This window comes from Streptomyces sp. NPDC016851 (assembly GCF_055562795.1).
In genome coordinates, this window is the sequence record NZ_JBVHEP010000019.1 from 112,289 (window position 1) to 169,959 (window position 57,671).

The 57,671-nt window shown below is 72.0% G+C and carries 46 protein-coding genes and 1 pseudogene (2 of these 47 running past the window's edge); 20 read left to right on the forward strand and 27 right to left on the reverse strand.

All coding sequences use genetic code 11. The annotated features are described in order from the left end of the window. Positions 1–227 carry the 5' portion of a LuxR C-terminal-related transcriptional regulator gene (locus ACZ3I3_RS27745; RefSeq protein ID WP_467369487.1) on the reverse strand. It extends 379 nt beyond the left edge of the window, so 227 of the gene's 606 nt are visible here — the first part of the coding sequence; its start codon is at positions 225–227; its stop codon lies off the left edge, out of view. Positions 228–494: 267 nt separating this feature from the next. Here ACZ3I3_RS27745 and ACZ3I3_RS27750 point away from each other — a divergent pair, with 267 nt between their 5' ends. Further along, on the forward strand, positions 495–1,976 hold the full coding sequence (locus ACZ3I3_RS27750; protein ID WP_467369623.1) for an MFS transporter: 1,482 nt from the start codon (positions 495–497) through the stop codon (positions 1,974–1,976). A gap of 18 nt (positions 1,977–1,994) precedes the next feature. On the opposite strand, the gene ACZ3I3_RS27755 is transcribed toward ACZ3I3_RS27750, so the two are convergent. Continuing rightward, entirely contained in the window at positions 1,995–3,983 is a 1,989-nt protein-coding gene (locus tag ACZ3I3_RS27755) for a GDSL-type esterase/lipase family protein (RefSeq protein WP_467369489.1), read from the reverse strand. A gap of 318 nt (positions 3,984–4,301) precedes the next feature. Here ACZ3I3_RS27755 and ACZ3I3_RS27760 point away from each other — a divergent pair, with 318 nt between their 5' ends. Beyond that, positions 4,302–7,685, forward strand: coding sequence for an NACHT domain-containing protein (locus ACZ3I3_RS27760; protein WP_467369491.1), 3,384 nt, complete (start codon positions 4,302–4,304; stop codon positions 7,683–7,685). A gap of 40 nt (positions 7,686–7,725) precedes the next feature. Here the strand turns inward: ACZ3I3_RS27760 and ACZ3I3_RS27765 are convergent, their stop codons facing one another. The 6 genes from ACZ3I3_RS27765 to ACZ3I3_RS27790 all read right to left on the reverse strand — a co-directional run bounded on the left by ACZ3I3_RS27765 (position 7,726) and on the right by ACZ3I3_RS27790 (position 19,502). Next, complete coding sequence (locus ACZ3I3_RS27765; RefSeq protein ID WP_467369493.1) at positions 7,726–10,635, reverse strand: ATP-binding protein; 2,910 nt, start codon at positions 10,633–10,635, stop codon at positions 7,726–7,728. Between the two features lie 206 nt (positions 10,636–10,841). Further along, a complete protein-coding gene (locus ACZ3I3_RS27770; RefSeq protein ID WP_467369495.1) occupies positions 10,842–11,849 on the reverse strand; it encodes a (-)-alpha-amorphene synthase in 1,008 nt (335 codons plus the stop codon). Next, the gene (locus tag ACZ3I3_RS27775; RefSeq protein WP_467369497.1) at positions 11,833–13,317 is read right to left on the reverse strand and encodes a cytochrome P450; all 1,485 of its coding nucleotides are present in this window, start codon (positions 13,315–13,317) and stop codon (positions 11,833–11,835) included. Before ACZ3I3_RS27775 ends, ACZ3I3_RS27770 begins: the two co-directional genes overlap by 17 nt. Before the next feature lie 217 nt (positions 13,318–13,534). Further along, positions 13,535–16,438: a glycosyl hydrolase 115 family protein gene (locus ACZ3I3_RS27780; protein ID WP_467369499.1), complete on the reverse strand. Its 2,904-nt coding sequence runs from the start codon at positions 16,436–16,438 to the stop codon at positions 13,535–13,537. A 270-nt stretch (positions 16,439–16,708) separates the two neighbouring features. Then, complete coding sequence (locus ACZ3I3_RS27785; RefSeq protein WP_467369501.1) at positions 16,709–17,863, reverse strand: M20 family metallopeptidase; 1,155 nt, start codon at positions 17,861–17,863, stop codon at positions 16,709–16,711. A 64-nt stretch (positions 17,864–17,927) separates the two neighbouring features. After that, complete coding sequence (locus ACZ3I3_RS27790) at positions 17,928–19,502, reverse strand: AbgT family transporter (RefSeq protein ID WP_467369503.1); 1,575 nt, start codon at positions 19,500–19,502, stop codon at positions 17,928–17,930. 112 nt (positions 19,503–19,614) lie between these two features. Here ACZ3I3_RS27790 and ACZ3I3_RS27795 point away from each other — a divergent pair, with 112 nt between their 5' ends. From ACZ3I3_RS27795 to ACZ3I3_RS27805, 3 genes are read left to right on the forward strand one after another with little or no spacing between them, the layout of a single operon-like run. After that, entirely contained in the window at positions 19,615–20,658 is a 1,044-nt protein-coding gene (locus ACZ3I3_RS27795) for an Lrp/AsnC family transcriptional regulator (protein WP_467369505.1), read from the forward strand. Further along, the gene (locus ACZ3I3_RS27800) at positions 20,645–22,039 is read left to right on the forward strand and encodes a M20 family metallopeptidase (protein ID WP_467369507.1); all 1,395 of its coding nucleotides are present in this window, start codon (positions 20,645–20,647) and stop codon (positions 22,037–22,039) included. The genes ACZ3I3_RS27795 and ACZ3I3_RS27800 overlap by 14 nt, the downstream gene beginning before the upstream one ends. Before the next feature lie 53 nt (positions 22,040–22,092). Then, positions 22,093–22,716 carry a chorismate mutase gene (locus ACZ3I3_RS27805; RefSeq protein WP_467369509.1) on the forward strand — a complete coding sequence of 208 codons (624 nt, stop codon included), beginning with the start codon at positions 22,093–22,095 and terminating at the stop codon, positions 22,714–22,716. On the opposite strand, the gene ACZ3I3_RS27810 is transcribed toward ACZ3I3_RS27805, so the two are convergent. The 8 genes from ACZ3I3_RS27810 to ACZ3I3_RS27845 all read right to left on the reverse strand — a co-directional run bounded on the left by ACZ3I3_RS27810 (position 22,713) and on the right by ACZ3I3_RS27845 (position 31,821). Beyond that, a complete protein-coding gene (locus tag ACZ3I3_RS27810; RefSeq protein ID WP_467369511.1) occupies positions 22,713–23,156 on the reverse strand; it encodes a DUF779 domain-containing protein in 444 nt (147 codons plus the stop codon). The two genes, ACZ3I3_RS27805 and ACZ3I3_RS27810, sit on opposite strands and share 4 nt — an antisense overlap. Before the next feature lie 81 nt (positions 23,157–23,237). After that, positions 23,238–24,080, reverse strand: a complete 843-nt coding sequence (locus tag ACZ3I3_RS27815; RefSeq protein WP_467369513.1) for an SDR family oxidoreductase — start codon at positions 24,078–24,080, stop codon at positions 23,238–23,240. 29 nt (positions 24,081–24,109) lie between these two features. Then, on the reverse strand, positions 24,110–25,297 hold the full coding sequence (locus ACZ3I3_RS27820) for an NAD(P)/FAD-dependent oxidoreductase (RefSeq protein WP_467369515.1): 1,188 nt from the start codon (positions 25,295–25,297) through the stop codon (positions 24,110–24,112). Further along, positions 25,294–25,491 carry a ferredoxin gene (locus ACZ3I3_RS27825; RefSeq protein ID WP_467369517.1) on the reverse strand — a complete coding sequence of 66 codons (198 nt, stop codon included), beginning with the start codon at positions 25,489–25,491 and terminating at the stop codon, positions 25,294–25,296. The genes ACZ3I3_RS27820 and ACZ3I3_RS27825 overlap by 4 nt, the downstream gene beginning before the upstream one ends. A 37-nt stretch (positions 25,492–25,528) precedes the next feature. Next, complete coding sequence (locus ACZ3I3_RS27830) at positions 25,529–26,770, reverse strand: cytochrome P450 (RefSeq protein ID WP_467369518.1); 1,242 nt, start codon at positions 26,768–26,770, stop codon at positions 25,529–25,531. Positions 26,771–26,841: 71 nt separating this feature from the next. Continuing rightward, on the reverse strand, positions 26,842–28,341 hold the full coding sequence (locus ACZ3I3_RS27835; RefSeq protein WP_467369519.1) for an MFS transporter: 1,500 nt from the start codon (positions 28,339–28,341) through the stop codon (positions 26,842–26,844). Positions 28,342–28,436: 95 nt separating this feature from the next. After that, positions 28,437–30,479: a CocE/NonD family hydrolase gene (locus ACZ3I3_RS27840; RefSeq protein WP_467369521.1), complete on the reverse strand. Its 2,043-nt coding sequence runs from the start codon at positions 30,477–30,479 to the stop codon at positions 28,437–28,439. A 46-nt stretch (positions 30,480–30,525) separates the two neighbouring features. After that, complete coding sequence (locus tag ACZ3I3_RS27845; protein WP_467369522.1) at positions 30,526–31,821, reverse strand: ATP-grasp domain-containing protein; 1,296 nt, start codon at positions 31,819–31,821, stop codon at positions 30,526–30,528. A 211-nt stretch (positions 31,822–32,032) separates the two neighbouring features. On the opposite strand from ACZ3I3_RS27845, the gene ACZ3I3_RS27850 reads away from it, so the two are divergent. Further along, on the forward strand, positions 32,033–32,938 hold the full coding sequence (locus ACZ3I3_RS27850) for an SDR family oxidoreductase (protein WP_467369524.1): 906 nt from the start codon (positions 32,033–32,035) through the stop codon (positions 32,936–32,938). 21 nt (positions 32,939–32,959) lie between these two features. Here the strand turns inward: ACZ3I3_RS27850 and ACZ3I3_RS27855 are convergent, their stop codons facing one another. After that, positions 32,960–35,368 carry a SpoIIE family protein phosphatase gene (locus ACZ3I3_RS27855; protein WP_467369526.1) on the reverse strand — a complete coding sequence of 803 codons (2,409 nt, stop codon included), beginning with the start codon at positions 35,366–35,368 and terminating at the stop codon, positions 32,960–32,962. A gap of 97 nt (positions 35,369–35,465) precedes the next feature. After that, entirely contained in the window at positions 35,466–36,083 is a 618-nt protein-coding gene (locus tag ACZ3I3_RS27860; protein ID WP_467369528.1) for a LysE family translocator, read from the reverse strand. 111 nt (positions 36,084–36,194) lie between these two features. Here ACZ3I3_RS27860 and ACZ3I3_RS27865 point away from each other — a divergent pair, with 111 nt between their 5' ends. Beyond that, on the forward strand, positions 36,195–36,647 hold the full coding sequence (locus ACZ3I3_RS27865; RefSeq protein ID WP_020275150.1) for an Lrp/AsnC family transcriptional regulator: 453 nt from the start codon (positions 36,195–36,197) through the stop codon (positions 36,645–36,647). Positions 36,648–36,700: 53 nt separating this feature from the next. On the opposite strand, the gene ACZ3I3_RS27870 is transcribed toward ACZ3I3_RS27865, so the two are convergent. Continuing rightward, complete coding sequence (locus tag ACZ3I3_RS27870; protein ID WP_467369530.1) at positions 36,701–37,651, reverse strand: aminoglycoside phosphotransferase family protein; 951 nt, start codon at positions 37,649–37,651, stop codon at positions 36,701–36,703. 176 nt (positions 37,652–37,827) lie between these two features. Here ACZ3I3_RS27870 and ACZ3I3_RS27875 point away from each other — a divergent pair, with 176 nt between their 5' ends. From ACZ3I3_RS27875 to ACZ3I3_RS27885, 3 genes and pseudogenes are all read left to right on the forward strand, one after another. After that, positions 37,828–38,664, forward strand: coding sequence for an alpha/beta fold hydrolase (locus tag ACZ3I3_RS27875; protein ID WP_467369532.1), 837 nt, complete (start codon positions 37,828–37,830; stop codon positions 38,662–38,664). A gap of 86 nt (positions 38,665–38,750) precedes the next feature. After that, positions 38,751–39,719: pseudogene (locus ACZ3I3_RS27880) on the forward strand (AraC-like ligand-binding domain-containing protein); the annotation flags it as partial. A 116-nt stretch (positions 39,720–39,835) separates the two neighbouring features. Then, a complete protein-coding gene (locus ACZ3I3_RS27885) occupies positions 39,836–40,516 on the forward strand; it encodes a DUF5701 family protein (RefSeq protein WP_467369534.1) in 681 nt (226 codons plus the stop codon). Positions 40,517–40,624: 108 nt separating this feature from the next. On the opposite strand, the gene proP is transcribed toward ACZ3I3_RS27885, so the two are convergent. Next, the gene (gene proP, locus ACZ3I3_RS27890; RefSeq protein WP_467369536.1) at positions 40,625–42,121 is read right to left on the reverse strand and encodes a glycine betaine/L-proline transporter ProP; all 1,497 of its coding nucleotides are present in this window, start codon (positions 42,119–42,121) and stop codon (positions 40,625–40,627) included. 215 nt (positions 42,122–42,336) lie between these two features. Between proP and ACZ3I3_RS27895 the strand changes: the two genes are divergently transcribed. Further along, complete coding sequence (locus ACZ3I3_RS27895) at positions 42,337–43,848, forward strand: MFS transporter (protein WP_467369537.1); 1,512 nt, start codon at positions 42,337–42,339, stop codon at positions 43,846–43,848. A gap of 291 nt (positions 43,849–44,139) precedes the next feature. On the opposite strand, the gene ACZ3I3_RS27900 is transcribed toward ACZ3I3_RS27895, so the two are convergent. Beyond that, the gene (locus tag ACZ3I3_RS27900; protein WP_467369539.1) at positions 44,140–44,640 is read right to left on the reverse strand and encodes an ATP-binding protein; all 501 of its coding nucleotides are present in this window, start codon (positions 44,638–44,640) and stop codon (positions 44,140–44,142) included. Positions 44,641–44,877: 237 nt separating this feature from the next. Here ACZ3I3_RS27900 and ACZ3I3_RS27905 point away from each other — a divergent pair, with 237 nt between their 5' ends. Beyond that, positions 44,878–46,623, forward strand: coding sequence for a PP2C family protein-serine/threonine phosphatase (locus tag ACZ3I3_RS27905; RefSeq protein WP_467369541.1), 1,746 nt, complete (start codon positions 44,878–44,880; stop codon positions 46,621–46,623). A gap of 90 nt (positions 46,624–46,713) precedes the next feature. Next, positions 46,714–48,429, forward strand: coding sequence for an IlvD/Edd family dehydratase (locus tag ACZ3I3_RS27910; RefSeq protein ID WP_467369543.1), 1,716 nt, complete (start codon positions 46,714–46,716; stop codon positions 48,427–48,429). A gap of 20 nt (positions 48,430–48,449) precedes the next feature. Here ACZ3I3_RS27910 and ACZ3I3_RS27915 read toward each other — a convergent pair whose 3' ends face one another. Continuing rightward, positions 48,450–49,661 carry a cytochrome P450 gene (locus tag ACZ3I3_RS27915; protein WP_467369545.1) on the reverse strand — a complete coding sequence of 404 codons (1,212 nt, stop codon included), beginning with the start codon at positions 49,659–49,661 and terminating at the stop codon, positions 48,450–48,452. Positions 49,662–49,800: 139 nt separating this feature from the next. Here ACZ3I3_RS27915 and ACZ3I3_RS27920 point away from each other — a divergent pair, with 139 nt between their 5' ends. Then, positions 49,801–50,457 carry a TetR/AcrR family transcriptional regulator gene (locus ACZ3I3_RS27920; protein ID WP_467369546.1) on the forward strand — a complete coding sequence of 219 codons (657 nt, stop codon included), beginning with the start codon at positions 49,801–49,803 and terminating at the stop codon, positions 50,455–50,457. A 24-nt stretch (positions 50,458–50,481) separates the two neighbouring features. Here the strand turns inward: ACZ3I3_RS27920 and ACZ3I3_RS27925 are convergent, their stop codons facing one another. The 3 genes from ACZ3I3_RS27925 to ACZ3I3_RS27935 form a co-directional block, all read right to left on the reverse strand. After that, entirely contained in the window at positions 50,482–51,144 is a 663-nt protein-coding gene (locus tag ACZ3I3_RS27925) for an FMN-binding negative transcriptional regulator (protein ID WP_467369548.1), read from the reverse strand. A 56-nt stretch (positions 51,145–51,200) separates the two neighbouring features. Further along, positions 51,201–51,908 carry a B3/B4 domain-containing protein gene (locus ACZ3I3_RS27930; RefSeq protein WP_467369550.1) on the reverse strand — a complete coding sequence of 236 codons (708 nt, stop codon included), beginning with the start codon at positions 51,906–51,908 and terminating at the stop codon, positions 51,201–51,203. Between the two features lie 108 nt (positions 51,909–52,016). After that, the gene (locus tag ACZ3I3_RS27935) at positions 52,017–52,853 is read right to left on the reverse strand and encodes an EamA family transporter (RefSeq protein WP_467369552.1); all 837 of its coding nucleotides are present in this window, start codon (positions 52,851–52,853) and stop codon (positions 52,017–52,019) included. Positions 52,854–52,971: 118 nt separating this feature from the next. On the opposite strand from ACZ3I3_RS27935, the gene ACZ3I3_RS27940 reads away from it, so the two are divergent. Continuing rightward, a complete protein-coding gene (locus ACZ3I3_RS27940) occupies positions 52,972–53,556 on the forward strand; it encodes a helix-turn-helix domain-containing protein (protein ID WP_467369554.1) in 585 nt (194 codons plus the stop codon). A 56-nt stretch (positions 53,557–53,612) separates the two neighbouring features. Here the strand turns inward: ACZ3I3_RS27940 and ACZ3I3_RS27945 are convergent, their stop codons facing one another. After that, positions 53,613–54,470, reverse strand: a complete 858-nt coding sequence (locus ACZ3I3_RS27945) for a helix-turn-helix transcriptional regulator (RefSeq protein ID WP_467369556.1) — start codon at positions 54,468–54,470, stop codon at positions 53,613–53,615. Positions 54,471–54,623: 153 nt separating this feature from the next. On the opposite strand from ACZ3I3_RS27945, the gene ACZ3I3_RS27950 reads away from it, so the two are divergent. From ACZ3I3_RS27950 to ACZ3I3_RS27965, 4 genes are all read left to right on the forward strand, one after another. Continuing rightward, a complete protein-coding gene (locus ACZ3I3_RS27950; protein WP_467369558.1) occupies positions 54,624–55,538 on the forward strand; it encodes an SDR family NAD(P)-dependent oxidoreductase in 915 nt (304 codons plus the stop codon). A gap of 118 nt (positions 55,539–55,656) precedes the next feature. Then, positions 55,657–55,797 carry a hypothetical protein gene (locus ACZ3I3_RS27955; protein ID WP_467369560.1) on the forward strand — a complete coding sequence of 47 codons (141 nt, stop codon included), beginning with the start codon at positions 55,657–55,659 and terminating at the stop codon, positions 55,795–55,797. Next, positions 55,794–55,982 carry a hypothetical protein gene (locus ACZ3I3_RS27960; RefSeq protein WP_467369562.1) on the forward strand — a complete coding sequence of 63 codons (189 nt, stop codon included), beginning with the start codon at positions 55,794–55,796 and terminating at the stop codon, positions 55,980–55,982. The genes ACZ3I3_RS27955 and ACZ3I3_RS27960 overlap by 4 nt, the downstream gene beginning before the upstream one ends. Then, positions 55,970–56,632, forward strand: coding sequence for an acyltransferase family protein (locus tag ACZ3I3_RS27965; protein ID WP_467369564.1), 663 nt, complete (start codon positions 55,970–55,972; stop codon positions 56,630–56,632). The genes ACZ3I3_RS27960 and ACZ3I3_RS27965 overlap by 13 nt, the downstream gene beginning before the upstream one ends. Before the next feature lie 39 nt (positions 56,633–56,671). On the opposite strand, the gene ACZ3I3_RS27970 is transcribed toward ACZ3I3_RS27965, so the two are convergent. Beyond that, positions 56,672–57,235, reverse strand: coding sequence for a CGNR zinc finger domain-containing protein (locus ACZ3I3_RS27970; protein WP_467369566.1), 564 nt, complete (start codon positions 57,233–57,235; stop codon positions 56,672–56,674). 158 nt (positions 57,236–57,393) lie between these two features. On the opposite strand from ACZ3I3_RS27970, the gene ACZ3I3_RS27975 reads away from it, so the two are divergent. Next, positions 57,394–57,671 carry the 5' portion of a DUF6624 domain-containing protein gene (locus tag ACZ3I3_RS27975; RefSeq protein ID WP_467369568.1) on the forward strand. Its footprint extends 229 nt past the window's final position, so only the first 278 of its 507 coding nucleotides appear in the window; the start codon lies at positions 57,394–57,396; the stop codon falls past the right edge of the window.

Sequence of the window (57,671 nt, forward strand, 5' to 3'; positions counted from 1 at the left end):
CAGTCCGGGAGCCGGTCCCTCAGCTCGGCCGTCGCGGCGACTTCCTCGCCCTCCCTGGAGTCCACGTCGATCACGACCACGTCCGGGCGGCATGACAGGGCACGGGCGATGACCTCGCCGTTGCCCTCGGCCTCGGCGACGACCTCGATGTCCTCCTCACGCGACAGAAGAGCGGCGAACGCTCCCCGTACCAGGCGGCGGTTCTCGACGAGAAGAACGCGGATCAATGTCGCTCCCACTCGGCTGTGTGCGGCCCCCTGCACGTGCTCCGGTGTGTTCCGGTCCTTCGATCCTCCTGGTACGGATTATCGCTGCTCATGTCAGGAATTTCAGTTCGGTCCCGGGCAAGGACGGCCGCGGAGGCCGACGTTGATCGAGTGGTGAGGTCCGGAGCGCGGGCGTACCGTCGAACGGTGGACACCGCAGGCAGCAGCCCGCAGCCGGCTTCACCACAGGCGACCACCACCAGGGAATCCGGTGGTGGCGGGAACGCGATGGCACTCTTCGTCATCGCCTCGTGCCAGCTGATGGTGGTCCTCGACATCACCATCGTGAACATCGCACTGCCGCAGATCCAGCGTTCCCTGGAATTCTCCACCACCAGCCTGTCCTGGGTGGTGAACGCCTACACCCTCACCTTCGGCGGACTGCTCCTGCTGGGCGGCCGGGTCGGCGACATCCTGGGCAGGCGGCGCGTCTTCATCTTCGGCGTGCTGCTCTTCGTGCTCGCCTCCCTGCTGGGCGGGCTCGCCCAGAACGCCGGCCAACTCCTCGCCGCACGCGCCCTGCAGGGCGTCGGCGGCGCCATCGCGTCCCCGACGGCCCTCTCGCTGGTCAGCACGACCTTCCGTGAAGGACCGGAACGCAACCGGGCCTTCGGGGTGTTCGCCGCGGTCTCCGCGGGCGGCGGCGCGATCGGCCTGCTCGCGGGCGGCATCCTGGTGGAGTGGCTGAACTGGCGGTGGGTGCTCTTCGTCAACGTCCCGATCGGGCTGCTCATCGCCCTCGCCACCCCACGCTGGATCAGGGAGTCCGAACGGCACCCGGGGCACTTCGACATCACCGGCGCGCTGACCTCCACCGTGGGCATGGTGCTGCTCGTCTACGGATTCATCAGAGCCGCGCAGGAGGGCTGGCGCGACGCTCTGACCCTCGCCTCGTTCGCCGCGGCGGTCGTCGTCCTGACGGGCTTCATCCTGGTCGAGCGCCGCTCCAGACAGCCCATCACGCCGCTGCACATGTTCGCCGACCGCAACCGCGCGGGCACCTACGGCATCATGCTGTGCCTGGCCGCCGCCATCTTCGGCATGTTCTTCTTCCTGACGCTCTTCGTGCAGAACGTGCTGGAGTTCAGTCCGTTGCAGGCCGGGCTCGCCTTCCTGCCGGTCAGCGCGGTCATCGCCATCGGCGCCGGGCTGGCCTCGCGGTTCCTGCCCACGTACGGCCCCAAGCCCTTCATGGTGGTCGGCGCGATCCTGGCGGCGGCCGGACTGGCCTGGCTCACCCTGACGGACGTGCACTCCACCTACGCGGGCAGCGTCCTCGGCCCGATGCTCGTCTTCAGCCTGGGCATGGGCATGGAGTTCGTCTCGCTCACCCTCATGGCGCTCTCCAACGTCTCCACCCGGGAGACCGGCGCGGCCTCCGGACTGCTCAACGCCACCCAGCAGGTCGGCGGCTCCCTCGGCCTGTCCATCCTGGTCACCATGTACGGCACGGCCAGCACCAACGAGGCCGAGAAGCAGATCCCGCTCTTCCTGCAGCAGGCGCCCCCTGCCGAGCGCCTGCGCTTCGAACGCACCGGGCAACTGCCGAAACCCTGGTCCGACGAGGTCCTCACCGCCGGCGTCTCGGCCGCCTTCATCATGGCGGCGATCTTCACCGCGGTCGCCGCACTGATCGCCCTGACCGTCATCCAGGTCCGGCCCTCGGACCTCGATCGCCTCAAGGGAGGAGCGGGCCCCGGCCCGATGTGAGGCCCGCTCCCGGTTCCGCTACTCCCCGATTCTCGCGGCGATGACCGGTGCCAGCCGCTCGGCGATGACCCGGTGCCCCCGGTCGTTGGGATGCACCGAGTCCGTCAGATCGCCCGAGCCCAGCCAGCCGGTCGTGTCGACGAAGGAGACCCGTGTGTCTCCGCCGGCGACGGCGGCCTTCACCGCGGCCTCGGTCTGCGGGACGTACCGCCCGCGGAACGTCTCCAGCGCGAAGATCCACGCCTGCGGATACGCCGCACGGGCCTTGCGCAGCAGACTGCCGTACGCCGACTGGAACTGTGCCGAACTCACCCCGTGCCCGACGTCGTTGGTGCCGAGGTTGATGACGACCGCGTCGGCCCGGTAGCGGGAGAAGTTCCAGTCGGGCGTCGCGGCGTTCGGATTGAGCTTGGTGAACTGCCGCTCGAGCCCCACGCATCCGTCCGCCGCGGCCACCAGGCACGCCCCGCCTTGCGCGATCTGCGTGTGCTCCACGCCCAGCCGCTCCCCGATCAGCCAGCCGTACGCGGTACGGGCGTTCTGCGAGGTCGTCGTGCCCACGGTGATCGAGTCACCGACGAACTCGACCAGTTTGCCCGGCGCCGGCGGGGCGAAGGTCGTCGCGCCGCTGTCCAGGACGAGCCCCTGGAAGACGGCGTCGCCCTTGTAGGACCCGGCCACCACCTGGTAGTTGACCTGGAGCGTGTGGTTCCCGGAGGCCAGCGCCGTCGGCGTCAGGTTCACCGTCCCCTTGACGTCGTCGTAGAACTTTACGGGCCCGTTGTCGATCCGCGCCCACAGATCGATCGTGCCGCGCTGCTTCAGCTTGACCGTCCTGCCGGTGAAGCCGACCCGGTAGTAGGCGCCCGCCCAGTACGGGGTGTAGGCGGTGGTGGAGCCGGTGGTGTCCCAGCGGCCGACGAACTTGATGTTCGGGTCGCCGGGCTGCCCGGGAGCCGCCGCCTTCACCGTGGCGCCGCTGCCGAGCCGGGCGCGGACGACCGGGGCCAGGCGCTCGGCGAACTTGGTGTGACCCGCCTCGTTCGGATGCCCGTTGCCGTCCTCGTAGTCCACGCCGTCGGTGAGCCAGCCCGAGGTGTCGACGTAGTGCACCCGGGCGTCACCGGCGCTGTTGCGGGCGCTGACGGCCGCCCTGGTCTCGGTGACGTAGCGCTTCTTCAGCGTCTGCACGGCGAAGAGGTGGGCCGCGGGGTACTTCGCGCGCACGTCCCGCAGGAACGTGGTGTACGCCGACCGGAAGTCGGCGCCGGACACGCCGTGCCCGATGTCGTTGGTGCCGAGGTTGACGACGACCGCGTCGGCCCGGTACCGGGAGAAGTCCCAGTCCGCGCCGCCCGTGCTGGCCGTCTTGAAGAACTGCCCGCTCAGACCGGTGCACCCCGACCGGGCGACCAGGCAGTACCCGGACCGGGCGATCTGCGTGTGCCGCATGCCCAGCCGCTCCCCGGTCTTCCAGGCGTACGAGTCCAGCGCCAGCCGGTCGGTCAGCGCCCCGGCGGTGATGGAGTCACCGACGAACTCCACCAGCCCGGACGGGGCGCCGGCGGGGACGGTCCGCGCACCGGAGTCCAGGACCAGGCCTTGGAAGACGGTGTCACCGGAGCGGTAGGTCAGGCGCAGGGTGTGGGTGCCGGGGGAGAGCGGGCGGGGAGTGAGGTTCACCGTGCCGCGCACACCGGCGTGGAAGACGTCGGGGCCGCCGTCGATGCTGGCGTAGAAGTTGACCGCGTTCCTGGCCCTGACCTTCACCGTGGTGCCGGTGAAGCCGGTCTGGAGGTAGCCGCCGGTCCAGTTGGGCACGGCCGCGGTCGAGGAGGAGGTGTCCCAGCGCCCGACGTACGCGATGTGGGGATCGGACACCGAGCCGTCCCCCGCCGCGGCCCGCGCGGGTGAGCCGCCCGCCAGGGACAACAGGCAGGCGAGCAGCGCGGCGGTGAGGAGAGCGGGCAGGGCGCGTCTGGGGGAGGGGTGGGGGGAGGTCTGCACGGGGTTCCCTTTCACGTGGGGGTGTTCTGGGAGCGCTCCCATAGGCAGCCTTCCGAGGGAAGCAGTGAAACGGTTCAGGGGTCAAGTAGTCGGGCGCGGACGAAAGTTGCGCACGGGGTTTCGGCGACAGCCCGGTGTGACGGCGTACGGCCGGGTGGCGGGGTCCCGGAGCTTCCGTCGGGTGAACCTGCCGCCCGTGGGCGCCCGGGGAGCCGGTGAGCGCGGAACCCTCACAAGGTGAACGGTGGTGCGCGTGCTTCCCAGGGTCCTGCTGCCCCGAGCCACGAAGGAGGAGGACTGCCGCGACGGCTCGGGCGGATGCTCCGCGACGGGCTCGGCGTGCGCCGCGCGCTGCACCGGCGCCGGCTGATGCGGCAGGGCTACGACCGGACCAGGACCTGGCGGGTCCGCAAGAGCGGCGGATACGTGGCGCTACTGGTGCTGACGTTCCTCGGGGCGCTGCTCCTGCTGTTCCTCGCGATCACGGCGATCATCACCCTGCCTCAGGAGAAGAGTTTCGAGTCGCCCGTCAGATGGGTGGACAGACAGTGCGACGGGGATCACTTCAGCTGCGCCGTCCTCCAGTCCCTCTTCATGCCCTTCCTCACCCTCGCCCTGGCCACCGTCACCTACCTCTTCTTCCGGTTCAGCCATGTGCGCCGGGCCTACCTGCGCAAGGCCCGCCTGGAGCCCCACGCGCTCGTGGAGACCGCAGGCGGCATCTTCGGCCGGGTCGTGGGCCGCGACCAGCTCTGCTCCGTCCTCATGGAGGACCTCAGGGACCGCCGTTTCCGCCGCACGCACGTCGTCGTCGGCGGCATCGGCACCGGCAAGACGGCGCTGATCGTGCTGCTGACACAGCGTCTCGCGGAGCGCGGGGCGGTGCCCGTACCGCTGCGGCTGCGCGCCGCCGACAAGGGCATCGACTTCCGCGAGCTGGCCTTCGAGCGCTTCTGCCGGGAGGTGCAGGGCAACATCCGCTCAGGTGCCGAGGCGGAGAAGGTGTGGCGGCGCCTGTGCCAGCAGGGGCGGATCGTGGTGCTCGCGGACGGCCTGGACGAGGCGCTGACCGCCGACGACCTGACGGAGGAGCGCGACACCATCATCCGGCTGGCCATCCGCCGCGCCAACGAGGAGGGCCTGCCGCTGATCATCACCTCCCGGCCGCACGACTCGCTGCGCGGCATGGAGGCGTCCCTGACCGAGCTGGAGCCGCTGAGCGAGGAGGCCGCCCTCACCTACATCTCGTCCGGGGGCGCCGGGGAGGACCGGCAGCGGCTGGACTGGATCGTCGAGCGGGCCGGTATCGCCGAGGCCCCGACGTACCTGGAGATCGCCGCCGAACTGCACGAGCAGGGACTGCTGGAGCGCGCACTCGCCGGCCACGGGGAGGAGGAGGCCGTCGAGACGCGGGGCGGCGACCGGGCGTCGCTGAGGTTCCACCTGTTCGAGACCTGGCTCAGCGCCCTGATCAGCGGCCGCTTCGGGCCGCATCTGCCGCTGTCTCCCGAGGAGCGCCGCGCGGTCGTGCACTACCTGTCCGCGCTGGCCTGCGTGGGACTCGCCCTCGACACCTCCGAGGTGCGGTTCGCCGACGTCGTCGACGAGCAGGACCCGGCCCGCTCCCGCTTCCCCGAGATCGTCCGGGAACTGGCCCGCAGGGTCGGCGACAGCGGCATCGACCTCAGGCTGGCCGCCCACTGGGGCGCCGGGATGGATCTGGTCGAGCTCGGCGGCGACCGCGTCCGCTTCCAGCACAGCGTGATCCAGGCCCAGTTGGGTGCCCGCTTCCTGAACGCGGTGATCCACCCGGACGTCCCGGCACAGCCGGAGGAGGGCTCGTACTTCCCCGCGGCCCTGCGGGAACCGGGCCGGGAACTGCTGATCGCCATGGTGCTGCACTCCCGGCTGCCCGACGGCGCCTGCGTCCACGACGAGCCGGGCGCGGCGGACTCCGACGGGACACTGTGGTGCCCGGTGAGCGCCGCCCGGGACCTGCTGATGGAGGCCGCCTGCCAGGCACAGACGGTCCGGAACTCAGGCCCCGACAACAACGACGACAAGCACCGGGTACGGCCCCTCTTCGGCCGCACCCTGCACAGCAAGGCCCTGGAGCTGTACGCGGCCGCCCTGGAGATCGACAGCGTCGACGCCCAGCCGGAGCAGCACCTCATCGCCATGCGGCTGTGCACGTCCTGGCCGGATCTGCGCGCCCGCGACCCGCACACCCTGCGCACCGCGAAGGCCCTGCTCGTGGCCCGGTTCGGCGAGGCCATGCGCGGCGTCGCACAGCGGCAGACCCTCCGGCCCGCCTATCTGGAGATGTTCGAGATCGCCCGCCTCGAACCCTCCTACGCGGTCCGGCTGGCCATCGCGCAGGAGATCGGCGCCGGCGGCGACCTCGCCTTCGCCGCGCTCCAGCCGAGGCTGCGCGGGCCGCAACTCGTCGAGGGCCTGCGGGTCGAGCGGGAGCCCGACTGGCGGGAGAAACTGTGGGGCGGGCAGCAGCCGGAGCTGGTGGGAGAGCGGGAGACCAGACTGCGCCGGCAGGGCGAGGGCCAGGTCGCGCGCATAAAGCGGGAACTGAAGGAGCGTGAGGACGAGCGGCGCCTGGAGCGCAGACGGGAACGCGAGGACCGCGAGGCCGAGGAACGGCAGTGGCGGGACAACACCCTGTGCGCCTGGCTGGTCCCGCTGCTCGTCGGTTCGGTCACCACCCACCGGCACCAGGACACCCCCTACGCGTTCCTGGAGAGCTGGGTGCGGCGCGTGGGCGCCCCGGTGGACGGTCTCGACCGGCCCGCCGGACTCGACCTCAACGTGGAAGTGGCGCTGGCCCAGGGCTTCAAGTACGCGGCGAACCGCCGCCACCGCCATCCGCACGCCCGGCCCGAGGCCCGCGAGTACCTGAGCGAGCAGGCGTGGGACATGCTCAAGCGCTCCCGGTTCTGGTTCACGCGCCTCACGCTGCTGCACGCGCTGACCCTGTGGGACCTGCCCGACGGCCACTCCGCGGGACGCCGGTCACGCGGCCACGGGTCCGACCCCGCGCAGCAGGTCCGTCAGTGGCTGGCCCGGCCGGACGGCGAACCGGAGCACCCGTTCGTGACCGCGGCCGGGAAACTCTGCGTCTGGGCCCTGGAGACGGGGCAGCCCGAACGGTTCCTGTGGATCGACGAGTCGGGCGTCGCCGCACACGTCGGCTCCCAGACCGCCCAGGGCGAGGTACGCAAGCACAACCTGTGGATCCCGCCCTCCACGGGCTGGAGCGCCCTGCACCCCACCGCGCAGCAACTCCTCGCCGACGTGCTGCTGCTCCTGAACCTGGCCGAACGGGGAGACTGGCCCACCGACCGCATCCGGCGCCTCCAGCACACCGCCCGGCCCGACCTGCCGCCCTGCCTCACCCAGGACCGCACCCCGCTCGACCCGGGCCGCACCACCGTCCGCACGAACTCCTCCCAGGCGGGCTCCAACTGCCGCGACGACTGCGCCTTCGAACTGTGCCCGTACCCGCCCAAGGGCCTGGACGGCCACCGGGTGGAACTCGGCGAGGCCTTCTGCCGCGCCCAGTCCACCCTCCTGTCCCGCTCCCCCTTCCGCCCCAGGGCCTCCTGGCAGCGCCGCACGGACATTACGGAGCTGCGGAGGTTCTGGGAGTCGATGGGGCATCGGGCGCAGCACAATTCGAAGGTGCGGTGAGGCAACCGGCGGTCGGGGTGCGTGGCCGCGCTCCCATCCGCTACCGCTCGTGTCGGGAGCGGTCCGGCAGGGCGTCGGGAAGGCCGGACGCGTCCGTGCCGAGTTTCCGGTACACGGAGGACAGCAGTTGCCGTACGCCCTGCTCGGTGAGCCGCAGGTCCTTCGCGACCACCGATGCCGGGTGGCCCAGGGCCGTCATCTCGGCGGCCCGGCGCTCCTGGGCCGTCAGCAGGTCCGTCTGCGGGTAGCGCAGGGGCAGCGGACGCAGTCCCGCGTCGGAGAGTTCCCGCCTGGCCCGGGCGGCCAGGCCCTCGGCACCGCAGTGCACCGCGCCCTCCAGGCCCTGGTAGAGCCGGTCGGCGGCGTCGTGCAGGCGGCCGTTGCGGGCCAGTGCGGCACCGTGGCCGACCAGGGCACGGGCCAGCTCGTACGCGGCGGGCGACTGTTCCAGCTGGTCGACGGCCTGCGCGTGCAGATCGAGCGCCGCCTCCCCGCCCGTCACCTCCGCCTGGACATGCAGCGCCTGGCCGATCGCGGACGCCGCACCGAAGTCCCGGGCCCGCTTGACCGCCTCCTGGGCATGGCGGACCGCCTCGTCGGGGGCGGTGCGGGCGAGCGCCGAGGACAGTCCCAACTGCCAGGAGCACCAGGCGGGGTTGCGCCAGTCCCGCGACTCCAGCCACTCCCCGACCTCGGACAACAGCCGCGCCGCCTCGGCGAGTCGCCCCTCCGCCAGGAGCAGGTCGGCGTACACCGTACGGGGATCCGGGAAGATGACCGCGTTGGGGACCACGTCGCCGTAGTGGTAGCTGTCGGCGAGCCGGCGTGCGTCGCCGGTCCGTCCTCGGGCCAGCAGCGTCTGGATGAGAATGCCGATGGCGAACCACTGGGCGGGCACCGCTCCTTCGACGCGCTCGGCGGTGTGCAGCCCGGCCCGGACGAGTTCCTCCGCCTCGCGCAGGCAGCCACGGCGGTAGCGGATGTAGCCCAGGAGCGTCTGGCCCTGCGCCAGATGGGAGCCGCGCCACCCCATGTGCTCGCACTCGGCCATGCCTTCGGCGAAGAGCTCCTCGGCCCGCCGGGGCTGGTCGCAGTACATGAACAGCAGGGCCACCGCGGCGGGCACCTCGAAGCCGCGGTTCTCGTCGGTCCAGCTCATCCCTCCGCGGAGGGCCTCCTCGGCGTATCCGAGGGCGGTCGGCCGCGGCTCGCCCCGCACGAGGGCGTCCCACGCCCGCAGACCGAGGATGTAGCGTTCCTCCAGTCCCCGGCCGGCCAGCTTGTCCGCCAACCGGGCCAGCCGGCGTGAGCGGGCGGAGGAGTCGGGCTCGTCGGCGCGGAACGCGCTCCATACGAAGTGATCGGCCTGCATGCGCATTTTGACGCGCGCGTTGGTCGCGCGTCGCGCCTCGTCGGCGGCCACCGTCGCGGCCTCGGTCAGCCGGTCTGTGTGGGCCAGCGCCTGGGTCAGCCGGTAGACGATGGAGGCGCGCAGGGCGGGGTCGATTCCCGGCTCCTTCAGCGCCTCACGCAGATGGCTGACCGTGGCCGTGGGTTCGATCAGGAAGGTCGAGCAGGCCAGCTCGTGGAGAAGGGCGGCGCGGTCCTCGGCAGGGGGTGGTTCCCGCAGCGCTCGGGTCAGCACGCGCCGGGCGGCCTCCGGGGCCCCGGCACGGAGGTACTCATGCGCGGCGGCGCGCAGGCACGCGACCGCCTCGGGCCTGCCGTCACAGGGGACCTCCAGCAGGTGGCGGGCGGCGACGGTGGGGTCGGCCCCGACCGCCTGGGCGGCAATGGCGGCCGCGTTGTGCATGCCGACCCGCAGGCCGGCGGGGATGTCGCGGTAGATCGTCGTGGCGATCTGCGGGTGGACGAACTCCAGGCCGCCCGTGGGCTCGTCGGTGTCCGCGAGGATGCGGCGGGCGCGCAGCTTCTCGGCCGCCTCGGCGGCCTCCTCGCTGCCGAGTACCGCGAGGTCGGCGGCGACTTCCGCTGAGAAGGCGCCGCCCAGGACAGCGCCGGCCCACGCGAAGCGGATGGTGCCCGGCCCGAGCCGTTTGAGGCGCTCGATCAGCCCGGGGCCCTTGACCGCGGCGGCGAGGTCCCGCATCACGGGCACCTCCTCCCGGGTGCCCCGCACCTTCCGCTCACGGAGCCTGATGGCCAGTTCGACGGCCTCGAAGGGGCTTCCGCCGGTGACCGTCCAGCACTCGCCGCAGAACTCGTCCTCGGCTTCCTCACCCACTTCGTTCCTGATGATCCGCGCCACACCGTCCTCACCGAGCGGGGACAGCACGTGCGGGCGCTGCTCGTGGCGCTCGACGAGCGTACGGAACGAGGTCGCGTCGGACGGAAGTTCGTCGGGCCGGTAGCCGACGACGATCAGCAGCGGGAGGTTCGCGACCCGGGGTGCGAAGGAGGCGAGCCAGTCGAGGGATTCGGCGTCGGCCCAGTGCAGGTCGTCCAAGAGCAGAACGACAGGCGAGTTCAGCATCGTCAGGCGCGTCATGACCCAGTCGAGCCCGTCGCGTACGCCGGTCGGGTCCGGCACCCGAGCGGGGTCCGTGGCCTCGAGACCGAGCGCGGCGCCGACGATGTCGTACCAGCTGCCCAGGAAGTCCCGGCGCTCCGCCTCGCCCATCCTGGCCAGGATGGGCTGCATGGCCTGTCGGACCACGCGGAACGCCATCCCCCGTTCGTTCTCGCCGCCCTTGCCGGAGAACACCGTGAATCCGAGGGCGGCGGCGCGGGCACGCACCGCCGCGATGAGTGTCGTCTTGCCCAGCCCGGCCTCGCCGGTGAAGGCGAGCAATCCGCCGCGCGGTACCTGGGGCACGCCGTCGACGGTGTCACGGAGCTCCGCCAGGGCGTGGCCGATGGCCTGGAGTTCCTCGTCGCGTTCGAGTAGAGGCCGGTCTTCGGTGATCGGTTGCCGCAGCCCATGGGCCATGTGGTCTACCGCTTCCTGTCGTTGCTCCCCGCCGGACGGGGCGAGCGTACGCCCATGTGCACGCCCCATGGCCGGGTCGGAACGGGAGGTCGACAGAGCGGGTGAATTTCTCGCGGGAGCGGTTCAGGTCTCAGCCTTTCGGGTATTCTGCTGCGTTTCGCCCCTCTCGGGACCCCTGCGGTGGAATCGACCGGTCGGGCAGCGGATCAGAGCGCCGCGGGTGCCGCCATCGTGTCCGCGTACCGTGGCACGGTCCGGGACCAGAAGTAGCAACCGCGGATCCAGCCGGCCATGCCCTCCACGTAGCCGATGCCGGACGGGCTCAACTCCGGTCGCAGCTCGTCGAAGAGCTCCTCGAACTCGCGGATCGTGCTGTTGATGTGCCGCGTGGCGAGCGTGACGGCCACCGGCAGGGAGCACCGGTGTGTCCGCTGGTAGGCGAGGGCCAGGTTGATCACGCCGCCCGCCCGGTGTTCCTTCACCGCGGAGAACAGGTCCGGTATCCACACCGCCGCGTCGGCCGACAGCCGGCTCAGGCGCCGCATGACGGGGTGATGGATCTCCTCCGGGGTCAGTTCGCACGGTTGCGCGGCCTCGCACAGCGGGTAGAACGGCTCGACGCCCGCGATGAGGGAGCGTATGGACCGGCACAGTCCGTTGCCCACCGGGACGGGCTGGGTCTGGGCCACCGCTTCGTACAGCAGGCCGTGTACGTACTCACGGCTGTTCCAGGCCCAGCGGGCCGCCTGAGCGGGTGTGCACCGTTGCTGTACCTGTCGCTGGAGGTCGGCCAGGGCGGCCCCGAGCGGGGTGGTGGGCGGTTGGCCGTCCCGCAGGATCGCGATGCTCTCGCACAGCATGGGCAGCAGCCGGTCCGGCGTGTGCCGGCCGACGTCCTCCGCGCGGTCGTCGTAGATGAACTGGTAGGCGATCTGGTTGGCCATGATCTGGAGGAGACCGGGGTCCATGGTCGGACTGTTGTAGGCCGCGAGTTCGGCGGGGCGCGTGTAGGAGATCATGGCCGCGACCGCCGGGTCGTCGGTCAGCCCCCAGGTGGCCAGCCATTCCTCGACGCCGGCCGCCGCTTTGAACGCGTGGGGGTTGCGCTGGAACGGGAAGGGCATGTAGAGGTTCGCGTCGATCAGTTCCCTCAGGTCCACGACCGGGTTTTTCTCCTGCGCGGCGAGCGCTATTTCCTCATGCGTCGCGGACATCGTTGCCACCTGCCGTTCGTGAGTTGTGGACGACGGGTACGACGGTTGTCCGGGGTGAGAGTGACTCCGCCCGACGTGGTGGGTCCGTATGCCGCCTCGTTCGCGGTTCGGCGACCATCACCAATCCCCTCGGCCCCAACGACGCTGCGGGGCGCAGCCGTTCGGTATGGCCGGGGAGGTGACGCAGCCGCCAGTGCCGGGCGATGAACGCGACGGCCACCGTGGCTTCGGTCAGCGCGAGTGTCTCTCCGATGCATTTCCGGCTGCCCGCACCGAACGGAATCATCGCCCCGGGCGGGACCGCGACGGCCTGCCCGGGCAGCCAGCGGTCGGGGAGGAAGCGATCGGGGTCGGGGAAGAGGGCGGGGTCGTGGTGCAGGAGGTACGGGCTGAACATGACGGTGGCGCCCTGCGGGAGACGGTGCCCGGCGAGTTCCGTCTCCCGCGTGGTGACGCGGGTGAAGAGCCAGCCGGGCGGGCGGTGGCGAAGGGTCTCGGTGAGGACGCACCGGGTGTGGACGAGGTGCGGCAGCTCCTCGGGGCCGGGCGGCTGCCCCGAAGTGAGGACGGCGTCGGCTTCGGAGTGCAGGCGGCGTTCCTCCTCGGGATGCCGTCCCAGGAGCTCCAAGGCGGAGGAGAGGCACAGGGCGGTGCTCTCGGCGCCGGCGAACATCAGCGTCAGCACCTGGCCGTGGACTTCCTGGTCGGTGATCGCCGTCCCCCCGTCGTCGGCCCGCGTGGCCGCCAGCAGGGTTCCGAGCAGGTCGTCGCGGTCGTCGTCGGGAGTGCCTCGCCGACGCTGGGCGATGGCTGCGCCGACGATCGAGCGCAGGCGGTCGGAAGCATGCCGGTAACGCCGGTTCGCCGGCGTGGGGACACGGAACAGGGCGTCGACCGGCATCACCGTCCGGACGAACATGCCGCGGACCACGGTGGCCAGGCACCTGCGCATCTCGGCCGCCGTCGTGGTGTCGAGCGAGTCGGAGAAGAGGACGCGGCTGACCACGCGTGTGGACAGGTCCAGCATGGTCGCGCTGACGTCGACCGCCTGCCCGGCCCGCCACGCGCGGCACACCGATTCCACCTCCTCGCCCATCAGGTGCACCTGGTCGGCGACGCGTGCCTTGCGGAACTCGGGTTGCAGGAGCCTGCGCTGGCGCCGGTGATCCTGGTGGCGGCAGGTGCCGACGCCGTCCCCCAGGAGCATCCGCAGCCTGTCGTAGAGCGGGCCGCCCTTGTCGAACGTGCGCGGGTCCCTGAGGACCTGGTGGACCAGGTCCGGGTGACACGCCATCCAGGCGGGCTGCGGGCCCAGGCGTATCTCGACCAGATCCCCGTGTTCGGGCAGAGATTTCAGAAAAGCCAGCGGCCGACGGACCAAGTCGATACCGTGGCCGATGAATGGGAATATGCCTGGAGCAGTGCCCACTGTCCAATCTCGGGCCGGTCCGGGAACAGAGCCGCTCATCGAATACCACCTGCCTCATTTGGCACACGGGATTTCGGTGCGGTCGCACCGACTTGATGCTCGCCTCATGTCCTGCCCAGTGGAATCCGCCAATCGCTCGCTGAATCCTTTCTCCCTAGGGGCGCACGGATGCACGGAGGGGCGTCGAGCGAATCACGGTTGCTGCATGCACCGAGCTTTTTCTGCTTTTCTGGGCCCGCAGAAATCGGTGGTCCCGTCAGTGCTCCTGAAGAACGGGGCCGGGATTGAAGACGCGGTGGTAGCTCTGTGGCGGCGCGAGATAGCTCGCCGGCAGGCCGCCCGTGTCGATGACGATCTGGTCCACGGCGATCGCGGGGTCGGTCATGAACAGCCGCAGGACGTGTTCACCCGGCTCTCTCACGGTCACCGTGGCCGTCAGCTTCTCCACTCCCTCCTCGACATTGCGAGCCCACGCATCCCCCCGGTTGCCCGTGGCGATCGCCTGGCCCGACAGGACCGTCGGCGGCTGGTCGTCGAGGGCGAGGGCCAGCCGGCGCTTGCCCCGCTCGTCGAGGGAGGGCAGCCGGAAGACGGTCACCGGGAAGGTGCCGGTGCTGCTGAAGCGCACGCGGTAGCGCAGCTCCGGTGACCGGGTGGGGAAGTTCTCGGTGATCGGAAGTGCGGTCGTAGGAACCGCCTCGACGGCGGCCGTTCGGCGTCCCAGGCCGCGGACGACCCGCCACCGGGCCCCGCCGCGCGCCACCCGGCGGTCGAAGTGCGCGGCGTCGATCGACACATAGCCGTGGGCCTCGACGAAACCGCGGGCGCGCTGCCGGGCCCGTTGGCCGTCGTTGACCACCCGCAGGGGCACCTCGGCGGTCGTGCCGGCGCCGGTGAAGGTCAGGGTGGGGTGGTGGGTGCCCTCCGGTGCCCGCGGCCAGTCGATCTCCACCCATATCCGTGTCTGGTCGGTGAGTTCGCCGCCGGTGCTGCTCAGCCGGATCCACGGGTGACTCGGCTCGGCCCGCCACTCCAACGGGAGGAAACCCGTGTTGAAGACGTCCACGAAGCGGCGGTCGCGGGTGTAGGAGGAGAAGGAGAGCGGTCGGCCGGCTCCCGTTTCATTGCCCTCCGCGGCCAGCCCCAGGCCGGAGGTCTCCTGGCGGGTCACCCGTGTGACGGCCGGACGGCCCGGGGCCTTGGGGATCTGGGACGGGTAGGGGTTGACGATGCCGTCCCACTTGCCGCCCGCGATCTGCGTGTTGTAGCGGCGGGTGATCTCCTGCTCCTCGGCGTGCGCGGCCTCGGCCGATTCCGCGAAGCGGTTGGTGCCCGCGCCGCGCCCCTGACGGACGGCGAGCGCGTTCCGGTCCGCCCAGTAGTACTTCAGATTCATCAAGTACGCGCCGTGCACCGGGTATTCGACCAACTCGTAGAAGGCGTCACGGTAGGGCTCGGGCAGCTTCGCGCCCAGCTTGCGCACCCGGTCCAGCAACTGCTCGTAGGCGGCCAGTCGGCGGCCCGCCTCGTCGCCGTGGTGCACCGTCGAGAAGATCGCCTTGTCGATGAACTCCGGGCGCCGCTCCGCCGCCAGGCGGTAGTACTCCGTGCGGATCGCGGCGATCTCCGGGCCGTGGCGCCGGCCGAACTGACGCCCCGCCCACTCCACCAGGAAGTCCTCGACGTCGTCCGGGCCCCAGCGGTCCACGTCCCACGCCATGTCCAGGCAGAAGGACAGGCCCGTCTCGATCGACTTGATGTCACCGACGTTGAAGATCCACATCCGGTCGGCCCGGTGGTCGTGGACCCGGCGCAGCTCCTGCCACACCTTGCTCAACTGCGTGGTGTCCAGCCAGAGATAGCTCCGGGGACGACCCCAGTAGGAGAGGTGGTAGTAGATGCCGTTGCCGCCGGAGCGGCGCCGTTCCGCCTCGTCCGGGAGCTGGCGCATGTTGCCGTGGTTGTCGTCCGGCCAGATCAGCGTGACGTCGTCGGGGACCTGGACGCCCGCGTTGTACAGCTCCAGGACCTCCTTGTACGGGATGAAGATCTGCGGCCGGGCCGCCTCGCCCACCTCCTCGGCCAGGATGCGGCGCTGGTCGCTGATGATGTCGTTCATCACCGCGACCTTCTCCGGGATCGTGGTGGCGTACTTCGTCTCCAGCGCGGAGTCGTGCAGGCCGCGCATGCCGATCGTCCAGCTGTTCTCGTAGCCGGCGTTCTGCCGGGCCCGCGCCCGCCAGTAGTCGGAGATGACGGCCGGGTTCACCGTGTAGTCGTAGACCGGCAGGGTGCCGTCGGGGTTGCGGTGCTCCTCGGCCCACGGCTCCCACTCGTGCACGCCGTTGCGGAGCATGGCCTCGGGGTGGCTGGAGCCGACCACGATGCCGTAGCGGTCGGCCAGTTCCGGGTTCTCGCGGTGCTTGTTGAAGAAGTCGGAGTACGGGTGCATCGCGGGCCAGAGGTAGTTGGCCTTGAGGCGGAGCAGCAGCTCGAAGACCCGCTCGTAGGTGCGGGGGCCGATGTTCTTGTCCGGCTCCTGGGTGCGGTGGGACCACGTGGTGAGGTTCTGCTCGTCGTTGATGAAGATGCCGCGGTAGCGGACGGCGGGCTCGTGGCGTACGAAGGGGCCGGCCGGGACCGTCACCGAGTCGCGGCGGACCACCGGCACGTCGGCCCACCAGTACCAGGGCGAGACGCCGATGCGCTCCGAGGTGTCGTAGACGCCGTAGACCGTGCCGCGCCGGTCGCTGCCCGCGATGACCAGGGCGCGGTCCACGCCGGGCAGCGGACGGTCCACGACCTGGGTGACGGACGCCTCCCAACGGCCCTGGACCCGGGAGACGTCCAGGCGGCCGTGCCGGACCAGGCGGTCGATCACCGGGCTCGCGCCGATCGTCCCTACGACGACCAGGAGTCCGGCCTGCCGGGGCACGGTGTGCAGCAGCCGTGGCCTGACACCGCCGACCCTTTCCACGTCCGCCACGAGGTCACCGGCCGCGCGGATCACGGCTGGGTCGTCCGCGGTGTCCACGAACACGTCCGTGGAGGTGCCGTTGCCGAGCAGCGGGAAGTCCGGCCGGGCCGAGGCGGCGGCTTCTGCGGTGGCGGCGGGGAGTACGGCGGCGGGGAGCAGGGGAGCGGCGCCGACGGCCGCCATTCCCCGTAAGAACGACTTGCGGGTCCAAGACGGATGCGACGGTCTGTGGGGCTCGCTGTGCGGCACGGGGCACTGCCTTTCCGCGTCAGACCCGCGTCGGTTCCTCGTCCGGGCCGTCGGCGGGGCTGCGCGCACGTGGGATGGAGCAGGGCAGGTGGTTTGGCATGGGCAGGCTAGAAAGCGCTTGCCGTCGCACCCTAGGCGAGCCCGCGTGAGGGCGTCCAGAGGTCGGGAGGCGTCCGTGACCGCGCCGCCCCGGTCATTCCGTGCCTACACCGCCCCCGCCATGAGCAGCCCCGCCAACAGCGCCGTGCGCGGCGGGATGTGGTCCAGCAGGACGTGCTCGTGCCGTGCGTGGGCGCCGTCACCGACCGCGCCCAGGCCGTCGAGGACGGGACGCCCGAGCGCGGAGACGAAGTTGCCGTCGCTCGCCCCGCCGACGGCCGTCTCCCGCAGGGGCCACCCCAGCTCCTGCGCTGCCGCCTGCGCCTGCGCGAACAGGAGCCGGGAGGCGGGCGTCGGCACCATCGGGGGACGGTTCCAGCCGCCGGTGACCGAGACCCGCACCCGGGGGTCGGAGGGCGCGAGCGAGGCCAGTGCGGTGTCGACGCGGGCCGCTTCGGCGGGGTCGGGGATGCGTACGTCGACGCCGCAGCTCGCCCGGCCGGCGACGACGTTGCGCCCGGTCCCGCCGCCGATCAGCCCGACGTTGACCGTCGTGCCCCGCTCCCGGCAGCCCAAGCCGACCATACCGGTGACCAGTTCGGCGAGGGCGTGCACGGCACTCGCGCCCCGGTACGGATCGAGACCCGCGTGCGCCTCCACGCCCTCCACCGTCACGTCGAAGAGGCCGACGCCCTTGCGGGACGTCTTCAGGGCACCCTCCGGCCCGGCGGACGCCTCGCACACGAGCGTGGCCGTCGCGTCCTCGCTCAGCCGCTCGATGTGCGGGCGGGAGGCCGGGCTGCCGATCTCCTCGTCGCCGTTCAGGAACAGCCGCACCGACGGGCGCGGCAGGTCCAGGTCCCGCAGCAGGCGCAGTGCCCACACCGCCTGCAGCAGACCGCACTTCATGTCGAACACGCCCGGCCCGGTGGCCCGCCCGTCGTCGCTCACCCGGAAGGGCCACTCGGCGAGGGTGCCGGCCGGCCACACCGTGTCGTAGTGGCACAGGACCAGTACCACCACCGGCGATGTGCCCCGGTACAGCAGCTCCAGCATGTCGCCGTGCGGACCGCCGTCGTACCGCCGCGACTCGTCCGGCGGGCCGAGCCGGTCATGGGTCCAGGTTTCGACCGCTGCGAGCCCGGCGGTCAGCAACTCCTTGTCGTCGCTGGGTGTCTCCAGCTCGACCAGCCTCCGCAGGTCGCCGGTCATCTCCGGCAGGGCGGTCCGGGCCAGCGACTCGACACGGGTCAGGGACATGGAAGTCCTCCTCGTACGGGCGGAAGCGGCCGGCGGGAGCGGCCCGCGGGAGCGCACCGGGTGGTCAACGGACGGGCACCCCCGGGCCCAGGGGAATGCCCAGCGCCCACCAGGCGTAGAACAGCAGCGTCCAGGCCACCAGCATGATCAGGCACAGCGGCAGGGTGAGCGACAGCAGCGTGCCGATGCCGGCCGAGCGCCGGTAGCGCTGGACGACGCCCAGGGTCATCACGAAGTAGGCGCTCATCGGGGTCGCCGCGTTGGTGCACGAGTCGGCGATGCGGTACACCGCCTGGGTCACCTCGGGCGGGATGTCGAGCAGCATGAACATCGGCACGAACACCGGGGAGACCAGGGCCCATTGGGCGGAGCCGCTCGTGACGAGCAGGTTGATGACCGTGCAGACCAGCAGGACGCCGAGGAACGCGACCGGGCCCGTGATGCCCGCCGACTTCAGCAGGCCCGCGCCCCGGATCGCGAGGACCTCGCCGACGCCGGTCCACTTGAAGTAGGCCAGGAACTGGGAGATGGCGAAGAACAGCACCAGGATCGGCGCCATCTCGCGCAGGCCCTTCGCCATCTGGTCGGGGATGTCCCGGCCGGTCCGTACGGTCCCGACCGTGCGCCCGTACACGGCGCCCACGATCAGGAACGCCACCGCCAGCACCACCGCGATGCCGGTGAGCACCGGCGACTGCACGATGCTGCCGCCCTCGCCCCGCAACGGTGACGAGGCCGGGATCATCGTCGCCACGACCAGCGCGGCGTACGCCAGCAGCGCGAGACCCGCGTTGCGCAGACCTCTGCGCTCCTCCGGGCGCAGCGTCAGCCCACCGGCCTCCGCACCGGCGGCCTCGGGAGCGTCGTCCGGCTCCGGTTCCTCCGGCATCGCGGCCACCCGCCGGGCGATGACCTTCTCCGTGACGACGGTGACCACGACGGCCAGGACGACCGACGAGGCCACGGAGAAGAAGTAGTTGGACAGCGGGGTGACCACGTACGCGGGGTCGACCGTGTGCGCGGCGGCCGTCGTGAGCCCGGCCAGGATCGCGTCCGTCGGGGTGACCAGCGGGCTCGCGTCGTACCCGGCGGACACCGACACGAACGCCACCACGGCACCGAGCATCGGGCTGCGTCCCACCGCCCGGAAGGCCATCGCGCCCAGCGGCACCAGCACCACGTAGGCCGCGTCGGACGCGACGTGCGCGACCATGGCGGTGAAGGCGAGCGTGAACGTCAGCCACCGGGCCGGGACCCGGGCGACGGCCGCCCGCAGCATCGCGGGCAGCAGCCCCGACCGGTCGGCGACCGCCACGCCCAGCATCACCACGAGGATCGTGCCGAGCGGCGGGAACGTGGCGTAGTTGGTCACCGCGTCGGAGATCATCATCCGCAGCCCCTCGCCCGAGACGAGGCTGCGCACCCCCACCGTCTTGCCGGTGGCGGGGTTGAGCGCGGAGGCGCCGGTGGCCGACAGGAGCCAGCTGACCAGCGCCAGGACGACGCTGAGCACACCGAACAGCCAGAAGGGGTGGGGGAGTTTGTTGCCGAGGCGCTCGATGCGCCCGAGGACGGCGAGCACCCGGGACAGCTGCTTCGAAGGGGCGTCGGGCGGCGGAGGCGAAGTGGCGGTGGTCACGCCCCTATTGACGACCCACTTGACGAAATCATGCAAGTAAAAAGGTTGTTGCGGTCGTATCGTTCGTGTGAAGTCGCTGGTTGACGGATTCGTTCCGTGAAAGATGGGTCGCATGGAGAACGCTCTGGACGATGACGATCTCGACCTGGTCGCCGCGCTCCAGCGCGCCCCGCGCGCCCCGCTCAGCCTGCTCGCCCAGGCGCTGGGCGTGTCGGCGAGCACCGTGGGACGGCGGCTGGCCCGGCTGGAGTCGAACCGGCTGCTGCGGGTGATCGGCCAGGTCGACCTGTCGGTCACCGGCGAGGGCACTCCCTGGCACGTGTGGGTCGCCGCGCCGGGACGCGCCGTCGAGGTCGCCCGGCGGCTCGTCGGACTGCCCGAGGCGGCCCACGTCGCGGTCACCGCCGGGCAGGCGGACGTCTACTGCGTCGTCCAGCCCGCGCGCCGCACCGAGGCCCGCGACCTGCTCACCCGGCGCATCGCCACGCTCCCCGGCGTACGCTCCACCCGGACCGAACTCGTCCTGCGCGCCGACACCAAGTCCGACGCCTGGCGGCTGCCCCGGCTGACGGAGGACCAGCGCCGACTGCTCGGCACGTACACCGCGGAGGAACGCGAGACGGACCCGGGCGGCACCGACCGGCCCGCCCGCCCCACCGGTGACGAACTGCGCACCCTGCGGCTGCTCGCCGCCGACGGACGGATGACCGCCGCGCAGGTCTCCCGCGAACTGGGCATCGGGCAGTCCACCGCCTACCGCGTCACCCGGTCGCTGCTCCAGCGCGGACTGGTCCGCCCCCGCGTGGAGATCGAGCCCGGACTGCTCGGCTACGCCCTGGAGGCGGTGGTCGCGCTGACCGTGTCACCGGGCGGGGTGCGCGAGGCCGCCCGGACGCTCGCCCGGCATCCCTCCGCCCGGTACGTGTCGACCAACGCGGGCGCCTTCTCCGTCGTCCACCAGGGCGTCTTCCGCGACGAGGAGGGACTCGCGGAGTTCCTCACCCGGGACCTGGCGGAGCTGCCCGGGGTGATCTCCTTCGACGTCTCCGTGGTGCTCCAGGCACTGCGCAGGCACTGGCTCGACCGGGAGGACGGCCGCCTGGCCGCCGCCCCCGGCCCGACGGACACCGGGAGCGGACGGCATGACGACACGTGAGAGCGCCATCGGCCTGGCGGAGGCCTACTACGACTCCGGCGGCTTCCTAGCCGACCTGCGGCGCCGGGTCGCGTTCCCGACGCAGAGCCCGCCGCCCGACGGCACGGGCCCGCTGCGCGCCTACCTGACCGACGAACTCGCCCCCGCCGTACGCCGCCTCGGCGCCACCGTGCGGATCGTCGACAACCCGGTGCCGGACGCGGGCCCGTTCCTGCTCGCCCACCGGCACGAGGCCGACGGCCTGCCCACCGTCCTGGTCTACGGCCACGGCGACGTCGTCCCCGGCCAGGACGGCCGCTGGCGCACCGGCCTGTCCCCCTGGGAACTCGTCGTCGAGGGCGACCGCCTCTACGGGCGCGGCACCGCCGACAACAAGGGCCAGCACACCGTCAACCTGGCCGCGCTCGAACAGGTCCTGGCCGCGCGCGGAGGCCGGCTGGGCTTCAACCTGAAAGTGCTCGTGGAGACGGGGGAGGAGTCGGGATCACCGGGCCTGCACGAGGTCTGCCGCAGGCTGGCGGACGACCTGGCCGCCGACCTGCTCGTCGCCTCCGACGGTCCACGCCTCGCTGCCGCCCGCCCCACCCTGTTCCTCGGCTCCCGGGGCGCCGCCAACTTCCGTCTGCGCGTGGCCCTGCGCGAGGGCGCCCACCACTCGGGCAACTGGGGCGGCGCCCTGCGCAACCCCGCCACGGTGCTCGCCGGTGCCCTGGCCACCCTGGTCGACGCCCGGGGCCGCATCCTCGTGGACGGCCTGCGACCGCCGGCGCTGCCCGAGCCGGTCGCCGCCGCCCTGGCGGATCTCACCGTGGGCGGCGGGGACGGCGACCCGGACGTGGACACCGACTGGGGCGAGCCGGGCCTCAGCCCGGCCGAACGCGTCTTCGGCTGGAACACCCTGGAGGTCCTCACCCTGGCCGCCGGGGATCCCGCCAAGCCCGTCGGCGCCATCCCCGGCACCGCCCACGCCGACGTCCAGCTCCGCTTCGTCGTCGGCACGCCCTGGCGCGACCTCGAACGCATCGTCCGCGACCACCTCGACGCCCACGGCCTGTCCATGGTCGACGTCGAGGTGCTCCAGGCCGTCCCCGCGACCCGCCTCAGCCCGGACGACCCGTGGGTCCGCCGGGCCGTGGACTCCCTGCGGCACACCACCGGCAAGGAACCGGCCGTCCTGCCGAACCTCGGCGGCACCCTCCCCAACGACGCCTTCGCGGACATCCTCGGCCTGCCCACCGTGTGGGTCCCGCACTCCCACCCCTCCTGCTCCCAACACGCCCCCGACGAACATCTGTTGGGGTCGGTGGCCCGCGAAGGGCTGCGCATCATGGCGGGGTTGTTCTGGGACCTCGGCGAACACCCGCCTGACGTCGATCGGTAGGTTGCGGACAGCGCCGCGGTCCGGCGCCCACGCCCCCACGGAAGGACACTCCTGTGCGCCCTCGACGTCTCCGGTCCGCCCTCACCCTCCTCGGCACCCTGACGGCCGCGGCCACTCTGGCCGTCGGTACGGCCGGCCCGGCCACCGCCGTGGAGCAGTCCGCTTCCGTGCGTCACACGGCTGCCGCCGCGCACGGCCTGACGCCGGTGACCGAACTGCTCACCCAGCGACTGCTGCTGGCCGACAAGGTCGCCGCCGCCAAGTACGGCACGGACACGCCGATCGACGACCCGGAGCGCGAGGCGCGGATCCTGGACGACGTCCGCACCCGGGCGGCCGGTCTCGGCCTCGACCCGGATGCCGTGGCCGCCGTGTTCCGGGACCAGATCGAGGCGAACAAGCTGGTGCAGCGCGGCCTGTACGCCCGCTGGGACGCGCACCCCGCCGAGCGTCCGACCGAGCGGCCCGACCTGGCCAAGGAGGTCCGCCCGGCCCTCGACCGCATCACCACACAGCTACTGGCCGCGCTCGACGACACGGAACGGGCCCGGGCCCTGCCGTCGTGCGGCCCGCGCCTGGCCACGGCCGCCGGCTGGTCGGCGTACACCCACCGGCTCGACACGCTGCACCTGAAGGCGCTCGGGCGGGCACTGCCGTCGGTGTGCGCCGCGCCCTAAGCGTCGCGGTCCGCCCCGGTCGGCAGGGGCGGTTCCGACTCGATGCGGCGCAGTTCCTCGTCGGTGAGGAGGCGGGAGCGCAGCAAGAAGCGGACGCCTTCCGGGGCCTCCAGGGAGAAGCCGCTGCCGCGGCCGGGGACCACGTCCACGGTGAGGTGGGTGTGCGACCAGTACGCGTACTGGTCCCCGCTCATCCAGAACGGGGTGTCCCCGGCCACGTGCCCCAGCAGGACATCACCGGCACCGACCCGGAACTCGCCGCGCGGGTAGCACATCGGGGAGCTGCCGTCGCAGCAGCCGCCGGACTGGTGGAACATCACCGGCCCGTGCGTCCCGGTCAGCCGCCGCAGCAGCTCCTCTGCGGCGGGCGTCAGTTCGACACGTCCCGTGCGCACGGTCGTCGGCAGCACGCCGGGGTCGGGGGCGGGTGAGTCGGTCATGGGGTACCTCCCTGCGGTAGGGGTGCCCCGCCATGGTCGCCCGGAAGGGTCCGTCTCGGAAACCCGGTGCCCCGGGGAACGTCAGCCGGCACCCCGCATGTGTCGGCGGATCCAGGCCGCCTGACCACCGTCGACCAGGAGGTCGCTGCCGGTGATGTACCGCGCCTCGGGGCCGGTGAGGAACGCCACCGCGTCGGCGATCTCGCCGGGCGTGCCCGGCCGGCCCGCACCGCACGCGTCGAGCATCGCGAGCATGTGCCCGCCGGCGTCCGAGTCGGCCTCCGCCTTCGCCATGGCCGTGGCGATGACACCGGGGCTGAGGGTGTTGACCCGGGCGCCGAGCCGGTTCCAGGCGAGGGCGGCGGCCTGCACGCGTACCTGGTTGGCGCGTTTGGCCAGGATGTACGCGGCGGTCGCGTCGTCACCGAGGGCCGTGACCGCCTTCAGAGCGAGCAACTCCTCGGCGGGAGCCGTCGCCAGGGCGGTCTCGTCCTCGTCGTCGAGCGAGGCCATGTGCCCGGCCAGGCTGGCGACACACACCAGCGAGGTGCCGCTGACGGCCACCTTCTCGAACGCCTCGATCACGTACACCGTGCCGAGCAGGTCCACGTCGAGGATCCCGCGGACCGAGGCCGTCGCGGCGGCGACACCGGCGGTGTGCACCACGGCGGTGATCCGGCCCTGCTCCGCCGCGGTGCGGGCGAGCCGCTCCACCGACGCACGGTCGGAGACATCCGTCGGCACGCCCCGCACGGCGTATCCCTCCGTGCCCAGCTCCGCCACGACCTGATCGAGCCGCTCGCGTGCGTGGTCGGCGAGGATCAGCGTCCGTCCGCTGCCCAGCCGTCGCGCGACCGCCGTGCCCATCCCGCCCGCTCCGGTGACGACGACCACGTCACGCGCGTCGTCCGTACGGTTGTCCATGTGCGATCTCCTTGGGTGGAGGGTCGGGGTCACGCCGCCTCGGTGCCGGCGGCCGGTACGAGGTCGCGCCAGGCCGTCCCGCCCGCGATCGCCTGCCGCCAGGCGCGGACGGCCCTGGGCGGCATGCCGACCGCCAGGGCGCCGGTCAGCCGCTCGCCCGTGCGGTAGACGGCCACGAACCTGCGCTCGGCCAAGTCACCGTCCACGACGGCGACTTCGTCGTGCCCGCGCAGAAAGCCGTACGCCTGGACCCTCATGTCGTACTGGTCGGACCAGAAGTACGGCACCGGCGCGAACGGCCTGCGCGCGTCCGGCGCGGCGAGCAGGTTCCGGGCGGCGGCCATGCCCTGCTCGGCGGCGTGCGTACGGTGCTCGATCCGCATGGACGTCCCGAACAGCGGGTTGTCCCAGCGGGCCACGTCACCGGCCGCGTACACCCCCGGCGCGGCCTCGCAGTACGCGTCGCAGAGCACGCCGTCGCCGATGCGCAGCCCGCTGCCCGCCAGCCACTCGGTGTTGGGCAGCGAGCCGACGGCGACCAGGACCTCGTCGGCCTCGACCACCTCGCCGTCCGCGAGCCGCACGCCCCCGTCGGTCACCCCGGTCACGGTGACGCCCGTGCGCAGGTCCACACCGTGGTCGCGATGGGCCTGCGAGAGCACCTGGCCGACCTCGGTGCCGACGGCGTGCGCCAGCGGCACGGGAGCCGGTTCGAGCAGGGTCACGCGGGCGCCGAGCCGCCAGGCCACCGCGGCGGCCTCGGCGCCGAGGAACCCGGCGCCCACCACGACCAGCCGGCAGCCCGGCTTCAGCCTCTCGCGCAGGGCGAGGGCGTCGTCCAGGGTGCGCAGCACATGGGCGCCGCCGTCGCCGGGCAGCCGCCGCGGGCGCACACCGGTGGCCACGATCATCCCGTCGTACGGCACCCGCGCCCCGTCGGCCAGACGCACCGCACGGTCCGTCACATCCAGCCCGGTCGCCGCCGTCCCCAGCCGCAGGTCGAGGCCGAGGGCGTCGAGGTCGGCCCGCGGGCGCAGCGGGAGCCGTCCCGTGTTCCACTCGCCGGAGAGGATCTGCTTGGACAGCGGGGGACGGTCGTAGGGGGCGTGCGGCTCGTCGCCGACGAGGGTGAGCGTGCCGTCGTAGCCCGCCCGGCGCAGGGTCTCGGCCGCCGCGAGTCCGGCGGCCGAGGCGCCGACGACCACGACGCGCCTCACCGCTCCACCAGCCGGATCGCCGCGGCCGGGCAGACCGCCACGGCCTCGCGCACGTCGTCGAGGAGTTCCTCACCGGGCCGCTCCGCCAGCAGGATCGCGACACCGTCGTCCTCCCGCTGGTCGAAGACGTCGGGAGCGGCCATCACGCACTGCCCCGACGCCACGCACTTCGGCACGTCCAGTTCCACACGCATGCTTGTCACCTCGGTTGTCTCGGAGTGGGGGGAGGGGTCACCAGGCCACGGGCAGGCTGTGCACGCCGTAGGTGGTCCCGGTGTGGTCGAACTCCAGCTCCTCGATCCCGGCGGCCAGCCGCAGGGTCGGGACGCGGCGGTAGAGGGTGCCGTAGACGACCTGGAGCTCCAGGCGGGCCAGGTTCTGGCCCAGGCACTGGTGCGGGCCGTAGCCGAACGCCTGGTGGATCCGGGCCGGTCGGGAGATGTCCAGCCGCTCCGCCCCGGGGAAGACCTCCGGGTCCCAGTTCGCGGCGTGCAGGTCGAAGATGATGCCGTCGCCCTTGCGGATGACTACGTCACCGATCTCGATGTCGTCCTTGGCGACCCGGCGGACTCCGGTCTGGACGATGGACAGGTAGCGCAGCACCTCGTCCACCGCGTTCGCGACCACCTTCGGGTCGTCGGTCTCGCGCAGCAGGGCGAGCTGGCCGGGGTGCTGGAGCAGGGCGAGGGTGCCCAGGCTGATCATGGTGGCGGTGGTCTCGTGACCGGCGATCAGCATCGCCACGCCCATGTGGACGGCCTCGGTGTGCGACATCTCGCCCGCCTGGACGCGGCCGGCCAGCTCGGAGAGCACGTCGTCGTCCGGGTCGGCCGTCTTCCGCGTGACCAGGTCGTCCAGGTAGGCGGCCAGCTCACCGCTGACCCTCCGGGCCTCCTCCGGCGGTGCCGAACCGTCCAGCACCAGGCTGCTGCTGCGCTGGAAGAAGTCGTGGTCCTCGTAGGGGACTCCGAGCAGTTCGGCGATGACCAGCGACGGCACGGGGAGCGCGAACGCCGTGAGCAGATCGACCGGGTTGGGGCCGGCCAGCATCTCGTCGATCAGGTCGTCGACGATCTTCTGGACCGGCTCGCGCATCTTCTCGATCCGCTTGACCACGAACGGCCCGTTGACGGTCCGCCGCAGCCGCGTGTGCTCCGGGGCGTCCGTGTTCGTGATGAGCCGTGGTGTGATCGGCGCGATCTCCGCCCGGTGCGCGTTGACGTACGGAAAGCCGGGGTCGAGGTCGTCGTCGCTGACGCGCGGGTCGGGCAGCAGGGCCCGCTGGTCGGCGTGCCGGGTGACCAGCCAGGGCGTGCTGCCGTTCCAGATCCGTACCCGGGTGATCGGCTGCCCGGACCGCAGCTCCTGCGCGGCCGGGGCGGGCGCCAGCGGGCGATCCGCCGCCCGCGGCAGCGGGTACTCGTGCAGCGGCCCGGAGGCGCCGGTGACGGGGCACGTCAGGGCATCGGACATGACATCTCCTCAGGGGTGGGGGAGGCGAGGGTGAGATCGCATGCACAAAGCGGGGGCTTGGTGGACGCCGTTCAGGAGCGCGCGGCGGAGAACTCCGCCTGCGCGGCGGGGCCTTCCGCCACCGGGGCGGGTTCCGAGGGGGCCTGCCGGCGCGGGAGGAAGGACGCGAGGAAGAAGGCCAGGAGGGCCGCCCCGGCGCCGATGGCCATGACCGTCCTGAAGCCGTTCTCGGAGGGCAGGGCGTGGCCGCCGTAGCCGGTGGTCATCTGCGCCAGGATGACGCCGGCGAGGGCACTGGCGAACGACGTGCCCATGGAACGCATCAGGGTGTTGAGGCTGTTGGCCGCGGCCGTCTCGGAGGCGGGCACGGCGCCCATGATCAGGGCGGGCATGGCGCCGTAGGCGAAGCCGACGCCGCCGCCGATGACGCAGGCGACCAGGACGATGTGCCAGACCTCGGACATCAGCACGAGGCTCAGGCCGTAGCCGGCGGCGACGACGACCGCGCCGGTCATCAGGGTGACCTTCGGCCCCTTCGCCCTGGTGATGCCCGCGGACACGGCGGACATGGCCATCATCACCAGTCCCTGCGGGGCCAGGATCAGACCGACGGCCAGCATCGACTTGCCCAGCCCGTAGCCGGTCTGCTCGGGCAGCTGGAGGACCTGCGGCAGGACGAGCGACATGGCGAACATCGAGAAGCCGAGCGCGACCGAGGCGAGGTTGGTGAACAGCACCTGCCGGCGCGCGGTGGTCCGCAGATCCACCAGCGGCTGGGCGGTGCGCAGCTCGTACCACCCCCACACCAGGAAGAGCGTGGCCGCGGCGCCGAACAGCCCGAGGGTGGTGCCGCTGGTCCAGCCCCAGTCGCCGCCCTTGGAGACGGCCAGCAGCAGGGACACCAGCGCGGCGGACAGTCCGAGCGAGCCGGGCAGGTCGAAGCTGCCGCCGGTGCGGACCTTCGACTCGGGCACGACCAGCACTACCAGTGCCAGGGCGGCGGCACCGAGGACGGCGGAGATCCAGAACAGCGTGTGCCAGTCGTAGCGGTCGGCGATGAACGCCGCCGTGGGCAGCCCGAGGGCACCGCCGACACCGAGGGAGGCGCTCATCAGGGCGGTGGAGCCGGCCAGCCGCTCGGCGGGCAGGACGTCCCGCAGGACGCTGATGCCGAGCGGGATGACGGCCGCCGACAGGCCCTGCAGCGTCCGGCCGACGACCATCGGGACGAGCGAGTCGCTCAGGGCGCAGACGACCGAGCCGGACACCAGCAGCACGATGCTGACCAGAAGCATGCGGCGCTTGCCGAACATGTCGCCGAGGCGTCCGACGACCGGCGTGGCGACGGCGGCGGCGAGCAGCGTGGCGGTGACCGCCCAGGCGGCGTTCGACGGCGAGGCGTGCAGGTACTTCGGCAGCTCGGGGACGATCGGGATGACCAGGGTCTGCATCAACGAGACCACGATCCCGGCGAGGGCGAGCACCGCGACCACGGCGTTCGGTCTGGGCGGTCCGGGTGGTCCGGGTGGGGCGAAGGCCCCGGCCTTCGCGTGGCGGGTGGTGTCGGACATGGCGGGGCCTCCGTGGAGCGGGGAGCAAGGTGCTTGACTTAGGCAAACAGATGCTTGTTGCCTAAGTCAAGCAACCTTCCTCGCTCCGGTCCCCGCTACAGCAGGTCGCGCGGGACCTTCTCGTTCCAGGTGCGGGAGAACACCCGGCGATCGGCTTCGTACGCGTCCAGGGTCGCGTCCACGAAGAAGTCCGAATCGTCACAGCTCAGCCGGGTGTGCGTGACCACCCGCACGTCCCAGTCGTCCCGCTGGAATCGCATGGTCCACGTGGATTCGCCGCCGACCGAGGTGAAGTCGTCGGCGACCGCCGTGTAGCGCTCGCGGGCGCGGCGCCCGGCCTCCAGGCCGATGTGCTCGAAGCGGACCGTGCCCCGGTCCTTCACGATGTCCAGCTCGGATCGGTAGCCGATCAGGTCCCGCTTGACCTCCCAGCGCTCCTCCGGGGGCGTGACCTGGCTCGTCTCGAGTGGGGGAGTGCCCTCGGGCTCGCCGAAGGGGGACGCCGGCACCTCGTCAGGTTCCTCCACCGGCCGCACCGGCAGGGTGAGCGTGCTGGAGTGCTCGTGGACGCTCAGCAGGGCGGGCTTCGGCGCCGGCCAGGCCAGCGGCCAGTAGGACGTGGAGAGGGAGAGCCGGATGCGGTGGCCGGGCGGGAACGCCTGGGCCACTCCGTTCAGCGGGACCGTGGCGCGATAGCGGCGGCCCGGCTCCAGCGGCTCGGGGGACTCCGTGCCGTCGCGGCGGGTGAGGTTCACGATGCCGTACGAGACTCGGGTCGCGGAGCCGTCCGGGCTCACGTCGGACAGCCGCGCGGCCACCATGGCGACCGGTTCGCTGACCGACAGGTCGAGTTCCACGGTCGGTGAGCCGAGGATCTCCACCTGCTCGGTCAGCGGCTCGGTGTCGAAGACGAGGGAACCGCCGTCCTCCTCGCGCTGGTCGTACGGAAGGTCCGGGGGCGCGTTGTAGGACGCCCACTTGCCCGCGAACTGTCCTACGGACAGCGGCGACTGCACGGTCATCGCGTCGCCCTCGGGGAGGCTGCCCTCGTCCGTCGCCTCCCGCGCAGGCCCGATCGTGTGCCGGGTGAGCGGATGCACGGCCTGCCGGATGTGCGGGGAGGGCCAGTCCGGCTCGCCGACCCAGCGTCCCGGCCGCTCCTCGTACGCGGTGGAGGGCGGCACGCTGTCCTGCATCCACGCCTGCAGCATGGGGCCGTCCATGACGCCGTTGTCGACGCCCTTGAGCCAGTGGTCCCACCACCGGACGAGCTCCTGGAGGTAGCCGATCGCCGGTCCGGGCTCCCCGAGGTGGGGGAACTTGTGCGACCAGGGGCCGATCAGCCCCTTGCGGGGCACGTCCAGGTTGCCGAGCAGCCGGGTCACGGCGTTGGAGTAGCCGTCCGCCCAGCCGCTGGAGGCCAGGACGGGGCAACGCACGCTGCCGTAGTCCTCGCACACCGAGGCGTGCCGCCAGTAGTCGTCCCGGCGCTGGTGGCGCAGCCACTGCAGGACCCAGGGCTCGGTGTGCTCCAGCCGTTCCTGCCACATCTCGCGCCAGCGGTCGCCGACCACGGACGGGTCGGGCGGGCAGGTGCCGTAGGCGAACATCGTGCCCGCCTCGGCCAGGTTGTCCGACAGCAGGGCGCCGCCCATGTAGTGCATGTCGTCGGCGTGCCGGTCGTCGGTGAAGGAGGCGATGGCGATGGCCTTCAGGCCCGGCGGCTGCCGGGCCGCCACCTGGAGCGCCGCGAACGCGCCCCACGAGATGCCCATCATGCCCGCGCCGCCGTCACACCAGGGCTGTTCCGTCAGCCAGGCCAGGACCTCCTCCGCGTCCGCCTGCTCCCGCTCCAGGTACTCGTCGCGCAGCACGCCCTCCGAGTCGCCGGTGCCGCGCAGGTCGACGCGGACACAGGCGTAGCCGTGACCCGCCAGGTACGGGTGGTGGATCGAGTCGCGTACGGCCGTGAGGTCCCGCTTGCGGTACGGGATGTACTCCAGCACCGCGGGCACCGGCTCATGGTCCGACGAGGTGGGACGCCAGATGTGCGCGGAGAGCCGGACCCCGTCGGACATCGGGATCGTGACGTGCTCTTCTTCCTTCGTGGCGTAGGGCAGGTTGGTCACGTAACGCATGGAACCCGCGTGCTCCTTACTCTCGGGGGTTCACTCCGGCCGGGCTTCACTCCGGCGGGGGCTCGTCGAAGACGAGGCCCAGTTCCGCCACGCAGTGGTCGAACTTCTCCCGCAGCTCCGCCTCGTCCGCCCCGCCGGTGTAGATGTGCGCCAACTCGTAGCTGTAGCTGTCCTGTCCGGGGAGGTCCGAGAGCCGGGTGCCCTCCTCGGGGACCACCTCGATGCGCACGCCCGGCGTCTCCCGCTCGATGCGGGCGATCTCCTCGGGCCCGGGCACCTGGCGCACCACACCGTCGGTGAACCAGCGGTGGTACCACTTCGCCGCCATCGCGTACGGGCCCTCGCGGTGCGGCATGCGCGGGTCCTCGCCGAGCGCGAGGCGCACCATGCAGTGGTGGTTGGGGACACCGTCGACGTACTGGAACAGCTCCGCGTGCGACTGTGAGTGCCGGGGGTTGATCTCCAGCAGGTTGATCGACTGCGTCCGCGGGTCGTAGAAGTACTCGATGCTGAAGGTGGCCGACTCCATGCCGATCTGCCGCATCACCCGCTCCGAGACGTCGTGGAGCTCCGCGATGACCGCCGGCGGCAGCGTCGAGGGGTACTGGTGGCGCAGGAAGCAGGGGGAGTCCGGGTACTGGATCGAGTCCAGCACTCCGTAGACGGTCACCTCGCCCTGGTGGGTGTAGCCCTCGACGGCGACCTGGACGCCGGACATCGCCTCCTCAGCCAGACAGACCCGGCCGCCGACGCCGTCCATCTCCGGGGGCAGGTCGATGCGTTCGAGGATGTGCTCGAAGGGGCGGCCGATACGGGAGATGCCCTCGCGGATCTCGGTGACGGCCTTGCGGAACTCCTCCTCGTCATCGACTCCGAAGGCGAGTTCGGACGAGTAGGAGAGCGCGGGCTTGACCCACATCGGGAAGGTCACCTTCTCGGGCGGGCGAGGCGGCTCGGCCGACAGGTCGACCCGGTCGAAGCCCGGGTGCCGGTCGGTCGCCTTCTGCTGCTCGAGACGGCTCCAGTACTTGTGCTCGCACTTGACCACCGACTCCAGGCTGGTGCTCCGGGTCCCGTAGCGTTCGCTCAGCATCGGCACGAGGGTGCTGACCGGGAAGTCCCAGTAGCCGACGATCGCGTCGATGCTGCCGTCGAAGGCGTCCAGCACCTCCCGGGCCTTGTCGAACAGCGTGGGCAGGTGCACCTCGCCGACCTGGAGTTCCTCCACGGTCAGCAGTTGGTGAAAGCGCAGCCGGTCAGCTCCGGGAACCGCCCGCAGCGTCGGCAGATTGGCCTCGTCGAGCCCGATCACGAAGACGTTCTTCACCGTCTCGTCAGACACGGATCTCCTTCCGACAGCAGGCCCTCCGGTCGGGCCTTCCAAGATCGTCTGAGTACCCCTCGCGGGTGCGGCCATGCCGGTCGGCCCGGCACCGGCCCGGTGGCGACGGGGAACATGCCCGCCGCCGATGTGGGCACGCGGTGCGGGGAAGAAACGGCGTGAGCCCAGGTGAACGGCCGCGCCGTGGACGACACCGGCGAAAGGAGAGACCGTGCAGCCCGAGCAGGAACGGTCCGCACCACAGGTCGTGGCCGAGCCCGACCCGCCCTACGACTCCGACAAGCAGCAACGGCCCGGACTCGAGGCCGACATGCGCACCCCGCCGCGCTACCGGGCGAGCCGCTACCGGGCCAGCGGGAAGCTGGAGGGCAAGGCCGCGCTGATCACCGGCGGCGACTCGGGCATCGGGCGGGCGGTGGCGCTGCTGTACGCGCGGGAGGGCGCCGACGTCGCCATCGTCTATCTGCCCGAGGAGCAGGTGGACGCGGAGCGGGTCCGGCGCGAGGTGGAGGAGCAGGGACGGCGCTGTCTGCTGCTGCCGGGCCATCTCACCGACCCGGAGTTCTGCCGCGAGGCCGTCGAGCGGACGGCGGCGGAGCTCGGCGGGCTGAACATCCTGGTGAGCAACGCCGCGTACCTCAACAGCAAGCTCGAACTCGACCAGTTGACCGCCGAGGACTTCGACCGGACGTTCAAGACGAACGTCTACGCGTACTTCCACCTGCTCATGGCGGCGCTGCCGCACCTGGAGCCGGGTGACGCCGTCATCGCCACCGCGACCGAAGAGGCGCTCAAGGGCAGTACGACGATGATCGACTACGCGGCGTCGAAGGCCGCGCTGATCACCCTGACCAAGTCCGTCGCCGTGCACCTGGCCAAGCGCGGTGTGCGCGCCAACGTGGTCGCGCCGGGCCCGACCTGGACGCCGCTCAACGAGGCGGACCAGCACATGCCGCCGGACGGTCTCGCCCAGATCGGCAGCGAGGCCCCGCTCGAACGCGCGGCCCAGCCGGAGGAGATCGCGCCGACGTACGTCTACCTCGCCTCCGACGCCGACTCCAGCTACACGGTCGGCGAGGTCATCGCGGTGACCGGCGGCATCGTGGACACCCGGTAGCCGCCGGACACCGGCCGCCGGTCACAAGGACGGCTCCGCGGGCAGCGGTTGTTCCGCCCAGATGGTCTTGCCCGTGGGGGTCTGGCGGCTGCCCCAGCGTTCGGCGAGCTGGGCGACCAGCAGCAGTCCCCGCCCGCCCTCGTCGAACACGCGGGCCCGGCGCAGGTGGGGTGCGGTGCTGCTGCCGTCGGACACCTCGCAGATGAGCGCCGAGTCGCGGATCAGGCGCAGTTCGATGGGGGAACCGCCGTACCGCAGCGCGTTGGTGACCAGCTCGCTGACGATCAGTTCCGTGGTGAACCCGGCCTCCGCCAGACCCCAGGCGGCCAGTTGCTCGCCGGCCATCCTGCGGGCCCGGGCCACGGCCGTGGGCTCGGGCGGCAGCTGCCAGGTGCGCACCTTACCGGCGCCGAGCGCGGCGGTCCGGGCCAGCATCAGCACGATGTCGTCGGCGGGACGGCCGGTGAGCACGGTGCGCAGCACCTGCTCGCAGGTCTCCTCCAGCGCCTCGGCAGGGTCGGCCAGCGCCTCGCGGAGCAGGGTGAGCCCGACGTCCATGTCGTGGTCGGCGGCCTTGAGCAGCCCGTCGGTGTAGAGCGCGAGCAGACTGTTCTCCTCCAGCTCCACCTCGACGGCTTCGAACGGCAGGCCGCCCAGGCCCAGCGGCGGCCCGGTCGGCACCTCCAGGAACCGTACGGCGCCGTCGGGCGTGACCAGGGCGGGCGGCGGATGCCCGGCCCGGGCCATCGTGCAGCGGCGGGACACCGGGTCGTACACGGCGTACAGGCAGGTGGCGCCGACCTGCCCCGACGCCTCCGCCGACCGCCCGCGCGCCTCCGGGCCCTCTTCCCGGTCGATCCGGACGACGAGGTCGTCCAGCTGGGTGAGCAGCTCGTCGGGGGCGAGGTCGACGTCCGCGAGCGTCCGCACGGCGGTCCGCAGCCGGCCCATCGTGGCCGAGGCGTGGATGCCGTGCCCCACCACGTCGCCCACGACCAGGGCGACCCGGGTGCCGGACAGCGGGATCACGTCGAACCAGTCGCCGCCGATGTCCGCTCCGGAACCGGCCGGCAGATAGCGGTAGGCGACCTGCATCGCCGCCAGGTCCGGAGGCCGGTCGGGCAGGAGGCTGCGCTGGAGCGCCAGCGCCGTCCGGCGTTCCCGGGTGTAGCGGCGGGCGTTGTCCACGCTCACCGCCGCCCTGGCGACGATCTCCTCCGCGAGCAGCAGATCGTCCTCGCTGAACGACTCCGGCGTCCGGTGCCGCAGGAAGTGCACCAGCCCCAGGGTCACCCCGCGGGCGCGCAGCGGCACCATCATCACCGAGTGGATCATGTGCCTGCCCACCGACTCCTCGCGGGCCGGGGAGGACCTGATCCACTCCCGCAGCCCCGGATCCCCGGACCGGTTCCGGGAGCCGCGGCCGGCGACCAGCGTCCGCACCGGGAGCGAGTCCACGGGGTAGAGCGTGGCGTCGCCCGAGGCGACCACCGACTCCGGGCAGCCCTCCAGCACCGACCGCTGGGCGGTGCGCCGCACGGTGACCGGCGCGTCCGGCAGCACCGGTTCCGGCTCGTCGCCCAGGGTGACGGACTCCAGCAGGTCCACGGTGACGAAGTCCGCGAACCCGCTGACGGCCACCTCGGCCAGCTCCTCGGCCGTCCGGGTCACGTCCAGGGTGCTCCCGATCCGCAGGCTCGCCTCGTTGAGCACCGCCAGCCGGCGGCGGGCCCAGTCCTGCTCCGTGGTGTCGAACACGGTCGCGGACATGCCCTGCACCGCACCGGTCTCGTCCGTCAGCGGCGACATGAACATCGACCAGGCGTGGCGCCGGGTCTCGCCCGGGGCCGTGCCGTGCTGCTCGTGGAAGAGCGTCTCGCCGGTGCGCAGGACCTCGCGCTGCAGCCGGTCGTATTCGTCGAAGGGCGGGCCGGGTTCGATCTCCCGGAGCGTCAGGCCCTTCATCTCCTCCTCGGACCGGCCCATCACCTGGGTCATGATCTCGTTGGCGGCCACGAGCCGGGCGTCACGGTCGTAGACCGCCACCGGCACGGGGAGTTGTGTGAGCGTGAGGTCCCACAGGGTCAGGGCTCCGTGCCCGGCCCGCCTCGCCGTGTGCGCCGGTGCGGTGCCGGTGACGAGCCAGAGCCGTCTGCGGTCCGCGTCCAGCAGCGGCGTGCCGTGCAGCCGGACCACGACCCGGTCGCCGTCCCGGTGCCGCAGCGCCACCTCGCCGGCCCAGTGCTGTCCGTCGGCCACGTGACGTCGCGTGGAACCGGGCAGGCCGGCGGCGAGCAGGCGGGTGACGGCGCGGCCCACGACCTCCTCGGGTTCGTATCCGAGCAGCCGTCGGGCGCCGTCGCTCCACACCGCGATCGCTCCACGGGCGTCGACGACGACCGCCATGTCCTCCGGTACGCGTCCTTGCACGGTGCCTCCGGATGTGACGCCCCTGCCGCTTCCCCGGTCATCATCTCAGGAAGGTCCGCCGGGGACCCCTCGCCGGTTTCCCGGGGTGCACGCACCGTCAGCGGGCCAGTTGCTCCACCAGCAGGAAGCCGCCGATGACGATCATCATCGCGCCGGAGACGCGGGTGACCGCCCTGGCCGCCGCGGGCCTGGTCTTCAGCACGGTGCGGGCCAGGACTCCGACGGTGAGGTAGACGACGGCGCAGGCGGTCATGTGCAGGGTGCCGAGCAGGCCGGTCTGCGTGGCGACCGGCCAGCCGCCCGCGGGGTCGATGAACTGCGGGAACAGCGAGAAGTACAGCAGCAGCGCCTTCGGGTTGAGCCCGCTGATCCCGGCTCCCCTGAGCATGGTCCGCAAGCGGGAGGAGCCCACGTCGCCCTCGGGGGCCGTCAGGACGGCCGGCTGCCTCAGCACGCCGCAGCCGAGCCACACCAGGTAGCCGGCCCCGGCCACGGTCAGCGCGGTGAGCAGGGCCGCCGAGTTCGCCACGATCACCACCAGGCCCGCGACGGCGAGCAGGGTGTATCCCGCGTACCCCGCGACCAGCCCGGCGACCGCCGGGACGACCGACCGGCCCCTGATGCCCGCGGTGATCGCGTAGGCCCAGTCCGCGCCGGGGGTGAACACCAGCAGCAGATCCACTGCCAGAAAAGCCGCCAGTGTCGTCGTATCCATGGACCGGTCCCTCTCACGTGCTTTGTCGCGAGAGGAAGGCTAGGCCGGATCAGCCCGAAAGTGTTCCCTTCTTTACTCCTTGATCGCGGGATCTGGGGCAGAATCTTCTCCATGGATGCCCTGGACCGGAAAATTCTTACCGAGCTCCAGCTGGACGGCCGTCTCACGGTCACCGAGCTGGCCGCCCGAGTAAAACTGAGCGTCTCGCCCTGCCACCGCCGCCTGCGCGACCTCGAACGCGAAGGCGCGATCCGCGGCTACCGGGCGGTCGTGGACCCGGCCGCCGTGGGCCTCAATTTCGAAGCCCTCGTCTTCGTCACCCTGCACTGGGAGGACGCCGACACCGTCTCCGCGTTCGAAGAAGGCGTGGCCGCCGTCCCGCACGTGCTCCAGGCGCAGCGCCTGTTCGGCGACCCCGACTACCTCCTGCGCGTCGCCACCACCGACCTGGCCGCCTTCCAGCAGCTCTACGACCGGCAGCTCGCCCGGCTGCCCGGCGTCCAGCGCCTGAACTCCACCCTCGTCATGAAACACGTCGTCGACGACCGGCCCCTGCCCGAGTGAGCGGAGCCGGCCGCCCGGCGCTCAGCGGCCGAGCCGAGCCGGCCGCCCGGCGCTCAGCCGCCCAGGCCACCGGCGAACGGCATCGTCCGCCACTGTTCGACGGCTGGCTGCAACGCGTCCACGAGCATGGGCAGTTGGGGCGCGAGCGCGAGACACGCCACCGCGCGGGACATGCCCACGGCGTTGACGAGGCGCAGCACACCCTCGTCCAGCCGCCGCAGACCCCGGCGTTCGGCGGCCGTGTTGTAGGCGGCCTCGCATTGGGGGCCGAGAGCCGCCAGGTCCCACTCGACCGGTCCGAACGTGGTCAGCTCGAAGTCGGAGTACAGCTCGCCGTCCTTGGCGGTGACGATGTTGGCCGCGGGGGAGTCACCGTGGACCGTCTGGAACTCGATGCCCGGGAACGCCGCCTCGAACCCCGCGCGTGAGCTGATGACGGGCTCCAGGACCTCCCACTCGCGCCGCGCGCGGTCCAGGTCGGCCGGGGCCAGCAGGTCGGGCCGCCCTTCGAGCGCGGCAAGTCCCTCGGTGACGAACCGGGGTTCCGCCGCCGACAGGAACGGCAGCTCACCCGGGTACGAGCGCAGCGCGGAGTGCAGGCCGGCGACCAGGCCGGCGTTGTGCACGTAATCGGGCTCCACGCTCTGGTCCAGCTCGACGAACTGCCAGAACGTCATCGAGAAACCGTCCCGCAGCACCGGCTCCCGCGGCACCAGCGGGCTCGGCGGAATCACCGGGTGCCCCTGGTCCGCGAGCCACCCCGCCACATCGAGTTCCTGCCGCTGCCGCGCCGCCTGGGACTCGGGACCGGAGTACGACGGCAGGACGGTCGGCACCCGCACCACCACGGGCGACGGAGCGAGATGCACCACGACCGAGAACACGTCGTAGAGCACCCTCGCGTCGGTCACCGCGAGCCCCAGATCACGACCCGCGGCGACGGCCGCCGCGAGGGCGCGGGACGTGCGGGCCTCGATCTGATCGGACGTCAAAAAGCCTTCCATTCCGACGATGTTGTCACGCCGGCCACAGTCGGGCGACAGATTAACGGCTCTGTGAACACGGTCTCCCGTGCGCCCCCGGTCAAGAACCGGTGCGCTGCCCGGCAACCGGTCCAGCGGCCCCGGGTCTAGCGTGGCAAGGTCCGTCACCAGCCACCCCGGAACGAGGAAACCAGCGCATGCCCTACATCACCGTGGGCCAGGAGAACTCCACCGCCATAGACGTGTACTACGAGGACCACGGATCCGGGCAGCCGGTCGTCCTCATCCACGGCTTTCCGCTCGACGGCCACTCCTGGGAGCGGCAGAGTGCCGTGCTGCTCGACGCCGGCTACCGCGTGATCACCTACGACCGGCGCGGTTTCGGGCAGTCCTCGCAGCCGACGACCGGCTACGACTACGACACCTTCGCCGCCGACCTGAACACCGTGCTGGAGACCCTCGACCTGCGAGACGCCGTCCTCGTCGGCTTCTCGATGGGCACCGGCGAGGTCGCCCGGTACGTGTCCCGGTACGGCACCGGACGGATCGCCAAGGTCGCCTTCCTCGCCTCGCTGGAGCCCTGCCTGCTCAAGTCCGACGACAACCCGCAGGGGGTCGCCCCGAAGGAGTTCTTCGACGGGATCGTCGCGGCCGTCAAGGCGGACCGCTACGCGTACTACACGGACTTCTACAAGGACTTCTACAACCTCGACGAGAACCTCGGCACCAGGATCAGCGAGGAGGCCGTCCGCAACAGCTGGAACGTCGCCGCGGGCGGCGGCTCCTTCGCGGCGGCCGCCGCGCCGTCGACCTGGTACACCGACTTCCGGGCCGACATCCCGAAGATCGACGTGCCGGCCCTGATCCTGCACGGCACGGGCGACCGCATCCTGCCCGTGGAGGGCACGGCCCGGCTGTTCCACCAGGCCCTTCCGGCCGCCGACTACGTCGAGATCGAGGGCGCCCCGCACGGTCTGCTCTGGACCCACGCGGAGGAGGTCAACTCGGCGCTGCTCGCCTTCCTGGAGAAGTGATCACCCCCGGGCCGGGATGGTGACATCGTCGAGGCCGGCAGCGCATCGGCGCTGCCGGCCTTCGATGATGCCCAGGGGGGAACCAGGTGTCCGTCGTCCTGTCCACAGCGTCGCTCTCGGCCGCCGACCGGAGTGAGCGCTGGCACCACGCGGTGTCACGCACCTTCATACCGCTCGACGTACAACTCCTCGAGGACGATCCGTCGCCCGGGAGAATCGTCAGCAACCGGCTGGGCTCCTTACGGATCTCGCAGGTCCAGGCCGGCCCGCAGACGGTGACGCGCAGCCGCCGGCTGATCCGGGACGGCAAGGAGCACCTCATCCTCACCCTTCAGCAGCGGGGCACCGCCATCAAGGAGCAGGACGGCAGACAGGCGCGGATCGGCCCGGGCGACTTCTCCCTCTCCGACTCCTCCCGGCCGTTCCGGAAGACCGTGCAGGGCGACTTCTCCTTCACGTCCTTCCAGTTCCCCCGCACGGACCTCCGCGTGCGCGAGGAGGATCTGCGGGCGGTGACCGCCACGGCGTTCTCCGGACAGGAGGGCAGCGCCGCACTCGTGGCCGCGTACTTGGCGCGCCTGGCCCGCGAAGCGCCCGGTCTCGACGCCTTCGTCGGCCGCCAGTTCGCGGCCACCGCGCTCGACCTGCTGGCGGTGGTGATCAACGAGCAGTGCGGACGCTTCGCCTCCCCGGCCCCGGAGACCGCCGCGGCCACCCTCGTACGCGTCAAGGACCACATCCTGCGCCACCTCGCCGACCCCGGCCTGTCCCCGCCCGACATCGCCGCCGCGCACTGCATGTCCGTCCGCTATCTGCACAAACTGTTCCAGCTCGAGGGCGTGACGGTCGGGGAGTGGATCCGAACGCAGCGGCTGGAGCGGTGCCGCAGGGATCTTCTGCACTCCCCGGCCCTCGGGTACGGGGTCGCGGCCGTCGCCCGGCGCTGGGGTTTCGTGAGCCCCAGCCATTTCAGCCGCGCCTTCCGCGCCGCCTACGGTGTGACGCCCCGCGAGTGGCAGACGCAGGGCCTGTCCGGCGACGGGCGGCACGGAAAGGCAGACGGGCGGAAGGGACGGGCAGACCGGCGCAACGGAGGTGAAGGGGAGGGAACGCCTCCGGGAACCGGCGCGTTGCACAGGAGTTCGCCCACGTCACCGACCCTGGGAGCATCGTGCCCGACACCACGCCCGACCCGTCCACCGTCCTCCCCGCACTCCCGCCCCTGAGCGCGCAGGCCGAGCGGCTGATCGAGCTGGGGGTGCACGAGACCGCCGGGCTGTCCGCCGACGAGATCCGTACGTTCGCCGCCGAGACCGAGGCGGAGACCGCCTCCGAGACCGTCGGCGAGGGCGCCCTGCTGGCCGTGCATCCGGACAGAGCCCCCGCCTCCGCTCTCGCGCCGCTGCTGCGCCGCGACGGCAAACCGGGCTTCGTCGTCGTCGACATGCCCGACGTCGACGCCTTCACGCCCTGCGCCGTCGAACTGCCCGACACCCCGCTCTACGTCGTCACCGGCCTGGACCGCGGTGACCACATGGCCAACTGGAGCCCGGACGAGGCACTGCCCGCCCTCACCAAGGAGGACCGCACCCCGCTGCTGCTCACCGAGGGCATCCACTGGGTGCTCCAGCAGCCGGACGCCCTGGAGCGCAACCGCTGCTTCATGACCATCGGCTCCCGGCTGCGCAAGCCCGACGGCAGCCTGGACGCCCGCACCCCGGCGATCTGGATCAGCAACGGCACCGGACGCGACGGCCGCGAGCGCCGCAACGCCCCGAAGGTCGGCTGGTGCTGGTGGAACAACCGGCACACCTGGCTGGGCTTCGCCTCCACGACGGGCCGCAGGGCCTAGTCCCGAGAGCATCGGCACAGGGGAAGCGCGCCCGGGGCGGCGGCGGCCGGTACGACCGCCGCCGCCCCGGGCCTGCGACGCGGACGACCGCAGCCGTCCGACGGAACGTCAGAACCTGGGCCGAGGGGCCTGTTCCTCGACGATCCTCGCGGCCTCCGCCTGCGTCTCCACCGAGGGCGGGGAGCCGGCCAGGGGCTGGTTGGCGGTCTCCTTCATGCACAGCACGGCGATGACGCCGATGACCGCGGCCCCCGTGGAGTAGTAGGCGGGCATGAGGGTCGAGTCGAAGGTGCTGATCAGCGCGGTGATCACCAGGGGAGTCGTACCGCCGAAGATCGACGTGGCCAGGTTGTAGGCGACCGAGAGCGAGCCGTACCGGACGTGGGTGGGAAAGATCGCCGGGAGCGCGGCCGACATCGTGCCGAGCATCGTCACCAGGGAGAGCCCCAGCATCAGCAGGCCCAAGGCGATCAGGACGACACTGCCCTGCCGGATGAGCAGGAAGGACGGCACGGACAGGAAGAGGAACCCGAGCATCCCCGCCATCAGCAGCGGCCTGCGCCCGAAGCGGTCCGACAGCCGTCCGACCTGGTTGATGACACACATCTGAAGCACCATCACGAGCAGCAGGATCAGCAGCCCGTGGTTGGTCTCGTAGCCCAGCTCGTCGGACAGGTACGTCGGCATGTACGACAGCAGCATGTAGTCGGTGATGTTGTACGCCGCGACCAGCGCGAGGCACAGCAGCAGCGGCCGCCAGTACCGGGTGAAGATCTTGCCGAGGTCGGCGGCGGCCGAGGTCTCCACGGAGTCGGCGGCCTCGCTCGCCTTGACCTGGCCGCCCTCCAGTTTCTGGAAGGCGGGCGTCTCGTCCAGCTTCAGCCGCAGATACAGGCCGATGAAGCCGAGCGGGGCCGCGACCAGGAAGGGGATGCGCCAGCCCCACGCCAGCATCTGGTCGGCGCTGAGGAGCATCTGGAGGACGACGACGAGGCCGGAGGCCCCGACGTAGCCGGCGAGGGTGCCCAGCTCCAGGAAGCTGCCGAAGAAGCCGCGCCGCTTGTCGGGCGCGTACTCCGCGATGAACGTCGAGGCGCCCCCGTACTCCCCGCCGGTCGAGAAGCCCTGCACCAGCCGGAAGAAGATCAGCAGGGCCGGGGCCCACAGGCCGATGACGGCGTGCGAGGGGACGAGGCCGATGGCGAAGGTCCCCACCGCCATCATGATCATGGTGAGGGAGAGGATGCGCTTGCGGCCGACCTTGTCGCCGAGCGGCCCGAACACCATGCCGCCGAGCGGACGCACGAGGAAGGCCACCGCGAACGTCGCGAAGGAGCTGAGCAGCTGCGCCGTGTCGTTCCCGGACGGGAAGAACACCTTCCCGATGGTGGACGCCAGATAGCTGTAGATGCCGAAGTCGTACCACTCCATCGCGTTGCCGAGGGCGGCGGCCTTCGTGGCGCGCTTGACCGCCGCCTCGTCGGTCACGGTGATGTCGCTGCGGCGCAGCTTCGGGTGGCGTCGCTTCTCGATCGCCCGGAACAGCACCCGGTGTCGTCTCACGGCTGCGTGGTCCACCGACTCGTCGTTGTCGGGCGCCGCCATCACGTCGTTCCTTTCGCCGGTCGTCGATCCCAACCACAACGCCTGCACAGATCTCGCGCGCTCAAACGACCCCCTTCGCGCGGCACCCGGATGATCACTCCGGGTAACGGTCGGGTGCCTTCGGTGAGACCCGTGTCGCTGACCTGCGGTGGTGTGTCTGTGCCCCCGACGGGGAACTTGGTTCGCCGGTGCCCACCCGGCGAGAGGAGCCCCATGTGACAGCGTCAGCGGCGGGCGACCGGAACCAGGGCGCGCAGGAGGCCGGACACGAGCCGGATCCGCGCCGGTGGCGGGCCCTGTGGGTCACCCTGGTGGCCGGCTTCATGAGCCTGCTGGACGTCTCGATCGTGGCGGTCGCCCTGCCCTCCGTCCAGCGCGGCCTGGACGCCTCGCCCGCGCAGGTGCAGTGGGTCGTGTCCGGATACGCCCTCACCTTCGCCCTGGCGCTCGTCACCGCCGGCCGTCTCGGAGACGCGCTGGACCGGCGCCGCATCTTCCTGCTGGCCCTGAGCGGCTTCGTGCTCTTCAGCATGGCCTGCGGGGCGGCCCCCAGCATCACGCTGCTGGTGGTGGCCCGCCTCGCCCAGGGCCTGGCGGCCGGTTTCATGGCGCCCCAGAACTCCGCGCTCATCCAGCAGATGTTCCGCGGCGCCGAACGCGGCCGTGCCTTCGGCCTCTTCGGCGCCACCGTCGGCATCTCCTCCGCCGTCGGTCCGCTCGCCGGCGGCCTGATCCTCGCCCTGGCCTCCGGCGACCAGGGCTGGCGGTGGATCTTCTACGTCAACGTGCCCATCGGGATCCTCGCCGTCCTCCTCGGCCGCCGACTGCTGCCCCGCACCCGGCGGTCCGGCCGGCAGCACGTGGACCTGCCCGGCGTCCTGCTCCTCGGTCTCGGCGTCCTCGCACTGATGTATCCGCTGGTCCAGGCGGGCTCCGGGGGACTCGGCCGGCTGTGGTGGATGTTCCCCGCGGGTGCCGCGATCCTCTTCTGCTTCACCCGGTGGCAGCGTCGCCTCGTCGAGCGGGACGTCCAGCCGCTGCTCGATCCACGCCTGTTCACCACCGTGCGCGGCTACGCCGTCGGCGCCGGCGTCGGCACGCTCTACTTCATCGGCTTCAGCGGTGTCTGGCTGGTCTTCGCGCTCTTCTACCAGGACGGCCTGGGCTTCTCGCCGCTCCGGTCCGGCCTCGCCGTGACGCCCTTCGCCCTCGGCTCGGCCTGCGGGGCCGCGGTCGCCGGCCGGCTGGTGGACAGGCTCGGCCGCATGCTCACCGTGGGCGGCCTCACGGCCGTGATCGCGGGCCTGGGCGGCACCGCGCTGCTGCTGCGCTTCGCACCCCTCGACGTCGCGCCCTGGGTCGCCGCCCCGGTGCTGTTCCTCGGCGGCGTGGGCAGCGGCTGCGTGATCTCACCGAACATCACCATGACGCTGCGCGACGTGCCCGTGCGGATGGCGGGCGCGGCGGGCGGCGCCCTCCAGACCGGGCAGCGGCTCGGCGCCGCGGTGGGCACCGCCGCCCTGCCCGGTCTCTTCTACGTGGTGCTCGGCAGCGGCGACGACTACCGCGGCGCCCTCGCCACCGCACTGGGCGCCGCCCTCCTCGGCATGCTGGCCGCCCTGGCCCTCGCGACATCCGACTTCAAGCGCGACCGGCGGACGCGGCAGCAGCACGGGAAGTGCCCGGAGGACGTCGCCAACAGCCCCGTGCACGCCCGGCAGAGCTGATTCCGCGACGCACCGGCCGAGCACGGGAACGGCCCGCCGGTCGAGCACGGGAACGGCCCGCCGGTCGAGCACGGGAACGGCCCGCCGGTCGAGCACGGGAACGGCCCGTCGGCCGAGTACGGAACGCGCGCCCGGCCGAGCCCGGAAACGGCCCCCGACCGAGCACGGAACGCGCCCCGGCCGAGTACCGAAACGGGCCGGCTGGCCGAGCCCGGAAACGGCCCCCAGCCGAGCGCGGAAACGGCCTGCCGGCCGAGCGAGGAAACGGTCGGCCGCGTACGGGGACGCGGCTCAGCCGGCGGTCAGCACGGCCTGCCCGGCGCCGGAGCTCACCTGGTCGTTCGGGGCCAGCCGCAGGTAGGCCGTGATCTGCTTCCCCCTCGCGCGTTGCGCCACGGCGACCCGGTCGCTGACCGTGTGCACCAGCCGCAGCCCATGGCCGCCCACGCGGAACCGGTCCCCGTGCTGCACCGCGGGCTGCTCCGCCGAGGTGTCCCGCACGGTGATGGCCAGCCTTCCCCGGAACAGCCGCAGGATCAGCTCGCAGGGCCCGGGAGCATGCCGGATGGCGTTGGTGACCAGTTCGCTGACGACGAGTTCGGCATCCATGGCCAAAGAGGCCGGAACCGGGGCGAGGGCGGTGTGCGGGCCGTGGGCGAGGAAGGCGCGCAGGGCCAGACGCGCGTCGACGGCGCTTGCCGCGCCGTCCGCCCAGACCGCGCCGAAGCGCAGCGTGGCGTGCTCGTCCGCGCCCGGCCGATCTGCCGCCTGCTTCCCAAGCGGGAGGACCATACGGAGGCTCTTTCGTTGTGTTCGCCCCAGCGGGGCGGCTCTGTCGCCCTCCGTTTACCCGGGTCCGGACCACGCATACCAGGGCAACCCCCAGGCGTTACCGGTCTGTCTCCGAGCGGCAGAACCACGCGGGGGCTGGTTTCGCCGCCACGGGGCACACGGGGAACGCCGGAGGGCATCCCTCGGGGGACGAGCCGACAACCCGCAGGGGCGGCCGAGCAACAAGGAGGCGACGACATGGCAGGGCCGGACCGTACGGAGACCGTGGCGCAGCGGCCCGTGGCCGTACTCGACGCCTCGGTGACGCGAGGACTCGAGGCCATCGGAACCGGGGCCTACGTCGTGGACGAGGAGGGCCGCATCCTCGCGGTCAACACCCGCGCCAGGGACCTGCTCGCCCGCACCGCCGAGGACCTGCTCGGGCACGACGCGCACGACCTGCTGCACCGGGACGCCCACGGGCAGCCGCTGCCCAGGACCCGGTGCGCCATGCGGCGGGCCTTCCACGCCGGACGGACCGCCCAGGCCGAGGAGGACTACTTCGCCCGCGGAGACGGCTCCGTGCTGCCCATCGCCTGGCTGCTCACCCCGTACGACACCGGCGACGACACAGCCGGCACGCTCGTGCTCTTCCACACCGTCGGACACACCCCGGAAACCGGCCCCCGGCCGGAACCGACGGCCGGTCCCTTGCGGGAGCTGGAACGACTGGCCCTGCTGGCCGACGCCACCACGCGACTGACCTCCACGCTCGACGTCGACGAGGCGCTGGAACGCCTGGTGACCCTGGTCGTGCCCCGGCTGGCGGACTGGGTGATCATCGATCTGATCACCGAGCACGACGAAGTCTGGCGGACCGCCGTCGTCCACGCCGAAGGCGGCACCCTGGTGCGCCGGGACGACCTTCAGGGCCCCATGCCGCCCGTTCCGGAGGCGTCCCCGATGCCCCTGTCCAGAGCCCTGCGCGGCGTGGCCTCCACGGTGGCCGGGCCCGGCACCTACCAGCGTGAACCGGATTCCGGCATCGCGGTCGAGCAACGCCGGCTGTTCGACGCCACGGGGATGCACTCGGCGGCCATCGCGCCCATCCGCAGCACCCGCTCGGTCCTCGGGGCCCTGACCCTCGGCCGTGCCGAGGACCCGGTCGCCTTCACCTCCGCCGACCTCCCGCTGGTCGAGGACATCGCACGCCGGGCCGGCCTCGCCCTGGACAACGCCCGCCTGTACCAGCGCCAGCGCAAGGTCGCCGAGACCATGCAGAACCATCTGCTGCCCCAGATGCCGGGGGTCCCGGGCCTGCAGATGACCGTCCGCTACCTGCCCGCGCCCGACGCCTCACAGGTCGGCGGCGACTGGTACGACGCCTTCCCCATGTCCGACGGATCCACGGCCCTGGCCGTCGGGGACGTCGTCGGGCACGACCTGGACGCGGCGGCCGGCATGGCACAGGTGCGCAACATGCTCCGCGCCTACGCCTGGTCCCAGCACGAACCGCCCAGCCGGATCGTCACACGGCTCGACGAAGCGCTCCAGCACATCACCGACGTCGACATGGCCACGATGATCTTCGCCCGGATCGAGGCGGCCGGCGACGGCCGGTGGCAGCTGTCCTGGACCAACGCCGGCCACCCGCCGCCCCTGCTGATCAGCCGCGACGGCCTGGCGCACTACCTCACCGACGGTCACGGCATCGTCCTGGGCGCCGGCGCCGGCGTCGGCGCCACGCGCCCCGACGCCACGACCCTGCTCGAGCCCGGATCCACCCTCGTGCTGTACACCGACGGTCTGATCGAGGCACCCGGGCACAGCCTCGACGAGGGCCTGAACCGGCTGCGCCGGCACGCCGCCGCCCTCGCCCACCGCCCCCTGTCCTCCTTCACCGACCACCTGCTGCGCCGCGTCCGCCCCGCCGACAACGAGGACGACGTCGCCCTGCTGGCCCTGCGCACACCTGCCCCCAGGGCGTCAGCCGCCGGCGGGTGACGCGACGGCGGACCCTCGCGGTCGACCGTCTGCCTATGCTTCATGACGTTCCGGAATCCAGACCGCTGTACCGTCCATTGGAAGGGCTCCATGGAGAGACTCCGCAGCGCGCAGTGGTACGAGGGACAGGACCGCAACGCCTACATCCACCGGGCCTGGATGCGGCGCGGCGTGCCCGGCGACGCGTTCACCGGACGCCCGCAGATCGCCATCGCCAACACGGCCTCGGACCTGACTCCGTGCAACGCGCACCTGAACGAGGTCGCGGCCTCGGTGCGCAACGGCGTGTACGAGGCGGGCGGCATCCCGCTGGACCTGCCCGTGGTGTCCCTCGGCGAGACCCAGGTGCGGCCCACCGCCATGCTGTGGCGGAACATGGCGGCGATGGCCACGGAGGAGATGCTGCGGGCCAACCCCGTCGACGGCGTGGTCCTGCTCGGCGGCTGCGACAAGACGATCCCCTCGCTGCTCATGGCCGCGGCCTCGGTGGACCTGCCCGCGGTGGTGGTCCCCGGCGGTCCCATGCTCAACGGCACCTTCCGCGGCGGTCTGCTGGGCTGCGGTACCGGCGTGTGGCAGCTGTCGGAGGAGGTCCGCGCGGGCACGCTCACCCAGGAGGAGTTCACCCGCTCCGAGTCGGCGATGATCCGCAGCCGCGGCCACTGCAACACGATGGGCACGGCCTCGTCGATGGCGCTGGTGGCGGAGGCGCTCGGCACGGTCCTCCCCGGCACGGCCGGCATCCCCGCCCCCGACAGCCGGCTGCTGGAGGCCGCGCACCACACCGGCCGGCTGGCGGTGGACATGGTGGGCGCCGGCCGGCGGCCCGCGACGTTCCTGACCGAGGCGTCCTTCCGCAACGCGATCGTCGCGCTGGCCGCCATCGGCGGCTCGACCAACGCCGTCGTCCATCTCCTGGCCATCGCGGGCCGGTTGGGCATCGACCTGTCGCTCGACGACTTCGACCGCATCGGCTCCCGCGTGCCGGTCCTGGTGGACCTCCAGCCGGCCGGCCGCTTCCTCATGGAGGACTTCCACCGTGCCGGCGGCCTGCTCGCCGTGCTGCGCGAGGTACGCGACCTGCTCGACCCCGACGCGCTGACCGTCACCGGCAGGCCGCTCGTCGCCTGCCTCGACGACGCCGGGATCTGGGAAGGGGAGGTCATCCGCACCCGCGAGCGGCCGCTGGTCGCCGAGGGCGGCATCGCCGTCCTGCGCGGCAACCTCGCCCCCGACGGCGCGCTCGTCAAACCGGCCGCCGCCTCCCCGCACCTGCTCCGGCACCGGGGCCGGGCCGTCGTCTTCGACAGCATCGAGGACTTCCGCGCCCGTATCGACGACCCGGAGCTCGACGTCGACGCCGACTCCGTCCTGGTACTGCGCGGCTGCGGCCCCAAGGGCTATCCCGGCATGCCCGAGGTGGCCAACATGCCGTTGCCCAAGAAGCTGCTGGAACAGGGTGTCCGCGACATGGTCCGGGTCTGCGACGGCCGGATGAGCGGCACCGCGTACGGCACGGTCGTCCTGCACGTGGCCCCCGAGGCAGCGGCCGGCGGCCCTCTCGCCCTCGTACGGACCGGGGACTTCATCACCCTCGACGTCGAGGCCCGCCGCATCGACGTCGACGTGCCGGAGACCGAACTCGCCCGCAGGGCCCCCGACCAGGCCACCGTCACCGGCTTCGCCGCTCCCCGGCGCGGCTGGGAACGCCTCTACGTCGACCACGTCCTGCAGGCCGACACCGGAGCCGACCTCGACTTCCTCGTCGGCTCCAGCGGCTCCGAGGTGTCCCGTGAGTCGCACTGACACCGGATCACCCCGGGGATTCACCACGTCACGGGCAGCTCCGTGACGCCACCGGTGAGGGTGGTGCGCACCTCCAGCTCGTCCAGCTCCTTGGCCAGCCGCAGCCCGGGCAGACGCCGGGCCAGCGTGGCGAAGACGATGCGCAGCTCCACCCGGGCCAGGCTCGCCCCGATGCAGAAGTGCACGCCGTGGCCGAAACCGAGGTGGGTGCGCTCGGAGCGGCCGGGGTCGAATGCCTCGGCGTCCGTGTAGACGGAGGCGTCGCGGTTGGCGGAGTTGACCGACAGGATCACGGCGTCGCCGCGCCGGATGGTGACACCGGCGACGTCGACATCGGTGTGCGCGTACCGCAGCAGCCCGAGGTCGCCGGGCGCGCCCAGGCGCATGATCTCCTCGACGGTGGCGTTGACCCGGCCGTCGGGGTCGGCGGTCAGCGCCTGCCACTGGCCGGGACGCGTGAGCAGGAAGAGCGTGCCCAGGCCGATGCGGTTGACCGTGGTCTCGTGGCCGGCGAACAGCAGCCCGACGCAGAGCTGGATCATGTCGGCGTAGTCGTAGTCCGCGTCGGTGCTCTGGGCGCGGACGAGGTCGGAGATCACGTCCTCGCCCGGCTGTGCGCGCTTGGTCTCGGCCAGCGCGGTCATGTACGCGTTGAACTCGTCCCGTGCCCGGTGGGCTTCGTCGCCGATGGAGTAGTCGGACATGCGCTCCGACAGCGACGCGAAGAGCTCACGGTCGGTCTCGGGCACCCCGAGCAGCCGGCAGATGACCGCGACCGGCAGCGGGAAGGCCAGCCCGGCGTGGAGGTCGACGACCCGGTCCGGGGCGGCGGCGTGTTCGGTGATCAGCTGTTCGACGCAGGTGTCGACCAGGTGCTGGACGTGGTCGGAGAGCATCCGCATCCGCTTGGCCGAGAACGCCGGGGTCAGCAGCCGGCGCATCCGCGTGTGGTCGGCCTCCTCGGTGGCGTAGTTGCCCGTGGGGCCGTCCAGGACGGCGGCGGACGTCAGCCGGGACGCCCGGTCCGGTTCGGGGTGGGAGCGGCCGAGTCGCTTGTCGCCGAGCAGGTCGCGCACCTCCTCGAAGCGGGTGACCAGCCAGGCGGGGTCACCGGCCGGTGTGGTGACCGGCGTGACCGGCGCCTCGCGGCGCAGTACGTCGTACACAGGTGCGAGGTCGAGAACGTTCGGCCTGGGGAAGGGGAGTTGCTGTCGCTCGGCGGTCACGCTCATGGCGCTCCTCCTGTGATCTCCGCATGCGATCTTCGAGCCGACCCGACCGTAGCAGTTTATTGGCAGTAACTGTCATTAAAGTTTCGGTCAGTCGTCGCCCCTGTCGCGCGCGTGTTTAGATCGCCTGATGGAGGACGTCATGGCCGACAGCGGCCGCACATCCCGCCGGGGCCGGCCACCGGTGAGCGAGGAGCAGCGCGGGCGGCAACGCCTCGGCATCTCCCGCCACGCGGTGAGGCTGTTCGCCGCGCAGGGTGTGGCCGCCACCTCCGGCGAGCAGATCGCTCGGGCCGCCGGAGTCTCCGAGCGCACGCTGTGGCGCTACTTCCCCACCAAGGAGAGCTGCGTCGAGCCGCTGCTCACGAAGATGCTCGACGCCTTCCGGACGGTCCTGCACGCCTGGCCGCCCGGAGCCGGCCTGATCGAGCACCTGCGCGCGGCCTATCAGCCCGTCCTCGGCTCGTCGTCCGGTGAGGACGTCGAGGCGGTGCTCGCCGTGATCCGGATGACCCACGACGAACCCGCGCTGCGGGCCGCCTACCTCGTGCTCCGGGAGCGCGCGGAGGAGACGTTCACCGAAGTGCTCGCCGCCCGGATGGGCATGCCGCCCGAGGCGTTCGAGGTGCGCGTGCAGGCCGCCGCCATGAACGCCGTGCTCAAGGTCGCGGCCGACGAGTTCGCCCGGGAGACGGCCGGCCGGGGCATCACCCCCGAGGTGCTGGACGATCACCGGGAACAACTCGCCCACGCGCTCGGCCTCGTCACCAGGAGACTCTCGGGCACGGACGCCGACTGAGAGCCGTGCAGGTGAAGGGTCGTCTCAGTGCTCCCGGCGACCGGCCCGTGCGGCGGCGTGCGGGGCGTGGGCGCGTACGGCTGCCGCGACGGCGCAGTCGTCGGCCCGGCCGCGCGCTTCGAGGCCCGCGACGACGCCCTCGATGTTGCCCTGCGGCTGGTTCTGGCTGAGCTTGAACTTGGCCTCGACCCGGCTGATGACCACCTCGACGCCGACGATGGCGCGCAGTTGCCGCTCGACGAACTGCGCGGGTGCCTGGTCGACGGACCAGGGTTCGGCGTTCCCGGCCTCGTGCCGGTCGGTCAGGCGGCGTATCTGGCCCTCGATCCAGGCGGGGTCGTCGTGCACCACCAACTGCCCGTACACATGGGCCGTTACGTAGTTCCAGGTCGGCACCACCCGGTGGTGCTCCTGCTTGGCCGGATACCACGACGGCGTCACGTACGCCTCGGGCCCGCGGACGATCACCATGGCCTCGCCGTGCACCGGTCGGCGCCACTGGTCGTTGCCGCGCGCCATGTGGCCGATGAGAGCACCGTGTTCCCCGGCCTCCGGGTCGTACTCGAACGGCAGCGCGGTGGCCACGAGGCCCTCGGAGGTCATGGTGATCAGGTCGGACGCGCCCTGGTGGGCCAGCAGTTCACGGACCGCGTCCTCGTCGGGGACGAAGTGCTTGGGGAGGTACATCGGCAGCCTTTCGCGAGCCTTTTCGCGCAGACGTGGACAGGGGCCCGGGCGGAGGCTCAGACGGTGGCCCGGGGGCCGGCCGGGCTGAGGTGGTGCACGGCGGTCCGGTCGGCATGCGGGGCGAGCAGTCCCTGCAACTCCTCCGCCGCGGCCTTGAGGAGCCCGCCGTCACGCGTGGCCTCAAGGGTCTCGAGGACGAAGGCGACGTGGGTGGAGTCCTCGGTGACGCGGGTGCGGTGGGCGTCGCGATGGTTCCAGTGACGCGTCAGGACGCCGGTGGCGTCCGCGTAGATGATCTCGCCCGGCTTGGGGTGCTCGACGGTGTCGGGCTCGCCGAGCGGGGTGAAGGACTCGGTGCCGTCCGCGTAGCGGATCGCGACGTCCCCGGCGACCCGGGAGATGTCGAAGGCGCCGGCGGGCAGACCGTGCCGGACGGAGACGGCGTTGTAGGAGTCGACCGCCGGATTGATACGCGGCAGTGTCCCCTTCTTGGCGAGGCGGCGGCCGAGTGCGTCGACGCTGGGGCGGATGCGGCGCGGGTTGGTGCCGAAGGAGCGGTAGGCGGTGTGCCAGGCCTCGATGCGCGGGTCGGTCTCGTCGGCGGGCAGCCAGGTGCCGTCGGCGAGCTGCTGCTCCAGTTCCTCCAGGGCGGTGCCGGTGTGCGGCCAGGGTTCACGGCCGCGCAGGCCGGTGGCGGTGACCAGGGCGATGAGGGTGTCGGGGAAGGCCTCCGCCACGGCGGGGGTGAGGTGGAAGGTGGGCACGGCGGGTTTCCGTTTCTCGACTCGGGGCTCAGGGGGCGGGTTGCTCAGGGTCGGGGCTGCTCAGGGGCCGCTCAGGTCACGGTTGCTCGGGGTCGGGGTCGGGGTCGGTCAGGTCAAGGCGAGGAGGCTGACCGCGACGGCCGCGGTGCCCAGGCCGACGAGCTGGCCGCGGTGGATGCGTTCGGCGAGCACACCGCGGGCGAGCAGCACCGTACCGGCCGGGTAGAGGGCGGTGATCACGGCGACGACGGCGAGGTCCCCGCTGCGGGCGGCCAGCAGGAACAGCAGGTTCGCCACGGAGTCCAGCACACCCGCGGCGGCCGACAGCGCGTACGCGGGCCGCTCGGTGCCCAGTCTGCGGAACATCAGCCCCGCCGCGGCCAGGGTGACGGCCGAGGAGACCGCCCGGCCGACGATCAGCGGGGCGATCCCGCTGTCGGACGGCGCCTGGTGCAGACAGACCAGCTGGAGGGCGATGGCGGCACCCGCGCCGAAGGCAAGCAGCAGCGCCGTACGGGAGGGACGCGCCGAGCCCGCGCTGTGCCCGGCGCTGACCAGCACGACCGCCACCAGCGCGAGCGGCAGACCCACCAGGCCCGCGGCGGCCAGCTGCTCGCCCTGCACCAGGCCCACGCCGACGGGCAGCGCGGCGGACACCAGGGCGGTCACCGGCGACAGCACGTTCATCGGACCGATCGCGAGCGTGCGGTAGAGCAGGGCGAACGCGGCGGCGGAGGCGACCCCGGACGCGGCACCCCAGCCGAGGGCGCCGGCGCTGAACGACGCTCCGAGCACCGGCCACAGCACCAGCTCGACCGCGAGGCTCGCCGGGGCCGCGATCATCACGGTGCGCAGCACATGAGCCCTGCGGGCGCCGAGGCCGCCGAGGAAATCGGCGCATCCGTAGGCGAGCGAGCTGCCCAGGGCCAGCAGCAGAGCGATCACGGCACATCCCTTACCATTCAGTGGAACGACCAGACCGTACAACAGAACGACCGCCCGGTGTCAACCAAACGACCGTCCGGTGCAGTCGAATGTTCCAGCCGGCAAGGATGGTGATCAGGTGGCCGAGACAGCCGCAGCCCTGCGGACGGTCGCGCACAACGTCCGGGCGGCCCGCATCCGCGCGGGCCTCACCCTGGAGGAACTCAGCCGGCGCGCCCAGGTCAGCAAGGGCGCCCTGGTGGGCCTGGAGAAAGCCCAGGGCAACCCCAACCTGGCCACCCTGGTCCGGCTGGCCGACACCCTCGGCATCTCGGTCTCCGCCCTGATGCAGGGATCGCCCGAAGGCCGCGTCCGGGTCGTGTCCGCCGAGGCCGTGGCGCCCCTGTGGACCGGAGAGCGGGGCAGCGAGGCCCGGCTGATGCTGACGACGTCGGGACCGACGCCGGTCGAGATCTGGCGCTGGCGGCTCGAACCGGGCGAGGAGTACCCCAGCCACCCCCACCAGGGCGGCGTCGTGGAGACCGTCAGCGTCACCTCCGGCCGGATGACCCTGGTCGTCGACGGCACGGAGCACACCGTCGAGGCGGGCCAGACCGCCACGTTCGACGGCGACACCCCGCACACCTACCGCGGCTCGGGCACCGAGGCCTGCCACCTGATCATGACGGTCCATCTCCCACCCGGCCCGGCCCCCACGAACTGACCCGCCGGCCGACTGCCGGCACCGGCTTCTCGCCGAAGGCTCGCGAACCTCGTCCGTCAGCCTGGTTTCACGACGTGTGTGACGCGAAGAAGGTCCAGTTTCCCGGCGTCGCCGCTTCCGGCCGCCGCCGTGTAGGTGACCATGCGCAGGTCCGCGCCGGGGACGACGAGGACGTCGCAGTCGAGCAGGATGTCGCCGATCACGGGGTGCCGGACGGTCTTGCGGTCGCTCGTGTGCTGGGCGGCGGCCGTCCGCGTGACCCAGTGATGGGCGAAGGCGTCGGACGTCTCCCGCAGTTCCCGCACGAGACGATCGAGCTGGGCGTCCGCGGGATAGCGGGAGACGGCGTCCTTGAGGTCGGCGACGATCGACGCCGCGAGGGCGTCCGGTCCACGCTCGGACCGGACGGGGAGCATCGAGGCGTGTGCGGCGCCGTCGCCGAAGAGGGCACGGGCGAGATTGCGTTCGGCGGCCGGGAGGAGGGCGGGGTCCCCGTGCAGGGCGCTCCACATGCTGTTCCACCACACCAGGGTCCAGTCGGCGGTGAACACGCCGATCGGAACGTCGCCGAGGCGCGCGGCGAGCCGTTGGATGCCTGCGGGCACATGGGTGCCGACCGTCCCGTCCCGCGGCGGCAGCAGCCCGGCGCTGCGGTACAGCTGGTCGCGCTCGGCACGGGAGAGCTGAAGGGCCCGGGCCAGCGCGCCGACGACCTGGGCCGAAGGGTTCCGCGCGCGTGACTGTTCCAGGCGCAGGACGTAGTCGACGGACAACCCGGCCAGCTGCGCCAGTTCCTCGCGGCGCAGTCCGGGGGCACGGCGGCCGTCCGTCGCGGTGAAGCCGGCGTCGGCCGGGGAGAGGCGGTCGCGCCAGGCGCGCAGGAGTTCGGCGAAGCCGGAGCGAGAGGAAGCCATGGGGGTCATTCTCGCCGCGCGGCGCCGGCGACAGCCTGGGTACTGCCAGTCCTAGTGACGGGGACGGCACTGGCCGGCGGCGGCACACGCGGCGAGCGTGGAGCGACGTGCCCCGGGCGGGGCGCCGACAGCCGACCACTCAAGGAGTCTCCTGTGAAGCACACCATCGTGATGACGGGCGCGAGCCGCGGGATCGGCCGGGTCGCCGCAGGGCACATTCTGCGCAGGTCGCCGGATGCGCACCTCCTCGTCGTCACCCGCGGGGCCTCCGGTCCACAGCTCGCCGCCGAACTCGCCACGGGCGGGCACGCGGTCTCGCACGTCTCGGCGGACCTCGGCTCGCTGGGCAGCGTCCGCGCGGCCGCCACCGAGATCCGCGGCCGGCTCGGTCGTGGTGACCTTCCGCCGCTGCGCGGCTTCGTGGGCAACGCGGGCATCCAGTACACGAACGCGCTCACCGAGGGACCGGACGGATTCGAGTCCACCTTCACCGTCAACGTGCTCGCCAACCACCTGTTCGTCCGCCTGCTCCAGGAGCACTTCGTGGCTCCCGCCCGGATCGTGATCACCGCCAGTGACACGCACTTCGGCGACTTCAGGCACAACCTGGGCATGGTGCCCGGCCCGTCGTGGAAATCCCCGGACGTCCTCGCCCGCGTGGGCGCCTTCCCCAGGGCGGACACGACGGCCGCCGGACGCACCGCGTACTCGACGAGCAAACTGGCCGCCATCTACCTCGTGCACGAGTACGCCCGCCGTCTGCCCGCCGGGATCGACGCCGTCACCTACAACCCGGGCTTCGTCCCCGGCACCGGGCTCGCCCGCCACGCCGATCCCGTCTCCCGCTTCGCCATGCGGCGCATCCTGCCGCTGGCGACCCTCACCCCGTTCGCCACCGGCCGCGACGCCGCGGGCCGCTACCTCGCAGACGTCGTCCTGGGCACGACCGGGGCGCCGACCGGCTCCTACGTCGACCGCGACCGCGTGGACCGCTCGTCCGAGGAGTCCTACGACCCACGGCGCGAAGGCGAACTCTGGGACGCCGCCGAACGGTTGACCGCAGAGTGAGCAGCCGGGCCGGATGCCCTCGCGCAGCATCGCACCAAGTCCTCTCCGCGGGTATGGCCCTGGAGGCCCACCCGCCCAACACGGGGGACACGCACGCGAGTCGGGGGAGGACGCGCTGGTGTTCGCGACCGAGGGCGACTTCTACGTCAGGAACGCCGAGACCACCGAAGCCATCACGGTCGTCGCCGGGTTCGGGGTCGTCTGGGCGATGCCGCTGCTGTTCCTGATCTCCGGCCTGGGCGCCCGGCACTCGCTGTGAACCCGCTTCCGCAGTGGCTGCGGCTGCGCTCGTCCGACCCCGACCACGACGAGTCGTACGCCGGCTTCCTGCCCCGCTTCTTCGACGTGCACGTGGAGTTCGACGAAGTGCCCTTCTGGCGCCCCTCCACCGCTTCCTGTCGCACGGGCCCTTCCGCCGGCTCGCCGACCGCGTGGCGGCTGTGACCCTGCGGCGACGGGGCGTCGTCCTGCTTCCGGCTCTCGCGTTCGCCGCGATCTGCGCCTTCGCCGGCATGGAGGAGGACTATGCGGGCTGGCACCGCTGGTCGTACCTCCTCTTCTTCGCCGCCGGCTTCACCCTCGCCACCGCCCCCCGCTTCCGCACCGTCATGCGCCGTGACGCGCGCCCCGCGGCCTGTCTCGGCGCCCTCCTGTTCGCGGCGGCGGCCCCGGGCTTCACCACGGCCGAGGACCCCTTCACGGAGACGACCCCTCTCGCCGTCGTCTCCCGGGCCCTGTTCGGGGCGGCCGGCTGGTGCCTGGTCGTCGCCATCCCGGGCCTCCTCGACCGCCCCCGCCGGCAGCCACCACAGGAGCCCCTGACTCCGACTGCTCCGACTGTTGTGCCTGCTCCGCCGTCTCCGACGACGCGTCAGCGCGTGTACGGGTACCTCGCCGTCGCCGTCCTTCCGCTGTACGTCCTCCACCAGCCGATCGTCGTCGCCGTCGCCTACTTCGTGGTGGGATGGCCGGCGCCGATCGCGGTCGAGTACGTGGTGCTGGTGACGGTCTCCCTCGCCCTGACGCTCGCGGTGTACGAGCTGGTGGTGCGCAGGACGCGGGTGACGCGTTTCCTGTTCGGGATGCGGGACTGAGGAAACCGCCCCTTCAGCCCGACCCTTCCGCCCGCCTCGTCAGTCCGTGGCCGCCGCGGGGGCCGTCCTCTTACGGGCGCGGTACGCGGCCGCCTTGACCCTGTTGCCGCAGGAGTCCATCCCGCACCACTGCCGTCGCATGCCCCGCGAGCGGTCGAGGTAGACACGGGTGCACTCCGGGTTGCCGCACTCCTTGAGCAGGGGCACGTCCGGCCCGCTCAGGAGCTCGACGGCGTGGCGCGCCACCATGGAGAGGGCTTCGTCCGGTGTCGCCTGTGTCCATCGGCCCGCCGGGGTGAGCTGCGGCACCGCGGGCGGCTTGCGTGCCGCGTCGTTCACAAGGGTCAGCGCCGTCCCGTCGTACGCCTCGCCGAGCCTACGGGCGGTGACCAACCGGTAGATCGCTTCCCGTACGGTCCTGGCCTGCTCGACGTCGGCCTCCCGGCCGGGGGAGACCGCGTCGACGATGCCCGATTCCACGTACCAGGCGTCCAGCCTGTCCGGCGTCGCCAACATCTCGAAGCGCACCGAACGGCGTGCCTGGAGGGTGGCGGCGAAGTCGAGTGCCGGGTTCCCGCATACGAAGACATGGTCGAGGTTCACCTCGCCATTGTGCCGATGACGGCACCGGGGGAGAGAACCATTGTCGCGCGCCGAGAAGGCGCCTGTCACCGTTCTCCAGAATGATCTTTACGCCCTTTATGTGCCCATAGGGTTGTGGCGAACGAGCACAACACCCCGACCCGAAGAGGGAGTTGAGAGTGGCGTACGACGTTGCCGCACTGGCCGAGGAGCTCACCGCCATGGCCGCAGCCGACCACCGGGCCTCGGTCCACGCCAACAGCGATGACCCCGCCGAACAGCTGGCGTGGCGCCGGCTGACCGCACGGCACGGTGACCGGCTCAGCGAGATCATGGACGAGTACGGCTGGCCGACGGCGGACCTGGTCGGCGAGGAAGCCGCCCGCGCCGCCTGGCTGATCGCCCAGCACGCCGACCGGCAGCTCGACGTCCAGCGACGCGCCCTGCGGCTCATGGA

Bases quoted from the DNA above. Each gene is read 5' to 3' on its own strand.
- ACZ3I3_RS27750 (WP_467369623.1), top strand. From the start codon at position 495: ATGGCACTCTTCGTCATCGCCTCGTGCCAGCTGATGGTGGTCCTCGAC.
- ACZ3I3_RS27760 (WP_467369491.1), top strand. From the start codon at position 4,302: ATGCTCCGCGACGGGCTCGGCGTGCGCCGCGCGCTGCACCGGCGCCGG.
- ACZ3I3_RS27765 (WP_467369493.1), bottom strand. From the start codon at position 10,635: ATGGCCCATGGGCTGCGGCAACCGATCACCGAAGACCGGCCTCTACTC.
- ACZ3I3_RS27770 (WP_467369495.1), bottom strand. From the start codon at position 11,849: ATGTCCGCGACGCATGAGGAAATAGCGCTCGCCGCGCAGGAGAAAAAC.
- ACZ3I3_RS27775 (WP_467369497.1), bottom strand. From the start codon at position 13,317: ATGAGCGGCTCTGTTCCCGGACCGGCCCGAGATTGGACAGTGGGCACT.
- ACZ3I3_RS27780 (WP_467369499.1), bottom strand. From the start codon at position 16,438: ATGGCGGCCGTCGGCGCCGCTCCCCTGCTCCCCGCCGCCGTACTCCCC.
- ACZ3I3_RS27785 (WP_467369501.1), bottom strand. From the start codon at position 17,863: ATGTCCCTGACCCGTGTCGAGTCGCTGGCCCGGACCGCCCTGCCGGAG.
- ACZ3I3_RS27795 (WP_467369505.1), top strand. From the start codon at position 19,615: ATGGAGAACGCTCTGGACGATGACGATCTCGACCTGGTCGCCGCGCTC.
- ACZ3I3_RS27800 (WP_467369507.1), top strand. From the start codon at position 20,645: ATGACGACACGTGAGAGCGCCATCGGCCTGGCGGAGGCCTACTACGAC.
- ACZ3I3_RS27810 (WP_467369511.1), bottom strand. From the start codon at position 23,156: ATGACCGACTCACCCGCCCCCGACCCCGGCGTGCTGCCGACGACCGTG.
- ACZ3I3_RS27815 (WP_467369513.1), bottom strand. From the start codon at position 24,080: ATGGACAACCGTACGGACGACGCGCGTGACGTGGTCGTCGTCACCGGA.
- ACZ3I3_RS27825 (WP_467369517.1), bottom strand. From the start codon at position 25,491: ATGCGTGTGGAACTGGACGTGCCGAAGTGCGTGGCGTCGGGGCAGTGC.
- ACZ3I3_RS27830 (WP_467369518.1), bottom strand. From the start codon at position 26,770: ATGTCCGATGCCCTGACGTGCCCCGTCACCGGCGCCTCCGGGCCGCTG.
- ACZ3I3_RS27835 (WP_467369519.1), bottom strand. From the start codon at position 28,341: ATGTCCGACACCACCCGCCACGCGAAGGCCGGGGCCTTCGCCCCACCC.
- ACZ3I3_RS27840 (WP_467369521.1), bottom strand. From the start codon at position 30,479: ATGCGTTACGTGACCAACCTGCCCTACGCCACGAAGGAAGAAGAGCAC.
- ACZ3I3_RS27860 (WP_467369528.1), bottom strand. From the start codon at position 36,083: ATGGATACGACGACACTGGCGGCTTTTCTGGCAGTGGATCTGCTGCTG.
- ACZ3I3_RS27865 (WP_020275150.1), top strand. From the start codon at position 36,195: ATGGATGCCCTGGACCGGAAAATTCTTACCGAGCTCCAGCTGGACGGC.
- ACZ3I3_RS27870 (WP_467369530.1), bottom strand. From the start codon at position 37,651: ATGGAAGGCTTTTTGACGTCCGATCAGATCGAGGCCCGCACGTCCCGC.
- ACZ3I3_RS27875 (WP_467369532.1), top strand. From the start codon at position 37,828: ATGCCCTACATCACCGTGGGCCAGGAGAACTCCACCGCCATAGACGTG.
- proP (WP_467369536.1), bottom strand. From the start codon at position 42,121: ATGGCGGCGCCCGACAACGACGAGTCGGTGGACCACGCAGCCGTGAGA.
- ACZ3I3_RS27900 (WP_467369539.1), bottom strand. From the start codon at position 44,640: ATGGTCCTCCCGCTTGGGAAGCAGGCGGCAGATCGGCCGGGCGCGGAC.
- ACZ3I3_RS27905 (WP_467369541.1), top strand. From the start codon at position 44,878: ATGGCAGGGCCGGACCGTACGGAGACCGTGGCGCAGCGGCCCGTGGCC.
- ACZ3I3_RS27910 (WP_467369543.1), top strand. From the start codon at position 46,714: ATGGAGAGACTCCGCAGCGCGCAGTGGTACGAGGGACAGGACCGCAAC.
- ACZ3I3_RS27915 (WP_467369545.1), bottom strand. From the start codon at position 49,661: ATGAGCGTGACCGCCGAGCGACAGCAACTCCCCTTCCCCAGGCCGAAC.
- ACZ3I3_RS27920 (WP_467369546.1), top strand. From the start codon at position 49,801: ATGGCCGACAGCGGCCGCACATCCCGCCGGGGCCGGCCACCGGTGAGC.
- ACZ3I3_RS27925 (WP_467369548.1), bottom strand. From the start codon at position 51,144: ATGTACCTCCCCAAGCACTTCGTCCCCGACGAGGACGCGGTCCGTGAA.
- ACZ3I3_RS27945 (WP_467369556.1), bottom strand. From the start codon at position 54,470: ATGGCTTCCTCTCGCTCCGGCTTCGCCGAACTCCTGCGCGCCTGGCGC.